The following is a 55,175-nucleotide window of genomic DNA, read 5'->3' as shown; positions in this document are numbered from 1 at the left end:
GGGGAGCTATATCCAGCAGCGGACCGGCGCCGACATGCTGTTGTGGGACGGGGCCTGCATCGTTCACGAGGAGTTCAAGGCCAAGGGCATCCAGGATCTCAAGAAGCTGTATCCCGATGCGGCGGTGCTGGTACATCCTGAAGCCCCGCGAACGGTGGTCGAGCTCGCCGACGTGGCCGGTTCCACCTCGCAGTTGATCAAGGCCGCTCGCGAGTTGCCCCAGCAGCAGCTGATCGTCGCCACCGATCGCGGTATCTTCTTCAAGATGCAGCAAGCGGTGCCTGACAAGCTGCTGTTCGAGGCACCCACCGCGGGTAACGGCGCCACGTGCAAGAGCTGCGCACACTGTCCATGGATGGCGATGAACGCCCTGGACAATCTGGCGGGTGCATTGCGCGAGGGGGGAGGCGAGATCTTCGTCGACGATGCCTTGCGCACCCGGGCGCTCAAGCCGCTGGAGCGGATGCTGAATTTCGGCAAGTAGAGGGCAAGCCCCGGTCTCGCACATGAAGCTCGCGTATGGGATCAAAACTGCCGCAGCGCCTCGCGGTAGCCCAGGTAGTCTTCGCGGCGTTTCTGAACCCGACTGGCCATGGCGAAATCCCCCTCCTGTTTGGCGACCTTCTCGGCGACTTCCAACTGGCGAATGGCGCGCTCGATACGTCCGGTGAGCTGGAGTTGCTCGCCACGGGCAAGATGCCCCCAGGCTTCGTGATCGCTGCGCCCGGCAGCTTCGGCGAGCAGGGCAAAGACCTGGGGGTCTTCAGGGTACTGCTCGCTCATCCCCCGCAGCACATCGAAGGCCTGGGCGGGCGCACTTTGCAGTAGCGCCTCGGCGCGTATGCGCTGGGCAGGATAATAGTGGGGCGAGAGACGCAGGATACGCTCGGCACGCTGCAGAGCCTCTTCGCGACGCCCGGCCGCATAGGCAATCTCGGCGGCGCTGGCGAGGATCATCGACAGATCGGGAAGTTCGTCGGCCAGGGTATCGAGCCGGGACAGGGCGGAATCCGTCCGCCCCCGTTGGGCAGCGATCAATGCCTGAAGATAACGGACCGCCTGTTCGGGTGGGTCATCCTGACGGAGCCGAACCATAGCCTGCTCGGGAGTGTCCCTGTTATGCTCGAGCAGTGCGCGGGCGCGGACCATGGCATATACCGTGGGTGCGTCGGCGTCGTGCTGCCCGGCGCTGAGTTGATCGGCTCGCGCCTGAGTGTCGCTGATCCGCGATTCGGTGACCGGGTGGGTCAGCAGGAATTCCGGTGGGTTGCCGCCCTGCAGACTGGACAGACGCTGCAGGGCGCGGAACATACGGGGCATGGCTTCAGGATCGAATCCCGCGTTGGCCATGGCCTGCAAGCCGACGCGATCGGCTTCCTGCTCGAAACGACGCGAATAGGCCAACTGGTCCTGGATGAAAGCGGCCTGGGTCCCCATCATGGCCGCCAGGCCAGCGTTGCCTCCCCCACCTGCGGCAATGACCATACCCGCAAGCATGGCGGCCATGGTCGGCAGCTGCGTTTCCTCGACCCGTTCCATGCGACGTGCATAATGGCGCTGCTCGAGGTGACCCAGCTCATGGGCGAGCACCGAGGCGAAGGCGTCACGGTCCGAGGCGAAGGCGAACAGGCCGGAATTGACGCCTACCACGCCACCGGGAACGGCAAAGGCATTCAGCAGCCGACTGTCGACCAGCGTGATGACCAGGGGGTCGTGGATATCGTAGTAGGGCAGCAGTTGGCGAAGGATAGACCGAACATAATCCTGAGCGATGGGATCCTGCCATTCTTGAGTCTGGGCGCGGAACTGGCGTAGCCAGGTGCGGCCCAGGCGATATTCGTCATTGCTGGTGACGCTCACGCCGGTACTGCCCAGGTCGGGCAGGCCATAGTCGTCAGCGGCGTGCAGCGCGGGAGTGGCGGCGGCCATCAGCAGGCCGGCAATCGCAAACGTCTTCCAGGAGCGTGGCATGATTTCCTCGTCAGGCATAGCAAACCCGGGCTGTTACGAGCCGTTATGCCGGCATTGGCTGGGGCTCGAATACCAGGTCTTGTCTCTGACATTGAACTGACTGGCAAAGTGCCTTTAAATCGTGGCGTTTTCAACTATCGGAGCTCGCATGGCACGCCAACCTGACCACATTCTGGATACCTGCGGCCTGCCGTGCCCACTCCCGCTGCTCAAGGCCAAGCAGGCGTTGGCGGGCCTGGCCGAGGATGCCCTGCTGGAGGTCCGGTCGACGGATGCCGGCTCCTGGCGTGACTTCGAGAGCTTCGCCGCCCAAAGTCCGCATGTTCTGGAGTTCCGCGAGGAGCGAGAAGGTATTTATCACTATTGGCTCCGTAAAGGAGTGCGAGGATCGTGCGCATGACCATGAAAGCCTTGCTGGAAGGCTGGGTAAACCGTTATTTCTCCGACGAGGAAGCGGTTGTCCTGCTGGTGGTGCTGGTCCTGGGGTTTGCAGCGGTCATCTGGCTGGGCAGCATGCTGGCGCCGTTCTTTACCGCGCTGGTGCTGGCCTTTCTGTTGCAGGGCGTGGTGAGTTGGCTGGAGCGTCTGGGGCTGCCGCGACTACCGTCGGTGCTGCTGGTATTTCTGGTCTTTCTCGGCACCTTGCTGGCGTTGGCGCTGGTGGTGATGCCGCTGGTGTGGAACCAGACGGTGGAGCTGGTGCAGGAAGCGCCGCAGATGTTCGCCAGCGTTCAACACTGGCTCGATGAACTTCAGGCGCGCTATCCCACGCTGATTACGCCGGATCAGGTGCAGAGCTGGATCGAGACCGCCGGGCGCCAGGCGACCCAGATGACCCAGCGTGCCCTGACCTTGTCGCTGGCGTCGCTGGGGACGCTGATGGACCTCATCGTTTATCTGGTGTTGGTGCCGATCCTGGTGTTCTTTCTGCTCAAGGACCGCGAGCCACTGACCGGTTTCCTGCTCTCCATACTGCCCAGGAAGCGCAGCCTGATGACGCGGATCTGGAACGAAATGGATGATCAGATCGCCAATTACGTCCGCGGCAAGGTGATCGAGATCTCCATCGTCGGCAGCGCCGCATTCGTCACGTTCTGGTTTTTCGGGTTGCCATACTCGGCGCTGCTAGGCCTGGTGGTGGGGTTGTCGGTACTGGTGCCGTACATTGGCGCGGCGGTGGCCACGCTGCCAGTCGCCGCGGTCGCCGGCTTCTATTTCGGCATCAGCGATCAGTTCCTCTACGTGCTGATCGCCTATGGCGTGTTACAGGCACTGGACGGCAATGTGCTGGTGCCGATCCTGTTTTCGGAAGCCGTCAATCTGCATCCGGTGTCGATCATTCTGGCAGTGCTGTTCTTCGGTGGGATATGGGGGTTCTGGGGCGTGTTCTTCGCCATTCCGCTGGCCACGCTGCTCAAGGCCCTGACCCAGGCCTGGCCGCGCAGCGTACGCAGCCAGGCACGTCTGCCCCAGGCCGTCGAAGAGTGACTATTGCGCCTGGCGATGGGAGTGAAGTTCGCGGGCGGCTGCGAGTACCTCTTCGACGTGGCCCGCGACCTTGACCTTGCGCCATTCAGCGGCCAACGTGCCGTCACTGTCGATGAGGAAGGTGCTACGTTCGATGCCCAGATGCTCCTTGCCGTATAATTTCTTGAGCTTGATCACATCGAAAAGCCGGCACAGCGCCTCGTCCTTGTCGGAAATCAGCTCGAAGTTGAAACCCTGCTTGGCCTTGAAGTTCTCATGTGCACGTAGCCCGTCGCGGGAGACACCGAAAACCACCGTGTCGATCGCGTCGAATGCTTCTTTATGATCGCGAAAGTCGCCGCCTTCGGTGGTGCAGCCCGGAGTGCTGTCCTTAGGATAGAAGTAGAGCACGACCCGTCGACCCCGGTAGTCGGATAGCGTGACGGTAGTGTCGCTGGTCGCTTGGGCGGTGAAATCGGGAACGCGCTGGCCGATGCTGACGCTCATGGCATACTCCTGGGCAATGGATGAAAAGTCCCGCGATTACACGCAAGCCGCACGCCGCTGTAAAGTCACACTCGCTAACGGTGGCCCGTGCTGGGTATTTAGGATCTTTTGATGAGCCGTTATCGTGCATGTGGATGGCGTAAAGGTTTCGATCTGTGTTTACGATGCGGCGACTGCTGTACACGCTGTGACAGCCTGAGTACCATCTACCTGTGGCATCGCAGGTGGCCCGTGACTCCGCTGCATCGGGCAGGCTTGCGTCAGCTGGGAGTCCAGCATAACGTTGCGTTCTCTTGATCCCACTCGTTTCAACGGCCCGCTTTACCGGTCCGGCTTACAGGAGAGTACCGTAGGATGATCACAGGCAGTATCGTCGCGCTGGCGACCCCGATGAAGGTCAGTGGCGAGATCGACTGGGAGGCGCTGCGTCGCCTGGTGAACTTCCACCTCGAGAACGGCACCGACGCTATCGTGGCGGCGGGCACCACTGGCGAACCCACCACCATGTCCTTTGCCGAGCACTTCGACGTGATTCGTACCATCGTCGAGGAGGTCAACGGGCGTATTCCGGTGATTGCCGGCACCGGCTCCAACAACACCACCGAAGCGGTCGAGCTGACGCGTTACGCCAAGGAAGTCGGCGCCGACTATTGTCTGACGGTGGCACCTTATTACAACCGGCCCACCCAGGAAGGCCTGTTCCAGCATTTCAAGGCGATTGCCGAAACCAGCGATCTTCCGGTGATCCTGTATAACGTGCCGGGACGCACCTGCTCGGATATCTATAACGAGACCGTGCTGCGTCTCGCCGAGGTCGACAACATCGTCGGACTCAAGGATGCCACCGGCAATCTGGAGCGCGCCGAAGAGTTGATCGAGCGTCTCAAGGGCAGCGATTTCGCGCTCTATTCCGGCGACGATGGCACCGCCTGCGACTTCATGCTGATGGGCGGGCATGGCGACATCTCCGTCACCGCCAATGTCGCGCCGCGCGCCATGCACGAGCTATGCGTGGCGGCCATCGCTGGCAATTACGAAAAGGCTCATCAGATCAATGCCCGATTGCTGCCGCTGCATGCCTCGCTGGGTGTCGAAGCCAATCCGATTCCCGTCAAATGGGCGCTGCACCGGATGGGCTATGCCGATGAAGGCATCCGTCTGCCGATGACCTGGCTGTCCGAAAAGTACCACGCCACGGTCGGCGAGGCGCTGCAGTTGGCCGGCGTGATCGACGGCTGATTCGGGGATGCCCCGTTGCGTGTGAGTTGTCCCTGGATGTTTAAAAAGGTGGATGCATGAATCCCGTCTTCAAATGGATGCCGCTGATCGTCGGGATCTCCCTGGCGCTTGGCGGTTGCGGCCGTTCCGGCTATTACTATGACCGCAACGCCGAATATACCCAAGCCGAGATGGTCGAGCCGCTGCAGCTACCCGATGCGCAGGACTCGACCCGTTACCAGGATGCCATGCCGGTCCCCGAGGCGAATAACGACTTCATGGCTTCCGAAGATTTCGACGTGCCACGTCCCCAGCCGCTCGCTACGCGTCGGGAAGTGGACCAGGCGTTCGCCGAGTTGCGTGAAGCCGGCGGTGAGCAGTGGTTATTGGTCAATGCCGCGCCGGGGCGGGTGTGGCCGCGGCTGCAGCGCTTCGTCAGCGACCATGGCATGCAGGTCACCAGCCTCGACCCCGCAAGCGGGCGCATCGAGACTGCACAGGGCGTGCTTAACGTCAAACAGGGTCTGCGCTCGGAAAGCAGTGAGGTTCGCTGCGAGACCGCCAATGAACCCGCCACCCAATGCCTGAACGCCCTCAAGGGGTATCTGACGGCCAACGGCGAAGCCGAAAGCGGTGTTTCGCTTGCCGCGCAGACCCTGTCCCGCAATGATCGCGTGCGGTTGGAAAACGATAATGGCCAGTGGCAGTTGAAGGTGGCGCTGGATTTCGAACGCGCCTGGTCCGAGCTGTACTATCAGTTGGAAAATACCTTCCAGGACGACTACCAGCGGTTGGTTGATCAGAACCGTAGTGCAGGAGAGTTCCTCGTCGAGTATGTGCCGCATGCGGCGCGCGACAGTGGCTTCTTCGGTTCGCTGTTTGGCGGCGATGCCGAGCCCAGGCAGTACCGACTGCAGGTCACCGCCAGTGATCAGAACATGACCGCAGTGCGGGTGACGGGGAGTGACGGCGAGCCGGTGTCTGCGAGCGAGTCGCGTGAGTTGCTGGATAGCGTGGCCTCGACGCTGCGTTGATCAGACCGATGAGCGCAAACGACCGATTCTCAGGGGCGCTGCAGTTCGCCTCGCTAGGCAGCGGCAGCAAGGGCAACGGGACCCTGGTCAGCGATGGTCAGGCTTACGTGCTGGTCGACTGCGGCTTCGGCCTGCGCGAAGCCGAGCGGCGCCTGGCCCGGCTCGGTGTGCATCCTCGCCAACTTGATGCCGTACTGATCAGTCATGAGCACGGCGATCATATCAGTGGGGTAGGGGCACTGGCGCGTCGGCACGACGTGCCGGTATATCTCAGCGCCGGAACTTGGCTATCGAAGCGTCTTGGCGAGGTACCGCGTCGCCATCTGATCACGCCGCAGTCGCGCTTCGCCATCAAAGGGCTGACCATCGATCCGATCACCGTGCCCCACGATGCCCGTGAGCCCGTCCAATTCTGCTTTGCCGCACATGGCCGCCGTCTCGGCGTGCTCACGGACCTGGGTTACGCCAGTGATCACGTGATCGAAGCCTATCGTGGTTGCGATGCACTGACGCTGGAGTGCAACCATGACGTGCGTATGCTGGCAGAGGGGCGCTATCCACCGCATCTCAAGCGAAGGGTGAGCGGCAAGTGGGGGCATCTGGCCAATGCGCAGGCCGCGCAACTGCTGACTCGGCTGGGGCTGGACCGTTTGCAGCGGATCGTCTGTTCGCATCTCTCGGAGCAGAACAATCGCCCCGAGTTGGTACTGGAAGCTCTCGTGCCCCTGCTCGATGGCGACGAAACGCGGCTGAGGGTGGCGGCGCAGGATGACGGTGTCGACTGGCAACTGATCGCATAGCCTGGGTAAGCCGACAAGTTAATGGCTGTATTGAAGTATCAACGCAGAGACATTCCGCGCGCAGCTTCGGCTGGGCGATCATCGATTCAGTGAGGGCCGTTGTGGAGAGTCCCATGGAAAAACGTGACGAGCTGTACGCGGGCAAGGCCAAATCGGTCTACCGCACCGACGACCCGCAGCGATTGATTCTGCATTTTCGCGATGACACCAGCGCCTTCGATGGCAAGAAGAAGGAAGCACTGGCACGTAAGGGCATGGTCAACAACAAATTCAATGCCTTTGTCATGGGCAAGTTGCAGGCCGCCGGGATCCCCACTCATTTCGAGTCGTTGATCTCCGATAACGAATGCGTGGTCAAGAAGCTCGACATGATTCCCGTGGAGTGCGTGGTGCGTAATCTTGCCGCCGGCGGGCTGGTGCGTCGTCTGGGGGTGGAAGAGGGCCTTGAGCTGACGCCGCCGACCTTCGAACTGTTCCTCAAGAACGACGAAAAGGGCGATCCGATGATCAACGAGTCGCTGGCCGAAACCTTCGGCTGGGCGACACCCGAACAGCTGGCACGTATGAAGACGCTGACTTTCCAGGTCAACGACGTGCTCAAGCAGCTGTTTCTCGACGGTGGCATGCTGCTGGTCGACTACAAGCTCGAATTCGGCATCTTCGACGACGAGATCGTATTGGGCGATGAGTTCTCGCCGGACGGCTGCCGGCTATGGGATGCCAAGACCCGCGAGAAGATGGACAAGGACCGCTTCCGCCAGGGGCTGGGCGGGGTGATCGAGGCCTACGAGGAAGTCGGACGCCGTATCGGCATCGATTTCGGCTGAGCCGTTTACACATCGGATAAATCACGGAGTGTTTTGCCTTGGCGGCAGCGCATTTTAAGTGTTGTCATGCAGGCCGCTGCTCGGTTACCCATCTACCCTATGGCGATTTGAAGAGAGGGCATGGCGATTGCCCTCTTTTCGCCCTTCCTCGCATTGATGGCCCGCTTCAGAGCGGCACGATCTCGATGACTTCCATGACGATCCCGCCATGACTGTCGTCGCAAGCCCGAAAACCCACATCGACATCGCGCAGGGGGACGCCATAACGGCGTGGCTCGGCCCCTGAGCGATAAGCCGGGCGCGGGTCCTGGGCCAGGACCTGCGTGATCAACTCGCGCAGCGAAGCGCCGTCACGGCGGCGGTCGAGTGTCGCCTCGGCCTGGGGCGTGAAGCGTACCGCACGTCGAGGTGGCGCCTCGGGAGCGAAGCCGGCGCGCGCCTCGGGCCGCGATTCCGCCCAGGGCAGGTAAGGCTTGATGTCCAGCACCGGTGTCCCGTCGAGCAGGTCGTGGCCGCGCAAATGAAGCTTGACGCCATATTGCGTATCGATGTCCACCAGTTCCACCAGCGACAATCCCAGACGGTTGGGGCGGTGCGTGCTGCGTGTGGCGAATACCCCGACCTTGGCATTGCCGCCCAGGCGTGGCGGACGTACCAGCGGTGTCCAGCGCTCGGGGCTGGCGTGAAATACAAAAGTCAGCCACAGATGACTGAAGGCTTCCAGGCCGCGCACGCTGAGGGGATCGTCATATGGCGCCAGCAGATGCAGCACGCCTCGGGCGGCCGGCGCCAGGCCGGGCTGGCGGGGAATACCGAACTTGTCGGGATAGTCGCTTTCGATGCGCCCGATGGGCGTGAGACTCAGGGTGTCCGGAAAGCCAGGGGGATACGTTACGTTCATGAGCGGCATTATGCCGTGGACGGCGTACCACGCCTACCGGATCTACGACCGTGGCTTCTATACAGGAGCCTGTGGTATGAATGCCTGACCGCGCCATGTGAAGGCGTTGGCTTTTCCGTTCGAGTGTGAACTGGATCTAAGGAGAGATCTGTCATGAGTTTCCTGCATGTCTATCACGAGGCCGACGGCGAACAGCCGCTGCTCTCGACGTACGATGGCGAGCGCATCGCCGCCGAACTGGCCGCTCATGGCGTGCATTTCGAGCGCTGGGACACGGATGTAGCATTGGCGCCGGACGCCGATCAGGAAACCGTACTTGCCGCCTACGCCGATGGCGTGGCGCGTCTGCAGGCGGAATCCGGCTTCGCCGTGGCCGCTGTCATCCGTCTGACCCCCGATCATCCCGACAAGGACGCGCTGCGCCAGGAGTTTCTCGAAGAACATCGCCACGGCGAAGATGAGGCGCGTTTCTTCGTGCGGGGCGAGGGCATCTTCTATCTGCACATGGACAGCCGGGTCTACGTCATCGGCTGTACTCAGGGAGATCTCATGACGGTGCCGGCCAACACGCCGCGCTGGTTCGATATGGGCCCGAATCCCGATTTCACCTATATCCGCATGTTTACCGATACCCAAGGCTGGGTCGTGAACATGACCGACAGCCCCATCGCCTCGCGCTTTCCGCGCTTCGAGGCATTGATGGCGGAAGCGGCGGCATGAGGTGCGACGGTTGCCGCGGGGCGTTGCTTTTACGAGGACAACATGAGCGATGCTTGAACGTGTGATTTTTCGTGCCGCGCTGCCGCGTGACGGGGCGGATCAGGCCGAGGTGTTTCACCACGCGGTGATGCAGGGTGCGAGTCGTCATTACAGTCTGGCCCAGCGTCAGGCCTGGGCCGAGGCTTTGCCCCGCGAGGCCGAAGCCTGGGCTGCGCGCCAGGTGCTCTATTCGACGCTGATCGCCGCTTGCGATGGACGCTGCGTGGGGTTTTGTGAGCTTGATCTCCCCCATTCCCGCATCGAAACGCTTTACGTCTGGCCATCACTCACGCGACGCGGTATCGGCTCGCGTCTGCTGGGTTATGCCGAGCAAGGGATGCGTGAACGCGGAGTGACGCATCTGACCATCGAGGCGAGCCTGGTGCTGGCGCCGGGGCTGGAAGCGCGCGGCTGGGAGCGCCACGGCGAAGAGTGGGTCGAGCGTTTTGGCGAGCGCCTGCAACGCGTCAGGCTGAGCAAGGCGCTTTAGCGGGATTCGTGCGGCCTCGCGCTTATTGCATCTTCAGGGCTTGCAGGCCAGTAGCGCCCGAAATACCGATCCCATGAGCACCGGCGTATCGCATTCGATGCGAAATCCCGCTTGCGAGAGCAGCGGGCCGGCCTGGCGGGTGATGTCAGTGGCGATAAGACTGGTCAGCAGATTGAGCAGGCGCCGTCCGGTGCCGGCGGCGCATCCGTCCGGCTGGAACTTGTCCATTACGCATAGCTGTCCTCCCGGTGCCAGCACCCGGTAGGCTTCGCGCAGGCCCGCCTCGGGGTCGGGCATGACTGCCAGAATCAGATGCATGATCACCACGTCGAAATGGCCATCGGGATAGTCGAGCCGTTCGGCATCCATGACCCGCGCGGTGACGTCCTGCCCGAGCCGCTCGGCACGCGCCGCCGTGCGTTGCACCATCGCCGACGACAGGTCGGTTGCCTGGATTTCCACGTCGCGCGGCAGATAGGGCAGGTCAAGGCCGGTTCCGGCGCCGACGATCAGCACGCATTGCCCCGAGGCCCACCCCACCTGATCAAGTGCCAGACGCCGCGGCCGGCGGAATATGCGATCTGCAACCAGGTCGTAGACCGGTGCATAAAGGGTGTAGCGCAGGCGATTCCAGGCGGTGGTATTGAACATGGCGGCGGCTCCCGGCGAGCTTCTTCGAGCAGTGTAACGGCTATTCGCGATTTAACGATGAAGTTCGTGACAACTGAGCGCAATTATCCGGTGCGTACCGTGTCGATGCGCCGAAATTCCAGGCGCGACCCAACCGTTTTCATAATTCACCGTCCCATCGCTGAAAGACTTGGCGCAGCGGCATCCCTATACTCGAAGGGTCATCTATTCATTCGGAGGGAAAAACAACATGGCCCCGTCCCCGACTCGCGAGGATTTCGATCGTTACATGGTGCCCAACTACGCACCGCAGAAAACCATTCCCGTGCGCGGCGAGGGCAGCCGCTTGTGGGATCAGGACGGCCGCGAGTACATCGATTTTGCCGGGGGAATCGCCGTCAACTCCCTGGGGCATTGCCATCCGGTGCTGGTCGAGGCGCTCAAGCATCAGGCCGACAAGCTCTGGCACCTCTCCAACGTGTATACCAACGAGCCGGCCCTGGCCCTGGCGAAGGCATTGGTCGAGCGCACCTTCGCCGACAAGGTGTATCTATGCTCCTCGGGGGGCGAGGCCAACGAGGCAGCACTAAAACTGGCGCGGCGCTGGGCGCATGACACCCATGGCGAACGCAAGCACAAGATCATTTCTTTTCGTCAGGCGTTTCATGGACGTACGCTGTTCACGGTCAGCGTTGGCGGTCAGCCCAAGTATTCCCAGGGATTCGGCCCGGTACCGGGCGGCATCGTGCACGGCGAATTCAACAACCTCGACAGCGTGCGCGAACTGATCGATGCCGACACCTGCGCGGTGATCGTCGAGCCGATGCAGGGCGAAAGCGGCATCGTGCCCGCCCATCCGGCATTCCTCGAGGGATTGCGTGAATTATGCGACACGCATGATGCGCTACTGATCTTCGATGAGGTGCAGTCCGGTGTCGGCCGCAGCGGCTATCTCTATGCCTACATGCATTACGGCGTGACCCCGGACATTCTGACCAGTGCCAAGGGGCTGGGCGGCGGTTTCCCGGTGGGCGCAATGCTCACCACCGACCGTATCGCACCGGCGCTGGCGGTCGGCACCCATGGTTCCACCTACGGTGGCAATGCCTTGGCTTCGGCGGTGGCGCTAGCGGCGTTGGAAACCATCGATACACCCGAGGTGCTCGAGGGGGTACGCCAGCGTCATGCCCTGTTCAGGGAACATCTCGAGGCGATCAACCGGCAGCATGGCGTATTCAAGGAAATACGCGGCATGGGGCTTTTGATCGGCGCTGAAATGCACGAGCAATATACCGACCGTGCGCGCGACATCCTGCCGCTGGCCGTGGAAGAGGGGCTGATGGCGTTGGTCGCCGGGCCTAACGTACTGCGCATGGCGCCGTCGCTGGTAATTCCGGAAGCAGACATTGCCGAGGGGATGGCGCGGCTCGAACGGGCCATCGCCCGGCTCGTCGCGGACGTATGAACGAACAGCTCCGAGGTCCCGCCATGCTTGTCATTCGTCCCGTTCAGCCGCGGGATCTGCCGGCCCTGGAGCGGCTGGCGAGTTCTGCCACGCCGCGGCTGACTAACCTGCCGGCGCATCGCGACCGGCTGGAGGAGCGCGTGGCTCGCTCGGTGCGTGCCATGTCGCGCGAGGCGGACTTTCCCGGTGAGCAGGCCTATACCTTCGTTCTCGAGGATCTCGAGCGTGACGAAGTGGTAGGCACCGCCAGCATCCGTGCCCAGGCCGGGGCGCACGATGCCTATTACACCTATCGCCAGGAAACGCTGATCCACGCCTCGCAGCAACTCAACGTGCGCCGTGAGGTACAGACGCTGTCGCTGTCGCATGAAATGTCGGAAGTGACGTTACTCTGCGCGCTCTCGCTGGATGCGCGCTACAAGGGGACCAGCGCTGAGAGCCTGCTGCGTCGTGCGCGGTTGATGTTCATTGCTCAGTATCCCGAGCGCTTTGCCGAGACGCTGGCCGTGGCCTTCCCCGGCTTTCTCGATGCCGAGGGCGAGTCGCCGTTCTGGAACAGCGTAGGCCGACACTTCTTCGTCCGTGGCTATCAGGAAATCAATCATCTCGCCGGGGTGCGCTCGAAGAGCTTTATCGCCGAGGTGATGCCGCAATTTCCCCTCTATCTGCCGCTGCTCACGCCTGCGGCGCGGGCGGCCATCGGTCGCGAGCATCCTGCACACGAGAGTGCCATGGCGGAAATGCTCGCCGAAGGCTTCGTGCGCTCGCGACATGTCGATATCTTCGATGCCGGGCCGGTGATTCGCAGTGAGCGCGACCGGCTCAGGACGCTGCGCGATTGTGGCTGGCATCCGGTGCGAATTCGTCCCGCGCATGCTCTGCCGGATGCCGAACCGGCGCTGGTCGCTAATCAGAAGCTCGCCGAGTTCCGCTGCGTGGTGGCGCGTTACGCGCTGTCGCCCACCGGCCAGTTGATGCTGTCGCCGGAACATGCCGAGCTGCTGGGCGTCGAGGAGGGGCGCGCGGTGCTGGCCGCGCCACTGGGATTGACGGCCGCCGAAGAGGATTTTGACGAGGGAGCGCCATAATGCTGATTCGCCCCATCGCTCAGCGCGATATCGAAGGTTTGATGATACTGGCGCGACAGACCGGGGTGGGATTCACTTCGCTGCCCGAGAATCACGATTTTCTGGTGGCCAAGATCACCCGCGCCGTCAGCGCCTTCGAAGAACACTCACCGCTCGACGATCGGCTGTACTTCTTCGTGCTCGAGGACGAGGACACCGGCGAGCTGGCGGGTTGCTGCGCCATCGAGGGGCAGGTCGGCCGCGACATGCCGTTCTACAATTACCGAGTGGGGACGTTGGCGCACTCCTCGGTGCAGCTCGACCTGCATCGCACCATCGACACGCTGTTTCTGAGCTCCGATCACACCGGCGATGCCGAGGTCTGCTCGCTCTTCCTGCGTCCCGAGTTTCGCGGCAGCGACCGGCGCCACGAGCGCAACGGCGCGCTGCTGTCCAAGGCGCGCTGGCTGTTCATGGCCGAGTTTCGCGATCGCTTTCCGCAGAAGGTATTGGCGGAGATGCGCGGGGTGTTCGACGCTCAGGGCGTAAGCCCGTTCTGGACTTGCCTGGGCAGCCATTTCTTCCCGGTGGATTTCCACGAGGCCGATCGGCTTACCGGCCTGGGACAGAAAAGCTTCATCGGCGAGTTGATGCCCAAGTTTCCCATTTACACGCCGTTTCTCTCCGAAGAGGCTCGCACCTGTATCGGCCAGGTGCACGAGCACACACGCCCGGCCCTGGAAATGCTCAAGAAGGAAGGGCTGCGCTGGGAGGGCTATATCGACATCTTCGATGGCGGCCCCACGGTAGAGGCCTATCTCGACGACGTGCGCGCAGTGCGTGAATCTCGCCACTGCCTGGTGGAGGTCGTCGCGAATGACGAGCCGGATTCGCACTCACGCCGCACCTGGATGGCCGGCACGACCGGCATGCGCGATTTCCGCGCCACTTGGGTCGGTCATGGGCCGAATGCCGAGGGGGTAGTGAGGTTGTCGATACGGGAGGCGCGCCGCCTCAGGGTCGAGACAGGCGATACCCTACGGGTGCTGGAAGCCTGAGCCGCCGTTGAACAACATGCTTTAGCCGTGCATCGGTATCATGCGCTGAATGGGAGAAATGCCATGCAAGCCAAGCAGCAACTGCTGATCGGAGGGGCCTGGGTCGATGGCGAGGCGAGTGTCTTCGCCAAGATCGATCCGGTATCGCAACAGCCGCTGTGGGCCGCCGCCGCGGCCAGCCCGGCACAGGTCGAGTCGGCCGTTCAGGCCGCTCGCCAAGCGTTTCCCGGCTGGGCGCGCCACTCCTTTGGCGAACGTCAGCAGCTCGTCGAGCGCTTCAGGGAGCGCCTGGAGAGCAACCGTGAAGCGCTGGCTACGGCCATTGCCCAGGAGACCGGCAAGCCGCTGTGGGAGGCGCGCACGGAAGTCGGGGCGATGATCGCCAAGGTGGCGATCTCCATGACCGCCCATCAGGAGCGCACCGGCGAACGCAGCCGCGATCTGGGCGACGCCAGTGCCGGCGCGGGTGGCGTGCGAGCCGTGGTGCGCCATCGCCCGCATGGCGTGCTGGCGGTGTTCGGCCCCTACAATTTTCCCGGGCATCTGCCCAACGGGCACATCATCCCGGCGCTGCTGGCCGGCAACTGCGTGGTTTTCAAGCCCAGCGAACAGACCCCGATGACCGCGGACCTGACCCTGCAGTGCTGGCAGGAGGCGGGCTTGCCGGCGGGAGTGATCAATCTGGTGCAAGGTGCTGCGCCGGTGGGGCAGGCGTTGGCCGGCGCGGGGGATATCGACGGTTTGCTGTTCACCGGCAGCGCCAAGATCGGCGGCCTGCTCCATAAGCAGTTTGCCGGTCAGGTCAGCAAGATCCTGGCGTTGGAGCTGGGCGGCAACAATCCGCTGGTGGTCAGGAACGTGCCCGATCAGGAAGCCGCGGTACTGACCATTCTGCAGTCCGCGTTCCTTTCCGGGGGGCAGCGCTGCACCTGTGCACGTCGCCTGATGGTACCCCAGGGGCCGGTGGGCGATCGACTGCTCGAAGCCTTGGCCGAGGCTATCGGTAAGCTGCGTGTCGCGGGGCCTTTCGCGGAACCGGCGCCTTTCTATGGCGGCTTGGTCAGTCGTGCGGCGGCCGACGGCCTGCTGCATGCCCAGGAGGATCTCGAGGAGCTGGGCGGTACCGTGCTGGCGCGCATGCGGCGCCTCGAGGAGGGCACCAGCCTGCTCAGTCCGGCGCTGATCGACGTCACCGGGCTGCGGATTCCCGACGAGGAGCACTTCGGCCCGCTGCTCAAGGTGCATCGCTACCGCGACTGGGACGAGGCGATAGAACTCGCCAACGACACCCGCTACGGGCTATCCGCCGGGCTGATCGGCGGCGAGCGCGCCGACTGGGAGGATTTCCTGCTGCGCATCCGCGCGGGTATCGTCAACTGGAACCGCCAGACCACCGGCGCGTCGAGCGATGCGCCTTTCGGCGGCATCGGCGATAGTGGCAACCATCGTCCCAGCGCCTATTACGCCGCCGATTATTGTGCCTATCCGGTCGCCTCGATGGAGGCCGAGGCGCTGCTGCTGCCCGACTCCCTGCCACCGGGAGTGACGTTATGACGTTACCCGACGCAGGAACATGCGAAGTCAACTTCGACGGTCTGGTGGGGCCGACTCACAACTACGCCGGACTGGCGCATGGCAACGTGGCTTCGATGCGCCATGAGGGGCAGGTGGCCAACCCCCGCGAGGCGGCGCTGCAGGGACTGGCCAAGATGAAGGACTTGAAGGATGCCGGCTATGCCCAGGGGGTATTGCCGCCTCAGCAGCGCCCGGATCTCGGTGCGCTGCGCGATCTGGGCTTTTCCGGCAGCAATGCGCAGGTGCTCGAGCGTGCCGCCCGGGAGGCACCGCAATTGCTGCGCGCGGTGTGCTCGGCGTCGAGCATGTGGACGGCAAACGCCGCCACCGTCACGCCGAGTCGCGATAGCCAGGACGGCCGCGTGCATTTCACGCCGGCCAACTTGCAGTCGAGCTTTCATCGCTTTCTCGAGCCGCAGACCACCGCCCGCGTGCTGGCGGCGATCTTCGCCGATGAACAGTGCTTCGCGCATCACCCGGTGCTGCCGGCGACGCCGGCCTTCGCCGACGAGGGCGCGGCCAACCATACGCGTCTGGCCGCTTCGCATGGCGATGTTGGCGTGCATCTCTACGTCTACGGTCGCCAGGCGTTCGGTAGCGAGACTCGTCAGCGCGTGGCACCCAAGCGCTACCCGGCGCGTCAGACGCTGGAGGCCAGCCAGGCCGTGGCGCGCCAACATGGCCTGACGGAGGCACAGACGGTCTTTGCCCAGCAACACCCTGGCGCCATCGATGCCGGGGTGTTTCACAACGATGTGATTGCCGTGGGCAACGGCCCGCTGTTGCTCTATCACGAGATGGCGTTTCTCGACGAACAGGCCACGCTGGACGCTCTGCGTGACAAGATGAACACGCCATTGATTCCGCTGCGCGTGCCGTCGGAAGCGGTGAGCCTCGACGATGCGGTCAGTACCTATCTGTTCAACTCGCAGTTGCTCAGCAATCCCGATGGCAGCATGACGCTGGTGGTACCCGGTGAATGCCAGGAGAACGAGGCCGTATGGCGGACCGTGCAGGATCTGCTGCTGGCCGGCCACAATCCAATCGGCGAAGTATTGGTCAAGGACGTCAAGCAGAGCATGCGCAACGGCGGCGGCCCTGCCTGTCTGCGGCTGCGGGTGGCGCTCTCCGAGGCCGAGCGGCAGCGGCTGACGGGGTGCGTGCTGCTGGATGACGCCCTGTACGCCGCCCTGACCGGCTGGGTGGAACGTCACTATCGCGACCGGCTGGCGGCTGGCGATCTCGCCGACCCGCAGCTCGCCGAGGAGACCCTGACTGCACTGGATGAGCTGACTTCCATTTTGGGGATCGGTAGTGTCTACCCGTTTCAGCGCGTTTGACAAGCCAGCCCTGGTTAGCGCTGTGCGATCCATTCCCCTGAAGACTGGCTCCGTTTCGCTGTTGCCTTTATGCTTCTTCAAGGTGCTTCGCTCGCTAAGGAGCCCCTCCCGAGCGAGCCAGGCGAAAATTCACGTGGGGTGCTAGGCGCTGTACACCCCGTCCTGGACGTTCCGCCTAATGAGTCGGCATGGACCAGGCGAACTGCACAACAATAAAGAGGACTGACATGCGACTCTCACGTCACGCACCGCTGATATTTTCATCTATCGCCGCTGCCGCGGTATGGGGGGTATCGGCGTCCGCCGCCGCCGATACGAGCGACATCGACTTTCACGGCTATGCGCGCTCAGGCATCGGCGCCACCTCCGGCGGCGGCGATCAGGCCTGTTTCCAGGCCCGAGGCGCCAGTGCCAAGTATCGTCTGGGCAACGAATGCGACACCTATGCCGAACTGGGATTCGGCTCGACGCTCTACGAGCAGGACGGCAAGAGCTTCTACTTCGACAGCTTGGTAGCCTATTCGACGGGCCAGTCCGACGATTGGGAATCCGTCGACAGCGATGATGCCGACTTGGCGCTGCGTCAGCTCAACGTTCAGGCTACCGGTGTCGTCGAGGCGCTGCCCAACGCCACCCTATGGGCGGGCAAGCGTTTCTATCAGCGCCACGATATTCACATGAACGACTACTACTATTGGGACCTCTCCGGGCCCGGTGCCGGGATCGAGAACATCGATCTGGGCTTCGGCCAGTTGAGCCTGGCCTGGCTGCGCAATACCAGCGAGGACAATGAGTTTCCCGATGCACAGCAGAACCTGGCCAACGACACCGTGGACATTCGCCTGGCGGGCTTGCAAACCAATCCGGGGGGCACGCTGGAGTTAGGCTATGACTATGGCGCGGCGACATTGACCGACGCTCAGGAAGATGCCGATGCCGATCCCGAAAAAGGGCATATGCTGACGCTTGAGCATGTCCAGGGCGACTGGTTCGGCGGCTTCAACAAGTTTGTCGTGCAATACGCCACCGACGGTATCATTGGCAGCTCGGGCCGCGTCTCTACCGCCTCCACCACGCCGGAAGGCAGCATGGTCCGGGTTATCGACCATGGCCTGGTCAATCTTTCGCCCAACGTCGATATGCTCTACGCCGCGATCTACGAGGACCGTGATCTCGACAATGGAGAGGGCCAGACCTGGATGTCGGCGGGGGTTCGACCGACTTACTACTGGACCGACATCATGAGTACCGCCGTGGAGCTGGGCTATGACCGGGTGGATCCCCAGGAGAGCGGTCTGGAAACGGCCGATCTGACCAAGTTGACCCTGGCTCAGCAGTGGTCCGCGGGCCGCGGGGCCATGGCGCGCCCGGTCATTCGTACCTTCGTGACCTATGCCAACTGGGATGGCGCCGTTTACAACGCCGCTAGCGAGTCGATTGAGGATGGGGAGGACGATGGCCTGACGTACGGCGTTCAGTTCGAGGCCTGGTGGTGATCCATGAGGGGCTGGCTCAACGGGGAATCCTCCGTTGGGCCGCATTGCGCGATACCTTCGCTTTGATCGTTGCTTATCGGTGCCTTGTACGAGGCATCGGTTGTTGAGGAGAGACGTTGTGCAAACTCCGCAAAGGCTGATAATCGCCATGAGCCTGGTCCTGATGGGCGGCTGTGCGGCGACCGCTCCAGTGCCTGATACGCCACGCCATGAGGATGCCTGGTTACGCCAGGCCGTTGATTGCTGTCAAACGCTAGCCGGGCTTCCCGCCACACCGTTGGCGTCGCCGGGCGAAGTGACCCTGGCCTTTGGTCCGCACGCACCGGTGCATCGCTTCGAGACCGGCAAAAGCCCTTTTCATGCACTCACGCTGCCGCGTCAGCAAGGCCCCTTGGAGCTTGTCTGGACCAGTGACGTGGCGCGTGATGCCCAGGGGCACTTGAGCGTGTTCGCGCCATCCATACTCGTGCTCGATGAGAGGGGACAGGTGCAACGCCGCTTCGGTTGGCAGGATTTCGTATATCAGCCGGCGAAGGGCCTGCGTCCGGACAGGTTGAGGCTGGCATTTGCCGTGACGCCGGGAGAGGATGCCGACCGGGTCGTGATAATGACCAGCGAGCACGCCCTGGCGAATGACACGCAACTGTTGCACCCGGAGCGTGCCAGGGCACGTGCGCGACACCTGGCCGAGCCTGCGATACGCAATCCGCGGGCCCAGCACCGTGCCCAGGGTGAGGTCGAGTTGACCGTCAAGCCGTTAGGGGAGGGGGAGGGATTGTTGGCTCCCTTGCTGGGCACGTCGAAGACGCGCATGTCCCAGGGAAAGGCAACGGTGACCGAGGCTGATGCAGCTGCGGCGGACGTATCCCCGCCGGCGCTGGAGGGGCTGGATTTCCGGCGCCTGATGCGTGCCGCCCTGGCCGCTGACGATATCGCGTTGGCCATGGAACTCGCCGAACGCGCAGAGCGTGCCGGCGATAGTGGGGCGCGAGCATGGTTGGCCGAGCAACTTCAGGCAAAATGAGCGAGCCCCGTATGCAGGGATGGATAGTGTCGATTCGCTCTCGTGGGAATAAGCCGTGGCTGTGACGCGTTTTTCAAGGTATTTCCAGATAGACTGATGCACTCCTGAACTGTCTGGAAATGCCTGCCTCATGGCCTTGTCTGCTACTCCCTATAAAATTGAACTCAGTCTTACCGATCTCGATCGAGGCGTTTATGACAATCAGCGCTTCACGGTCGCGCGCCATCCCTCGGAAACCGAGGAGCGTCTGGTCGTTCGACTGTTGGCTCACGCGCTGTGGTACGGCGAGCAGCTCGCCTTCGGCCGCGGCTTGTCGGAGGTCGATGAGCCGGCCCTGTGGGAGAAGAGCCTGGACGGTCGCATCCTGCATTGGATCGAGGTCGGCCAGCCCGATGCCGAACGCCTGACTTGGTGTTCGCGACGTGCCGAACGGGTTTCGCTATTGACCTACGGCAGCCTGCGTGTCTGGGAGTCGAAGGTGCTGTCGGCCGTCGCTTCGCTGAATAACCTTCACATTGCCGCACTGCCCCAGGAGCCGCTGGCTGAACTGGCTCGCGAATTACCGAGAGGGCTCAAGTGGAACCTGATGATCAGCGAAGGTACCTTATTCGTCACTGATGAGCGTGGCCAGCACGAGCTACAGCCGCAGTGGCTGAAGGGGGAGCGCTGAATCCTGTTCAGGATCGTCATGGCATCTGCCTGCCTCCGTCGCGGGTCGAATGGGTAGCGGATCGGTGAATTGTCTGATGATGCTACTTACTGAGTAGTAGTTTCATAATGAGGGAACCTGATTCGTGCGCTAGTATCTAAATGAGCAGACCAAGGATGTCCGCCGTCATCATCTTCATACCCCGCGGGCCATTGCCCCGCATATCGTCAAGGAGCGCCCCATGTCCCGACGCCACTCCCGCCCTCAGGAGCCCGAAGTCAAGGCAATTCCGCTCACCGAAGACAAGTCCCGCGATGATCGCTTGTTGGTCGCAGCGCTGGTTGCAGCGGGTGCCGCTGTCGTTTTGACATTGGTTGCGCAGTTCGCCTTGGGCTAGGCGATTCTGGGATAGCCAGCCAGCAAACCTCGCAGGGAAGATTCCCGGACCCGTGCCAAAAGCACGGGTTTTGTTTTGTGTTCGGGATGTCCGGCGCGGTTCTCATCCGGGCCGGTCGTGGATGTCCACATCCAGCCAGGATGACCCGTGTGCAGCAGACGTCTTGCATCGAGCTGCATCTGGCGGCCAAGATCGCATTAACCTGACCTGACCCAAAATCGTATGAGACCGATGACATGAGCGATGAACAGACCCCGCAATACGATAAACGCCGCCGCCACTCCGGCCCGGTCGTCGACGGCCCGGGTAAGGCCGCCAGTCGCGCCATGCTGCGTGCGGTAGGCTTTACCGATGAGGATTTTCACAAGCCGCAGGTCGGTATCGCTTCGACCTGGAGTCGTGTCACTCCCTGCAATAGCCACATCAATATTCTCGCTGATGAGGCTAGCGCCGGCGCCGACGAGGCCGGTGGCAAGGGCGTGGTGTTCAACACCATTACCATCAGCGATGGTATCGCCAACGGTACCGAGGGCATGAAGTATTCGATGGTGTCGCGCGAGGTAATTGCCGACTCGATCGAAACGGTGGCCGGCTGCGAGGGCTTCGACGGCCTGGTCGCGGTGGGTGGCTGCGACAAGAACATGCCGGGCTGCATGATGGGGCTGGCGCGGCTCAACCGCCCCAGCATCTTCGTGTATGGCGGTACTATCCTGCCGGGCGCGGGACATACCGATATCGTCTCGGTGTTCGAGGCGATGGGGGCCCACTCCCAGGGCAACATGTCGCTGATCGACGTCAAGCAGATCGAAGAGACGGCGATTCCCGGTCCCGGCTCCTGCGGCGGCATGTACACCGCCAATACCATGGCGTCGGCGATCGAGGCGCTGGGCATGAGCCTGCCCGGCAGCTCGGCGCAAAATGCCGTTTCCGACACCAAACGCGACGACAGCCGCGCCGCCGGTGCCGCCGTGCTCAAGCTACTCGAGCGCGACATCAAACCGTCGGATATCATGACGCGTCAAGCATTCGAAAACGCCGTTACCGTGGTGATCGCCCTGGGAGGCTCGACCAACGCGGTACTGCACCTGATCGCCATGGCCAACACCATCGGTGTCGAGCTGAGGCTGAATGATTTTACCGAGATCGGCAAGCGCGTGCCGGTGGTCGCCGACCTGCGCCCCAGCGGCCATTACATGATGAGCGAGCTGGTGGCGATCGGGGGCATCCAGCCGTTGATGAAGAATCTGCTCGACGCCGGACTGCTGCACGGAGACTGCCTGACAGTGACCGGCAAGACGCTGGCCGAGAACCTCGCCGAGGTGGCACCCTACCCGGATGATCAGAATATCATCGCTCCACTCGACAAGCCGCTCAAGGCGCAGAGCCACCTGCGCATTCTTTACGGCAATCTCGCTCCCGAAGGGGCGGTGGCCAAGATTACCGGCAAGGAGGGCACCCGCTTTACCGGACGCGCCCGGGTATTCGGCTCGGAGGAGGAAGCACAGGCACGTATCAATGACGGCACGGTGGTGGCCGGCGATGTGCTGGTGATCCGCTACGAAGGGCCACGCGGCGGTCCCGGGATGCGCGAGATGCTGACACCGACTTCGGCGATCATGGGGCGTGGGCTGGGCAACGACGTAGCGCTGATTACCGATGGGCGCTTCTCCGGCGGCAGCCACGGCTTCGTGGTCGGCCACATTACGCCGGAGGCGTTCAATGGCGGGCCGATCGCGCTGATCGAAGATGGCGATGAGATCACCATCGACGCCGAGGCCGATTCGCTGACGGTCAATCTCAGCAATGACGAACTGTTGCGCCGACGCACTGCCTGGCAGCAACCCGCGCCGCGCTATACCCGCGGCGCGTTGGCCAAATATGCGCGAACGGTCAGCTCGGCGTCGCTTGGAGCAGTGACGGACCTGCCCGAGTAACGCCAACGCCCATTAATATCCCGATACCATGCCCGTATGCCTCGCTAGTGGCTGCGGACATGGTTCGGTAGCTAACGCCTTCCTTGCCCGCTTTCCGGCAGACAGCCTTCGCCAAGTGATTCTGCGTTGCCACAAGCGACGCAGTGCCATACTCGCCCCCGGCAAATAGCCAAGAGACACCTGTTGAAAACGGGCAGACAGTTCCCACTATTACCAGCCGCATGGGAAAGATGAAATGGCATTCGCGAAGCCAGGACAAATTTTTCGCCTGGCCCTTGAAATTTTTCTTGAAGCTACTATTTAACATAATGCCTGGGGCAGGTGCCGAAAGGCAGGGCCCGAGGCGGTAAACGCCACCCGAGTGGGTTTGCCAATTGTAGAGCTTCGCTGATAAATCAGGAGGTTTGTCATGAATACCATGTCACTATCACCGCTTTTCCGTCGCAGTATTGGTTTCGACCGTCTCAATGACCTGTTCGAATATGCGATGCAAAGCGATGCGCCCAGCTATCCGCCATATAACGTCGAGAAGCGCGGCGAGAACGACTATCAGATCGTGATCGCCGCGGCGGGCTTCGCCAAAGACGAACTCAACGTCGACGTCGAGAATCGCGTGCTGACCATCAGTAGCGTCAAGCCCGACACGGCCGATAATGCCCAGGTGACCTATCTGCATCGGGGCATCGCTCAGCGTGCCTTCAAACTCTCGTTCCGCCTGGACGAGAATATCGAGGTGCAGGGCGCACGGCTCGAAAATGGTCTGCTGGTTGTCGATCTGCTACGCGTGGTGCCGGAAGAGCAACGCCCACGTCAGATCCCGATCAACGCTCAGACGGCTCAGTCACAACAGCGTCTTAGCGATCAGTCGGCCAATAGCGCCGAGCAGCAGTTCACTGAAGCTCGGGCCGAAGCCACCGCCTAAGTCGCCCTGAGCGCCTCCGGCCCAGTGCCGTAGGCTAGGGTAGAACAGGACCTCGCCATCATGGCGGGGTCTTTTTTTGCCTGCCGGGATGCGTGCAAATAGATGCGGATTCATCGTCTTTCATGGCGATACGAGGCTGTAAAGGGTGCGTTATAGTGGTCACTCAGTCATTCCAACGTAACTTGGCCGAGGAGACGAGCGCTTCCATGTCTGTCAACACCATCGATATCAACCGGTTGATGACTCACTTCGATGGTCATGACCAAGTCTGGCTGTTCGGTTACGGCTCCTTGATCTACAAGGCGGATTTTCCCTACGTGACGCGCCGGGCTGCCAGCATCACCGGCTGGGCGCGGCGCTTCTGGCAGGGGTCGCACGATCATCGCGGCACGCCGGAAGCTCCGGGGCGCGTGGTCACGTTGATTCCCGAGAAAGATAGCCTCTGCATCGGTATGGCGTATCTCGTCACGCCCGAAGTCTTCGAGCATCTCGATCATCGCGAAAAGAACGGCTATCTACGTCTGGTCATGCCCCTGCGCTTCGATGACGGTGACGAGGTCGAAGGGCTGGTATATATCGCTGCCGAGGATAACGCGGCGTGGCTGGGGCCGGCGCCGGAGTATGAGCTGGCCCGGCAGATTGCATGTTCGACGGGGCCGAGCGGTCCCAATCGGGATTATCTGCTCTATCTGGCCGACGCGCTACGCGAACTCGGCCATCAGGATGACCATGTGTTCGCCCTCGAAAGGCATCTTCGCGAAGTTGAAATGTCGCCCGTCGAGTAGCCATGCCGTTGAGCTGACATTAACGCGTTATCGAATTGCGCCTTGCGGTGTACGCTGGTGACAGCACACCGCCGCATGCAAGGAAATGCCATGTCCGAGCCGACCCCAAGCTTCGATCTCGATTCTCCAGTCGGAGTGATCGCCGACACTCACGGTCTGCTGCGCGAGGAGGCCGTCTCGGCGCTGCAGGGGTGCGAGCTGATCGTGCATCTGGGCGACGTGGGAGATGAAGTGATTCTTGCACGTCTCGCTGACATGGCGCCGCTGTTTACCGTGCGCGGCAATATCGACACTCAGCCATGGGCCGAGCGCCTCCCCGCCACACAGGCTCTCATCGTCAACGGTTGGCGGCTGCACTTGGTGCACAATATCGCTGATTATGCCGATGAACCTTGCGATGCCGTGCTTCACGGCCATTCCCACAAACCACGCAACGAGTGGGTGGGGAATCGGTTGCTGTTCAACCCCGGAGGTGCCGGCAAGCGGCGCTTCAAGCTGCCGATCACCCTGGGCAAGTTATGGGTCAATGAGCAGTGCCTGCGTGGCGAGATCATTCCGCTGCTGTCATGAGCTGAGTCTGACTTCCAGAAAACCGTTGTTCATGGTGCAGCAGCCACTGCTTGCGTTCCAGCCCGCCGGCATAGCCGGTCAGCTTGCCGCTACTGCCGATCACGCGATGGCAAGGCACGATGATCGACAGCGGGTTGCGGCCATTGGCAGCGCCCACGGCACGATGGCTCCTGGGGCAGCCGATATCGATCGAAATCGCCGCATAGCTGCATGTCTGTCCGTAGGGCACTTGGCGCAGTCGACTCCATACCCGTTGCTGAAAGGCAGTGCCCTGAGGCGTCAGCGGCACGTCGAAGACGTGGCGCCTGCCCTGGAAATACTCCGTAAGCTGCGTCTTGCAGCGCTCGATCAGGGCATGCCCCCGCACCGCGGTGGCCGGCTCGTCGACGAAGAGAATATGGGTGATCCCCGCGTCACTGGCGCGTATCTCCAGCAGCCCGAGGGAAGGCTCCGAGGGTAGGGCGAGATAGTCTATGTACATGTCAGCGATTCCAGAGTTGGAAGGTGAGATAACTGCGCCAGGGTGAGGCGTTGTCTGGCGAGGCGTCGCCCAGTTCACCGAGCGCTTTCCTGACGCCGAGGTCGCCGCCCAGCCAGATATCCGGGTGGCTGGCGCCACGCATCCTGGCGTAGTCCACCGTCCATTGGCCGATGCCCTTCAGTGCCAGCCAGCGAGTGGCGTCCTGCGGCGTTTCATTCGTTAGATACCCTTCGGCGAAGCGGTGAAGCGTTTCGCGGCGTGAGCCCGGCATCTTCAGGAACGCGAGATCACTGCCTGCGATGCGGGCGGGGTCGGGAAAGTACCGCCGCCGCTCATCGAGCGGCTCGCCCAACCGGTTGACCAGTGTCTGTACCAGGCGTTGTGCCGCCATGATCGATACTTGCTGACCGAGGATTGCCCGGACACCGGCCTCGAAAAGACTCCAGATGCCCGGCAGGCGCAACCCCTCGATCAACGACAGGCCAGGAACCGCCCGGGCCAGATGCCTTTCGATCGTTCGGGTATCCGCGTCCAGATCGAGCATCCGGCGGATATTGGCCACCACGCCTTGCATGGCCGAGAGATCGTCGATCTCCAGCGCGACCAGAAAGCGATGATGTAACGGGTCGTGAGTGGCGGTGAAATGTCCTCTGGACTGCTGCCAGACGAAGCTGCGACCGTAATGATCGTCCCCGGTCCACTCCATGCCCTCGATCAGGCGCTTGGCCAGGAAACCTTGCAGCGCTTCCCAGTGATAAGGCGGACGATAGGCGAGCTGAAGTACCAGTTCCTTGGCGTGGGGTGTGGATTCTCGGCGAACTTGGCCAGGGCTGAGTTCCATACGCTTGCTGAAGCAATCATTGAAACGTCGCAGGCTGCGAAAGCCGCTGGCATAGGCCACCTCAGTCACCGACAGGCGAGTCTGATGCAGCAATTGCTTGGCGAACAGGCATTGGTGATAGAGGGCATATGTCTTGGGCGAGACGCCGAAACGCCGTTGGAATAGCTGACGCAGGTAACGGTCACTGATTCCCAGGCGTTCACTGAGCTGATAGAGGGAGCCATCCTGCAGGGCGCCTGCATCGATCAAGCGCAGCGCACGCTCGAGCGTCGTGTCCACACCCTTCCAGGCCGGCGAGCCGGGAGTGCTCTCCGGCCGGCAGCGCAGGCAAGGGCGGTAGCCGGCCCGGGCCGCTTCCATGGCCGTAAAGTAATACTCCACGTTGTATTCATGGGGAGGCGTTGCCGGACACACCGGGCGGCAGTAAATCCCGGTGGTCGTCACGGCGGTGAAGAAGTGGCCGTCGAAGCGCGCATCACGCGACAGACGGGCCTGACGGCAAATATCCCGATCCAGCACGGCAGTATTCCGGTGGTGAGGGTATGCTCCAGTGTAAGGCGGTGCGGGAAAATGACTAGCCGGAATCGGAACTCGCGATCAGAGCCGACCCTCGCTGGAGAAGCCGTGACGTGACCGCTCCCGCACTGACAGACGGGATGGTGTGGTCTATATTTTTATCCAGTTTAACACGGTGCGATCACGCTGATGTCGTGCTCGATATGCCCACGAGTAATCCGGGAGGTAACGATGACGGATCATCCCAAGAATGAGCCCGAGACGGACAACAGCAACCTGCAGAAGGATCCGGAAAGCTGGACGACCGGTGACGAGGCCATGACCGGTGCCCAGAAATCCTATCTACAGACGCTGTGCGAGGAGGCCGGGGTCGAGTTCGACGAAAACCTGACCAAGGCCGAAGCCTCCAAACGCATCGACGAGCTTCAGGACAAGACCGGGCGCGGAACGCACGGTTAGCGCATTCAATGCCTGAGCCGTGTGGCCCCTTTCGGGGCCATCGGCGCTACCTACCAGTTGGGCTCGCCGATCACTGGGCCTTCCAGCTCGCTGCGGACTTCCGCCACCTGATCGGCACTGACTTCGTCAGCGTCATTGTCCCAGGCACTCCGCAGGAAGGTCGCCAGACGGGCCACTTCGTCATCATCGAGCCGCCAGGCGAAGCCGGGCATGGGGATGGTCATGGGCGCGCGCTGTGTCGAGGGCATCTTCGCGCCGGCCAGAATCACATGAATCAGCGCCGTGGGATTGTCGGCATTGAGCATGGGATTGCCATTGAGCTGCGGGAAAACCCGTGAGGCACCGCGGCCATCGGTGAAGTGGCAGGCGTTGCAGTTGTCCAGATACAGCCGTTCCCCGGAATCCACTGCGACCTTGGCGGTTTCGAGTGTCCTTTCCGTCGATGTCCTGGGCGCGTCGTCCACGGCGGCGGTCATGGGTGGCGGTTGGGTCGAGTCGTCGGGCGCGTTGGAGGCAGTAACAGGCTGTACGCTGTCAGCAGCCAACGACTTGAGGTAGCGTGCCATGGCATTCAAGTCGTCATCGCTGAGGTAAGCGAGACTGTGCTCAATGACGGGTGCCATTTCGCCGGTGGCGGCGCTATAGGCGTTACGCCCCGTGCCGAGATAGTCGACCAGTTCCGTCACTGACCAGTCTTCGACGCCATGGATCTTTTCGCGGCCTTCCGTATCGCTCACCCCGCCGCGCAGGCTCGGTGCCAGCCAGCCTTCCAGCTCGGCACCCCTCAGGTAATCCTCGTCCGTACCGTTGAAGCCTTTGAGTTGATAGAGTATCCCTCGTGGTGTGTGACAGCTCCCGCAGTGGCCCAGCCCCTGTACCAGATACGCGCCTCGGTTAAGCTCCTCGTCCCAATCCTCCCTCGGCGTGAAGGGCTCGGCATCCGGTGCGAAGGCCCAGTTCCAGAGCGATAGCCCCCAACGCATGCTGAACGGCCAACTGAGATCCGTCTGCGGCGGCTGTTCGCTGACCGGTTCGACGCCTTCCATGAAATAGGCATACAACGCGTCGACATCCTCGTCGCTGAGCTTTGCATAGGAAGGATAGGGCATGGCCGGGTAGAGATTGGCGCCATCCTTGCGCTTGCCTTGGCGCAGGGCCTTGGCGAAATCCTCCCGCGAATAGTCGCCGATTCCCGCCTGCTTGTCGGGCGTGATGTTGGTGGAATAGATATTGCCGAAGGGGCTGAGCAGCGACAGGCCTCCGGCATAGGGCTCGCCGTCCGGTGCCGTGTGGCAGGCGATGCAATCCCCTGCGCGTGCCAGGTATTCCCCCCGATCGATCAGTGCTTGATCCGCTGCCCAGGTTGGCGCCTGGAGCAGCCCCGCCCCGATCCCCAGCAATCCCACGGACACGATGGTGTGTTTCATTATCGTCTCCCTATGCCTGAACCAATGGTCGCGGGTCTTTGAGATATTGCTCGCGAATCGCCTTGGCCGACCAGTAGGTTAGTGCGGCAACGGTACCGGTGGGGTTGTGTTGCATGTTCTGGGGAAAGGCGCTGGCGCCCATCACGAACAGGTTGGGGACATCCCAGTGCTGAAGATAACGATTGAGTACCGAAGTCGAGGGGTCGGTGCCCATCACTGCGCCGCCCACCAGATGGGTGGACTGGTAGCGGGTGGCGTCATAGTGATCGCCACCGCCATAGATACTCTCGGTGTGATAGGTGGGGTTCAGTTCCTTGACGATCTCGCGCATGCGCTCGCCCATGAAAGCCGTCATGCGCAGGTCATTGTCGTGGAAGTCGTAAGTCATGCGCAGCAGCGGATCGCCATGCGGGTCCGTGTAGTTGGGGTCCAGGTCGAGATAGCAGTCCCGGTACGACATGTTGGTGCCGGTGGTGCCGAGCATCATGTGATGACCATAGTGAGCCTTGGCCTGCTTCTTCCATTCGCTGCCCCACGCCGGTGTGTCGGGGGGGACCCGAACACCCGAAATCGCTCCGGCCGGGCCCTGGGTCGTGTAGATGTAGGAGCCGCCGAAGAAGCCGTGCTTGGCGGTATCGAAAGTGTCCGGGCTGAAGTCGTCGATGACTTGTCCGCTGCCGCCGGCATGGACGAAAGGATTGAAGTGCTTGTCCTCGAAATACATGTCCATGGAACCGGTCACCTGGTAGGAGAAGTTGCGTCCCACCACACCGGTATTGCTGGTGGGATCGTAGGGCTTGCCGAGTTTCGACATCAGTAGCAACCAGACATTGGTCAACGGGAAGGCGGCAAGCACAACCATCTCCGCGGGCTGAAGGATTTCGTTGCCGTCCTTGTCCACATAGAGCACGCCGGTGGCTTTTCTGCCCGTCGAGTCGGTAACGATGCGGCGGACTTCACAGTTGGCGCGGTAATTGAAGTTCTCGCGCTGCTTGAGACGGTCCAGGATGCAGCATTGTGGCGATGCCTTCGAATAGTTGAGGCAACCGTAGTTGCTGCAGTAGCCGCAGAAATTGCACGGGCCGAGCTGCATGCCGTAGGGGTTGGTCCACGCCTGGGAGACGTTGGCGGAAGGGTAGGGATACGGGTGCCAGCCAAGGTTGCGGGTCGCCTCGGTGAACAGCGCATCGGCATGTGTGCGCGGTAGAGGAGGCAAGGGAAACGGATTCTGACGCGGCCCCTCGAAGGGATTGCCGCCCGGCTGAATTTCACCGCGCAGGTTGCCGGCCTGTCCCGAAAGGCCGCAGACTTTCTCGAAAAAGTCGTAGTGCGGTTCCAGTTCGTCGTAGCTGACCCCGTAGTCCTGGATGGTCATGTCTTCAGGCAGGAATCCCGGCTCGAAACGCTCATTCGCGAAACTCTTTAGCTCCAGCTCGACCGGTGTTGCGCGATACAGCACGCCGGTCCAGTGCACGCCTGCTCCACCCACCCCATCGCCTGGGTGGAACGACTGCCAGCGGCGTTGAGGAAGCGCCATGTCGTTCATGCCGTTGCGAATGGTCAGCGCCGATTGGGAGGGACGTTGCAGAAGCTTCAGACGTACTCCGTAGGTCAGCTCATCGGCGGGCTTGGGATAGGCAAAATCTTCATTGGTACGATCCGGGCCCCGCTCCAGGGCGAGAACGTTAAGTCCGGCATCGGTCAGTTCCATGCCCATGATGGCACCTGTCCACCCGAGCCCGATAATGACGACATCGACAGGCTCCTTGCGCGTGGCGCGTTTCAGGTCTGCCATGGTTCTCTCCTTGTAAGGCAGGAAGCCGGAACCGTCTGACGCGGTCTCTCGGCAAGACATCTGGATGGTTGGCACCGATTGAGGTGCCTGGGGCATCGAGCCGTCGGGCTAGCCGCGCTCGCCGGAAAGGCTGACCGGTCCCAACGGATATTCGACTCCATGTTGAGGCACCCACTCCAGGAAGTTGGCGCGGGCGCCGGGAAATCCGAGCATCTTCCATGCCGCCATATGCTTGTTGCCGCCATGGATCGGGTCCGCGAAGTAGCCTTCCTTGGTATTGGTCAGCAGAAATTCGAAGAAGATGCCGGCGGGCAGGGTGGGCTCGTCGTACTGGGCGAAATCAATGCTGTCGCTTTCCAGATCGGCCAGAATGGCGTCACGCTGAACGGTATCCAGGGCGGCGAAGGACTGGCCATGCTCGGCCTGGCAGTAGCGCTCGGTGGCCCGGATGCCGTGCTGGTAGAGTTCGGCGGGAGTAAAGGGCAGCTGATAGCCTTGTGCCGCTGATGCATCGGTCACGAAAGGGCCTTGCATGTACCAGTCCGCTGCCTTGCCATAGTCACCCTGAAGTTCACGATCGATGAATACCGGCACGTTGGTTTCCAGGGCGCCGGGGCCGGTATCGTCGGAGGGGATCAACCGGTCGCAGGCGGCGAGAACGAACCGCCACTCCTGTGGCGAGAAGAATTCCGGTTGGTAGTCGGCAAGGGAGATATCGGGCGTCTTGGACTGAGCAAACACCGCTCTTGCCGTCAGGGTGACGGAAGGGATAACCAGCAGCGAGCCCTTCACGAAATTTCGGCGTGAAGGATCTTTAAGCGTTTCATTCACGACGTTTCTCCTTGGCACGTGTCGCCTGGGCATGCCCGGTACTAGCGCTTGTATGGGCGTATGTTTATTGTTTTTTCGACTTCGAAAGGCAGATAAACAACCACTAATTAAAAAACCTAGCACATGCGCCATTAGCTGTCAGGAAGGTAGGCTGTCCGGCTTAGTGTGACCGTATGTAAAGAAAAGCTTGCGTCGGTGCGTAGGGAATGTGTATCGCCTTTGCCGATCAGTTTTGCCAGACTGCCCAATCCACCGCCTCTCCGAGAGCCATCATGCCTACTCGTGCCCTTTTCGCCCCGACTCTGCTGCTTGATGCCGCCTATCTAACAGGCTTCCTGTTCGTTTTTACCTGGCCATGGCTCAGTTACGCCCTGTTGTTGGGGATTGCCGTGGGGATCGCGGCGGCATTGCGCTGGCTTGGCTTGCCGCTGCAGAACTTCTGGCAGGTGATGATGCTGGTGGGCAGCGCGATCATGCCAAGCACATCATGGTTGGCGGCATGGCGAACGAAGCGGACCATGGCCGATGCCGGGACGCAGGATGCCGGGACGCAGGATGCCGGGCAAACGGCGGAGCTGGCGTCTTCCCGCGGGCCAGTAGAGTGGGGCGCTCGCAAGCGCCTTGCGCTGGGCGTCGTGCTGGGCATGGCGCTGGTGGCCTGCGCCAGCGGGTTTCTCGAGCAGCGCGTGGTGGGGCCGGCGGTAGCGCCCGCCGAGCAGGTGGCAGAGGGCACGCTCAAACGCTCGCTGCTGCTCGCTTCGGCCTCTTACGCGTCGGCACGGCTGATCGACCGCGGCGTCGCCCTGGTATCGGAGGCCGAGATCAGCCTGCCCTTCGTGGGTGGGGTGTCGGTCAAGCCGGGTCAGGTGTTCAAACCGCTGCAGGACATGGCAGAGCGCTATTCCGATGTCATGGTGATATCCATGGCGTCGATCGGCATTCAATCGGTGCTGATGGAGCTCGGCCAGGTCATCGGCGTGACGCTACTCGGCAGTGTGCTGATCGCGGCTCTGATGCTGGCGCTAGCGCTGCCTGGAGGATGGTCGCTGCGCCTGATGATCCTGGCACGTGCCTCCTTGATGCTGCTGATCATGGTGCGTATCGCGGTTCCGCTGGCGATTCTCGGTGTCAGCGTGATCTCGGATGCGGTACTCGAAGAGCGTCGGCAGTCGGCTCAGCAGGAGCTGAACCTGGCGACGGCGGAACTGCAGGCGGCGGATGTCGCCACCGAAGGAGACGACGAGGCTGGGCTGATCACTTGGTTGCGTGATATGCAGGACCAGACCGCTGATATGGCACTCAGCGTGCGTCAGTTCTCCGACGGAATGGTGGAGCGTTTCATCCAACTGCTGGTGGTTTATGTGCTGGAGACGCTGCTGCTGCCACTGTTGATGCTGTTGGTACTGTGGCGTGCGACGCGGGCGTTTCTGATGCCGGCGGCTCAGGTAGTGCGACTCGAGACATCACGAACGTCACGAGAGCTGCGCCAGCTGTAAGAGCGGATATGCCGGACTTATGGCCGGCACTTGACCCGGCTGACCAGGGCAATGCGTTTGCGGACCTCGACCAGGTAAACGTTCTCGCCGGGGCGCAGGGGGGGATCCTGAGGATCGATCAGCCAGATGGGGCGCCAGGTGGCGTGATGGATGACGCCCAGCGTCCCGTCGCTCTGGCGGCGCGACACGATCACGCTCTCGCCGGCTCCGCTTGTCGGGGGGGGAAGTCGGGCTGATCTGCGCCGTTGCAAAAGGCGGCGCCGAATCATGGGCAGTGCCAACAGGATCAGGCTGCTGCCGGCAAAACTGGCCACCTGGAGAGAGAAAGGCACATTCTGAAGGGCCAGTAAGGCCACCAGCAGGGCACAGACGCCCAGGACGAGGAGGTTGTATCGCCGGATCAGGAATTCGAGAATGAGGCAACCGGCCCCGAGCACTGTCCAGCCATAAATCGTATTGATGCTTTCCATAAATCCCCTGACACCTAAGGGCGAAGAAACTGCACCGGCGCAGGCCGTATCTGTCTATTCGCGTCGTACTATTTGTTTATCGGCTACCCCTTATCCTAAGTTTAATAAAGAGAGCCTGAAAGGGCAGTTGCTGGGTTCGGCCTTTGCGGCGTTGAGTCTCGATACCCTTACCTTAAGGGTTAACCTATTATAAGAATCGTTTTGGCGGTTCTATACCCTCGATATGTATCGTTATGTCGTGATGTCGTAGAAACGTGTTGTAAATACCGTTGGACATGAGGCTTTGTCGGTGTTCATGTCCGGTCCATGCGCAAGGTGTCTTCCCGCTCAGGATTCAAGGAGAAACAAAGCATGCAGATCGGCCTGCTGCAGTGCGACGATGTGGCTGAAGAGCTGCAGTCTCGCCATGGCAACTACCCTGAAATGTTCGAACGAATGTTCACTGCGCTCGACCCGACGCTGGAGTTTTGCGTCTGGCGCTGTCATGCAGGAGATATTCCGACGCAGGTCGACACCGTGGATGCCTGGGTCATCAGCGGCTCCAAGTTCGGAGTCAATGACGGCGATGCCTGGATCGAGGCGCTGTGCGGCTTCGTGCGGCAGCTCTGGGCCGCCCGCAAACCGCTGGTAGGGGTCTGCTTCGGCCATCAGCTCATCGCTCGGGCGCTGGGCGGGGAAGTGGTCAAATGTGCACGAGGCTGGGGAGTCGGCATGTCGTTCAATCGTCTCGTCAGCCGAGCCGAGTGGATGGAGCCCTGGCAGGAGGGGCTGGATTTGGTGGTCAGTCATCAGGACCAAGTGCTGCGCCTGCCCCAAGGCGCTAATGTACTTGCCGAGAGCGATTTCTGTCCGTTCTATCTGATTCAAGTTGGCGAGACCTTTTTGGGTATCCAGGGACATCCGGAGTTCACCCGGGCCTACTCGGCAGATCTGATCAACCTGCGCCGCGATAGCCTTCCCGATAATCGCGTGCGCGAAGGCCTGACTTCACTCAACGCGGGCGTCGACGATCAGTTGATGGCACGTTGGATACTCAATTTCATGCACTGGGCGTTACGTCAACGCGGCGCCTAGTGGCATGCATCCCTACAGCCAATTCTTGTGCTTGAAATACAGATAGGGCGAGACTCCGGCGGCTACCATCAGACCTAGAGCGAAGGGGTAGCCCAACGGCCAGGAGAGTTCAGGCATGTGTTCGAAGTTCATGCCATAGATACTGGCCACCAGCGTCGGCGGTAGAAAGACCACTGCGGCGATCGAGAAAATCTTGATGATCTGGTTCTGCTGGATGTTGATGAACCCCTGGGTGGAATCCATCAGGAAGTTGATCTTGTCGAACAGAAAGGTGGTGTGGGTCATCAGGGTTTCGACGTCACGCATCACTTCGCGGGCGATATCCTGTAACTCGCTGCTGCCGCGCAGATTGCGCATCAGGAAGGAGACCGAGCGCTGGGTGTCCATCAGACATAGCCGGATCTTGCCATTGCTATCCTCCAGCTTGGCGAGCTGATCTACGGCGTCTTCCAGATCGGCGTCCTCATCCTCGAGCACCAGATGGCTGACGTCTTCGAGCTTGCGGTGAATGTCTTCCAGGGTATCGGCGAGATTTTCCACTTTCTGATCGAAGATGGTCAGCAGCAGTTCCTGTGCCGAGCCGGCCTCGACTTGGCCGTTGCGGGCGCGCATGCGCAGCAGGCGGAAATCGGCCAGGTCGCAATCGCGAAAGCTGATCAACCGTTCGGGCTGGAGAATGAACGCTACGGTGCTGGTGCCGTGGCGTCCCTCGCTTTGGGAGAGGAACAGCGAGTGCACGTGAATGCCATCGGCGTCGACGAAATAACGTGCCGACGATTCGATCTCCTCGACATCCTGGGACGCCGGAAGCTCATCGGCCAGAAAGGCATTGAGCAGTTCGCGCTCCTCTTCACTGGGCTCGTTGGCATCGATCCATGTCGCGCTGGCCAGGCTATCCGAGAGAGCCCGTTCCTTATCCGTGACGTCCTGAATGGTGTTTCCGTTAAGCTGAAACGTCCGAATCATAAGCAAAGGCTCCAAGAAAAATAACAAAGCGGGACTCGTGCATGCTGCCATCGACAGTGGGCGGCATATTCTGTTCCGCGATACCGCAAGGCTTGACGGCAGCGGCCTGAGCGCTACGTGCACAGGCAGAACCACGGCATTGGCGGGATTCCCCAGAGGCGCGGATGGCGCTTGGATAACCCCCTGGCAGGCTGCGGGCTTGCGTCTCCAGTATGAATCATGGCCTCGAGGAGTGATGAAATACGCCAACTTATGCGAATGACATTTCACCCATGGCCAATTTCCTTTAAAAACATACGATAACGATAGACAAGCGCGGCTGACACGGCAATACGGGCAAGGTGCGGCGGGGAGGTAAACGCAACACGCCCCCGGATGGGGGCGTGCATGATGGCGGAGTGGTGCTTACTTGCGATTGTCGTTGCCGAAGTACTTCTGATAGATCTCGTCGTAGGTGCCGTTATCCTTCAGCGTCGCCAGGGCCTGGTTGAATTTTTCGGCCAGTTCCTGGTCACGCTTGCGAAAGGCGATCCCGAACCCCTCGCCGAAATACTTCTTGGGCTCGGTGATCATCGAGCCCACTGTCTTGTAATTGCCCTGCTGGCTGTCGAGCAGAGTGGATTTGCCGACCGGGAAATCGAGGAAGGCAATGTCCACACGGCCCGAGTCCATGTCGAGCACCAGATCGTCAGCGGTGGTATAGCGGCTGATGTCGGCCACGTCGCCGAACATGTCGGTCACGTAGTTGTCCTGCAGGGTGCCGCGCTGCACGCCGATGGTCTTGCCCTCGAGCGTTTCCTTGTAAGGCGCCTCGATAGCGCTGTCGGTGGGCACGAACCAGGCGGAGGGCGGGCTGAAGTAGGGGTCGGAGAATAGCACCGTCTGCCGACGTTCCTCATTGATGGTCATCGACGACATGATGGCATTGTACTTGCGTGCCATCAGGCCGGGAATGATGCCGTCCCACGCCTGCACCACCCATTCGCACTCGGCGCCGATCTCGGCGCAGAGGGCATTGCCCAGTTCGATATCGAAGCCGGTCAGCTCGCCCTCGGGAGTGCGGTATTCCATGGGCTCGTAGGGGACATCGACGCCGATGCGTAGCGAGTCCTGAGCCTGAGCGCCGCCGGCAAGGATCGCCGCACCGAGCAGCGTGATGGAAAGTAGCTTTTTCATTGTGATGGTTTCCCTGATGGAGTCGGCGAAGTAGGCATTGACATCCGCCGCGATGCTGAAGTTGACCTGGACACGTTAGCGCAGAGCGCGTCCTACCGGAAGGGGGGAGCCCTTCTCCGTGGGGCACGCGCTCTAATTTATGTGCCGTCAGGCGCTTCTGAGATGCGCCAGCAAGCGCTTCTCCAGAAAACGGAACAGATAGAGAATGGCAAACGTCAGGCACAGGTAGATGAGCGCGACGAACAGGAATGCATCGAAAGGCGCATAGTAGCGTGCATAAACGAAGCGCGCCGCCCCGGTGAGATCCATGATCGTGACCACGCTGGCAATGGCGCTGGCGTGCAACATGAAGATCACTTCGTTGCCATAGGCCGGCAGCGCTCGGCGAAACGCGCTGGGCAGAATGATCCGACGCATCATCAGGCGTCGCGACATACCATAGGCGCGGGCCGCCTCGATCTCGCCCTTGGCCGTCGCCTTGATCGCGCCATGGAAGATTTCCGTGGTGTAGGCCGCGGTATTCAGCGTGAAGGCAATCAGCGCCGGGTAGAATGGCTTTTCCAGCACCAGCCATAACCAGGTATCCTGAATGTCGTCGATGAACACCACGCCGTAGTAGATGAGATAGAGCTGAATCAGCAGCGGCGTGCCGCGAAACACATAGGTATAGAAAAAGATGGGCCACTTGATCCACTTGCGCCGCGATCCCCGGGCGATGGCCAGCGGCACCGCCATCACCAGGCCGATGACCAGCGACAGGAAGACCAGATGCACGGTGGTGACCAAGCCGTCCCAGTAGTAGCCCAGGGTCTGCGCGGTGAAGATCACGTTGCCCGCGAGCAGGTCGGTGAACCAGGCCTGCAGGGCGCTTAGTTGTTCCATTGCTGCTCCCCCCCGAAGCCAACGTTGTAGCGTTTCTGCAGGCGCGAGAAGCCCCACTCGGACACGCTGGCAATCAGCAGGTAGATCACCGCTACCGGAATCAGGAAAGTGAAGGGCTCGTGGGTGGCCTTGGAGGCTTCGGCAGCCACACGCACCATATCGGTCAGGCCGATCACCGAGACCAGGGCGGTAGTCTTGAGCAGCACCATCCAGTTGTTGGAAAGCCCGGGCAGGGCATGGCGCATCATCAACGGGAAGCGAATACGCCGGAACACCAGCCAGTCGGACATGCCATAGGCGCGCCCGGCCTCGATCTGGTTGCTGTCCACGGCCAGGAAGGCACCGCGAAAGGTCTCACCCATGTAGGCACCGAAGATCAGGCCGATGGTCACCACACCGGCAATGAACTCATTGATATTGATAAAAATATCCACGCCGAACTGATTGTAGAGCACATCGGTAACGGCATTGATGCCCATCTGGCCGCCGAAGAACAGTAACAGCATCAGCACCAGATCCGGCACACCGCGGATGATGGTGGTGTAAAGCGTGCCGATACAATGCAATAACCAGTTGCGCGACATCTTGGCGCTGGCCGTAAGCAGGCCGAGTATCAGCGACACCAGTAGGGAGAGCACTGCCAATTCGAGCGTCACCCAGGCGCCTTCGAGCAGGCGGGGGCCGTAGCCATGCAGGTCGATCATGTGGGATTTCTCCTGTCGGATGGCTCAGTACTTGGGTGCCAGGAACTGTTTGAGACGGTCCGACTTGGGCGCGAGGAGTACTTCTTTGGGGGGCCCCATTTCCTCGATCACGCCTTGATGGAGATAGATCACCTGGCTGGAGACGTCGCGGGCGAAGCTCATTTCGTGGGTCACTACCACCATGGTGCGTCCTTCCTCTGCCAAGTCATGCATGACGCGCAGCACGTCACCGACCAGCTCCGGGTCGAGGGCGGAGGTGGGCTCGTCGAATAGCATCACTTCCGGCTCCATGGCCAAGGCGCGGGCAATGGCGCCACGCTGCTGCTGGCCACCGGACATCTGCATCGGGTAGTAGTCGGCGCGCTCCAGCAGGCCGACCCTGTCGAGCAGGGCGCGACCGTGATCGATGGCCTCCCTGCGCGACTTGCCGAGAACATGAATGGGCGCCTCGGTGACATTCTCGAGCAGGGTCATGTGAGCCCAGAGATTGAAGTTCTGGAACACCATCGACAGCTTGGCGCGGATACGCTCCACCTGTTTCCAGTCGGCGGGCTCGCGGCCATGCCGGGTCTGCTTGAAGCGTATCGCTTCGCCATGTACCAGCAACTCGCCTTCGTCGGGCTGCTCGAGCAGATTCATGCAGCGCAGAAAGGTACTTTTACCGGACCCCGAGGCGCCGATCAGCGTGATGACGTCGCCTTGATGGGCCTTGAGAGACAGGCCCTTGAGGACTTCGTGGTTACCGAAGCGCTTCTTGAGATCGCGCACTTCGAGAGGAATAGGCGTATCGGCCATTGAATGGCTCCAGACGTGGATGGGGACAAGGCTTGGCATTGCGGAGCTTACTCGTTCCGTCTCGTTCAAGCCTGACGTCGCTGGCGCGAAAAAGGGGCGATTCTATCAGGCCAGGACGAGCCAACCAGAGTCCGTGCTATCTGTCATTATACGACTTTGGTCTAAAATGTGTGCCAGGAACTGCATAGAGACATCCTTCGGTTATTGTCGTTATGTCGGCTTCCCGCCGCTTTGAGGTGTTTCTCGGAGTGGACTGGGCGGTATCAGTTCTCCCCTGGGGGAGTGGGTGGAGGTGGCGTGCTGGGTCTGACCAGCAGGGCCGCACGCGCGCCGAGTTCCACCTGGGCATTGGGAAAGACGACCGCAAGCGGGGCTTCCCGGACGATGAAGTCGCCGGCCTGCGCGTCCTCGGCCAGCCGGGTGCCGACGGGAAATTCGGTGAAGTTCGGCGTGTCGTCGGCGAAGCACAGCCGGAAATCTTCGGCTTCACGCATCAACTCGACGGCGACCCGAAAGAAAGTCAGGGATTCGGGCGCAGCCTCGGGAGGCCGTCGACCTTCGATCAGGGCTGCCAGCAGTCGGCTCATCGGGCGCAGCGCGGTAAGATCGTTATCGCCGAAGGGTTGCACCTTGCCGAGCTCCAGCGTAAACGCTTGGGCTGCGTGATAATGCTTGGAATAGTGGGAGAATGTCCAGCTGGGCTGGTGTTGATGAAGCACTGCCTGCATGTCGGCAGCGGCCAGCCAGCACCATTGTTCGGACTCGGTGGCGGTTGCTGCGAACGGCTCCACGGCGAAGCGCGGATAGCGGCTGTCGCGAATGGCGGTATGCAGGTCGTAATGCAGACGCGGCAGCTGTTGCCCGGCGTAGAAGGCATCGACCGCCGCCATCAGCTCGCGGGCACGCGCCGGCTCATCGCCTGGGGGGGCGTCAGTGGCGTTCGGTTCACGCCGGAAGAGTCGGTTGAGGTTGGTTTCGCAAAAGCGCTTGCCGGCCCGCAACGCGGGGGGATTGCCCAGAATGACCAGCACGGGGGCACCCAGGCGGATCAGGCCCGCTTCGAGACGCGCGAGCAGTTCGCCGACCAGTTCGATGGGGGCCGTCTCGTTGCCATGAATACCGATGGAAATTACGCAGGCGCGGGCATGTTCGGTGGGCCGCTCGGGGATCAGCTCGAGAATGCCCGGTGCCCGCAGGGCGTAATGGCCTCCCGGCACGCGGCCCCGACGCGCGGGCGTTGCATCCTCCAGCGTTAGCGCCAGCCAGTCATCCAGCATGTCAGCGTGCCGCACCTGAATCGGCCGAGCCCTGGTCGTAGGTCGACTCGAATATCTTGTCGGCGCTGGCGGCGACGAATCCCTGATAGAGTTCGCCATTCTGATCGCGGTAGCGCTTGGCGAACTCGTAGTAGCAGGTGGCAATCTCCTTGACCTGGCCGTCGGCGAACGTGAACGGCTGGCGATCGGCCAGCGTCGAGCCCTGCTCCAGCATCACCTCGGGAGAGCCCTTGACGCGTCCGCCCGACTCATTGATGCCCAGTCCCAGCGATTCCACCTTGGCTAACACCTTCTCGATGCTGTCATAGGTCTGGAAGTGGTTGACGCTGATGGTGAAGTGGTTGGTACGCAGGCCGATGATCGACAACCAGGCGGCGTACTCGCTCTCCGCCATCAAGGCCTGGTAGTCCTCGTAGCTCGGCGCGTCCCACAGGCGTCCGGCCCATAGCACGTCGGCTTTCATCATGCGCTGCGGATCGACCTGAGCGACCAGATTATCGATGATGGCGCGAGCGCTTGCCGAGAGCTCGTCGCACTTGAGCTCGGAAAGGAACACCCGTGGCTGGTCCGCCTCGGGCGGAAGGTAGCCGTAGGCGCGCAGTTTCTTTTCCTTGAAATCGTAGGGGGCGAAGCGGGTGTAACCCAGCGCCAGCAGGTGCGGCTCGAGCGACTCGAGGGTGATGGGGCCTCGGTCGAAGGTTCGAAAGGCCACATGATCGTTGACGATGGTTTCGCCTTCGCTGACGAAGGCATCATGGATATGCTGCGCCTGCGGCGTCATGGCGACGTAGTCGTTCCACAACTGTTCGAAGAATGTCTGGCGGTCCATATCTCGCACCTGTGTGGTTAGCGGCTGGCAATTCGTGTCTGCCTTACCTTACGAATGCCGAGCCCGACGGCAAGAGGCGACGTCGGGCTGATGAAAATGTTCGGCTCCACGATGAAAACCGGGCAGGCGGACTACGGCGTAGGTCGTAGGGTTCAGACGCCGCGGGCGCCGGTATACAGCGTGTACACCGATTGACTGGCGGTCATGAACAGGCGGTTGCGGTCCTCGCCGATGAAGCACAAGTTGGAGCAGACCTCGGGCAGCAGTATACGGCCGAGCAGCTCGCCCTTGGGGGAGAAAATCGCTACACCATCGATGCCTTCGCCACCCGAAGCACTGCTCCAGATGTTGCCTTGAACATCGCAGGTCAGGCCGTCGAAAGAGGTGTCGTGACTCGAGACGAGCTCATGGCGGTCGTTCAGTGAGCGGCCGTCTTCGCCCAGTGTCCAGCGTATGATCCTGGCGGGCTGTTGAGGGAAGTGCGACGGTGCGGTATCGCTGATGTACAGTGTCTTGCCATCCGCCGCCAGCGTGATGCCATTGGGCTTGTAAATGTCCTGCGTCAGCAGCAGCGGCTCCTCCAGGGTATCGTCGACGTAGTAGACGGCAGGCTTGAGTTCGAGAGGGCGTTTCTTGCCTTCATAGTCGGCATGGGCGCCATACCCCGGGTCGGTGAATATGATGCCGCCCTCGGGCAGGGCCACCAAGTCGTTGGGAGCGTTGAGGGGGCGGCCCTGGTACTGCTCAGCGAGAACGCTGGTGGAGCCGTCCCACTCGTAGCGCACGACCCGAGCAGGCGAATGCTCACAGGCCACCAGTCGCCCCCATGGGTCGAAAGTGTTGCCGTTGGAATGTCCGACCTTTTCGCGCAGCACGCTGGTTTCGCCGGTAGCTTCGTCCCAGCGCATCTGTCGGGCGCGCGGAATATCGCTGAACACGACGTAGCGGCCCACGGCGTTCCAGGCGGGGCCTTCTACCCATAAGCCACCCGACCAGTGTCGCTCCAGCGGCGTGTTGAAGAGGTAGAACTCCCGGAAGCGCTCGTCCATGACCTCCCAGGCGCTGTCAGGGTAGCGTTCGGGCTGAGGGCGCAGCGGAAAATCGGCGGCGAGCAGACGTGGAGCTGCGGCCGTGGCGAGCAGGGCGGTGGAAGCGGTAAGGAACTGACGACGTTCAATTTTCATGAGAGTCTCACTGGCGTTGTTGTTAGCTGAGAAGATATCGCTGGATCGCAGACCGCAACGGAATGCCATCGACATGGCATTCCGGAGGGCAGCGCTATTCTTCCTTGGGCGTGGGGCGTACCAGAATCTCATTGACGTCGACCCGGCGCGGCTGGGAGACAGCGTACATCACTGCGTGGGCGATATCCTCGTCGACCAGGGCATTTTCCGGCGGTGCGTCGAAGAACGCGGTATCGACCATGCCTGGCTCGATCAGCGTGACGCGGATACCGGTGCCGCGCAGTTCCTCGCGCAGGTTGTAACCGATGCCCGAGACCGCCCACTTGGTGGCGCTGTACATGGAGCCCGGAATCGTCGTGCGCCCGGCAGCGGAGCCGGTCAGCAACATGTGCCCGCGGCTCTTCCTGAGGGCCGGCAGGGTGGCCTGAACGGTCAGGCCAACGCCATAGACGTTGGTCAGGATCATCTTGCGCCACACCTCGGGGTCCGCTTCGCTGAAACCGCCGGGGGCGCCTGGCATACCGGCGTTGGCGAATACCGCGTCGATCTGGCCGAAGTGATCGAGCACTTGGCGCACCATCGTCTGCTGGGCCTCCATGTCGGTGACGTCGCAAGGCACGCCAAGCGCGCGGTCTGTACCCCCGAGTTCTTCGACCAGCGCTTTCAGCTTGTCGGTGGAGCGTGCCGCCAGGGCGACACGATAGCCGGCCTGAGAGGCTTGCCGGGCAGTGGCGGCGCCAATGCCGCTGGATGCGCCGGTAATCAGAAATACGGGGTCGCTCATGAATACCTCCGGGTAGGCAATACAAATGTTCTTGAAGCCGCAGGGCGGAATGCGACGGTCTAGAGCTCGGCCTGCATTTCGCGTAAATAGCGCTTGGCCATGGAAGTCTGCTGTTGTTCGCTCAGCGTGCTGCCGACCAGGGCGAACACCTCCTGTTCCTCATCATCCAGGTCACGGGTCACCCAGTGCTTGAGCTGCTCGGCCGAGGCCAGCCACTCATCGCTATGCAGGTTGGCGCTGTCCAGTGCCTCGACGAGTTCATCGATCTCATGGTGCTGCGCCACGCACTGGCGCGCCTTGCGCTGGGTGAGGTCGAACTCCAGCATGGCGGCGTACAGGGCGCGTTCCTTGGCGTTGAGATGTTTCATCAGCAGACTCTTGGCCTGGCAAAAGCAATCGGTACGCTCCTTGCCGGTGGGAGTGTTCACCAACTGCTCGAGCAGCGTGCGCAGCTTGTCATGATCGGCTTGCAGTGCTTCAAAGATAGTCATTCTTTGCCCTCCTTGTTGGCGTGAATCGTCCTGAATAGACGTGGCATGTCTCATGGCGCCGGTATGGCCTCGGGGAGACGACAGCAACGGCAGCGCGCAAGGCGACCGCCTCCTGGTCTCGTCTACACGGCCTCGGCAATCGCCTGGCCCAATAACCGGGTGGTGCCCTTGCCCTTGAGGTCCGGTGTCAGCGGCGCCGTTTGCGGCCCCTGTGCCAATACCGACTCGATCGCCTCGAGAATCGCCTGGCCAGCTTCTTGATAGCCTAGATGCTCGAGCATCATTGCGCCGCACCAGATCTGGCCGATGGGGTTGGCAATGCCCAGGCCGGCGATGTCCGGTGCGCTGCCGTGCACCGGCTCGAACAGGCTGGGAAAATGCCCCTCGGGATTGATGTTGGCCGACGGCGCGACGCCGATGGTGCCGGTACAGGCGGGGCCCAGGTCGGAGAGAATGTCGCCGAACAGGTTGCTGGCGACGACGACGTCGAACCAGTCGGGATGCAGCACGAAGTTGGCGGCCAGAATGTCGATATGGAACTGGTCGGTGGTGACGTCCGGGTAGGTTTTGGCCATGGCCTTAAACCGCTCGTCCCAGTAGGGCATGGTGATGGAAATGCCGTTGGACTTGGTGGCTGAGGTCAGCGAATGGCGTGGACGGCGCGAGGCCAGTTCGAAGGCGTACTTGAGAACCCGGTCGACACCGACACGGGTCATCACGGTTTCCTGCATCACCACTTCGCGTTCGGTGCCCTCGAATATCTTGCCGCCGATGCTCGAATATTCGCCTTCGGTGTTCTCGCGGACCACGTAGAAGTCGATATCGCCGGGTTGGCGATTGGCCAGAGGGCTGTCGATGCCCGGCATCAGCCGACACGGGCGCAAGTTGATGTACTGATCGAAACTGCGGCGAAACTGTAGCAGCGAGCCCCATAGCGAAATGTGATCGGGCACTTTCTCCGGCCAGCCCACGGCACCGAAGTAGATGGCGTCGAATCCCGAGAGGATCTCGAACCAGTCGTTGGGCAGCATCTGGCCATGCTCGAGATAATAGTCGCAACTGGCAAAATCGAAGTGGGTGAAGTCCAGTGCAATGTCGAAACGCCGGGCGGCGGCTTCGAGCACGCGCAGCCCCTCGGGAATCACTTCGGTACCGATGCCGTCACCGGCAATCACTGCGATCTTGTGGGAAGCCATGAAATTCTCCTGAGCGGTTTCTTGAGCACGCCTGCGCAGTCTAGCCGTTCCAGGGCCAAGAAAAATCCTTCGTCTCTTATGTGCTTGTGCCACGCTGCAAACAAAGCACAGGCAGGGCAAAGTCAGTGCAGACTGTTATGATATGCCGCCCCCTCGTAGTGGGCTGCCGGTATCCGCTACCGTGAAAAAGCGGGATATATTGGCCACAGGGAGTTGATGGATTGAATATCCTGATGTTCACCAATACCTACCACCCTATCGTGGGTGGGGTGAGCGAATCCGTACAGCGCCTGAAACGCTGCCTGCAGCGTCAGGGCCATCAGGTGTTGGTGGTGGCCCCCAAGCTGGAGGGGCAGCCGCGTCACGAAGCCGACGTGGTGCGGGTGGCTGCAATGCCGCGCTTCAACGGCAGTGATTTCTCCTTCCCGGTACCGGTGCCCGGCCAGCTTTACGAGGCCATCGATCGTTTCGAACCCGATATCGTCCATTCGCACCATCCCTTTCTGCTGGGTGATACGGCAGCCCGGGCCGCGCAGACCTATGGACTGCCGCTGATCTTTACCCATCACACACTCTACGAGCACTACACGCATTACGTGCCGGGAGACTCGCCGCGGATGCAGCGTTTCGCCGTAGCCCTGGCGACCGAATACACCCATCTCTGCAATGCCGTTATCGCCCCCAGCGAGAGCATTCGTGACCTGCTGCGAATACGCGGCGGCAACCCCGCGGTACATGTCGTGCCCAGCGGGGTGGATACGGCACGCTTCATGCGGGGCAACGGCGCCGCCCTGCGCCAACGCCTGGGGATTCCCGGCGACGCCCATGTGGTGGGGCATGTGGGGCGGCTGGCCCTGGAAAAGAACCTGCCTTTCCTGGCCGATGCGATGGCGCGCTTTCTGGCCATTCACCCCCGGGCGCGGGCCTTGATCGTCGGCGATGGCGAGGCGCGTACCGCCATGCATGTTTGCGCCGCCCGGGAAGGGGTCGCGGATCGTTTCCATTTTACCGGCAAGCTGCACGATCAGGCGCTGATCGATGCCTACCATGCCATGGATGTGTTTGCCTTTGCCTCGCACAGCGAGACCCAGGGGATGGTGGTTACCGAAGCGATGGCCGCAGGGCTGCCGGTGGTGGCCATCAATGCCTCCGGCGTGCGGGAGGTACTGGTACATGGTGAAAACGGCTTGATGCTGCCTGGCGACGATCTGACCGGTTTCGCCGCGGCCCTGACCGATCTGACCCACAGCGCGCCTCGCGACACCCTGCGTCGTGGCGCCCTGGCCACTGCTCGGCGTTTCGATGATGCGCTATGCGCCGAGCGCTGTCTGGCCGTCTATCGTCAGGTCATGCAGAACGCTGCCGCGGCGCACGACGACGAGACGGATGTCAGTGCCTGGGAGCGTGTGCGCGGTCGTCTGGGCGCGGAATGGCAGCTGCTTCGTCACCGTGGGCGCGTGTTGCGCTCCACCTTCCAGAGTCCCGCGCAGCCCGAACAGAGCAAGCCGCTGTTCCGTAGTGATGTGCACAAGGAAGTTTCCGGCAAATAGCCGTTAAGACGCCTTGAATCCCCGCCGTGACGCTGGCGCGTACCATCAGGAACGGCGGCGTCGGTCGGCATAACGCTTCAATCCCCACAGCAACAGACCACCCAGGCCGATCCCCAGCACTGACCAGAGCACGCCGCGGGTATCATTGGCGGTAAGCAGCGAGCCGAGTTGGCTGCCAAGTAGCGATACGCCGAGCAATCCCGGCACGATACCGATCACCGAGCCGATCAGATAGTCGCGAAAGCGTAGGTGGAAGGCACCGGCCAGCATATTGGTCAGCGTGAAGGGGGCCAGCGGCAACAGGTTGACGATGACCATGGTGCGAATGCCACGGCCGGCCAGTAGCTTGGCCAGGCCATTCAGGCGTGTGCCGCCATAACGGAGCAGCGCCTCGCGACCGAGATGACGACCTGCCCAGTAGGAGGCGATCGAGGCGCATACGGTGCCGGCCAGGGCGTAGCCAAAGCCCCACCAGGGACCGAAGAGCAACCCGGTGACCGCGACTAGAATGCTCAGCGGAAACATCACCAGCGACGCCAGGACATAAACGAGGAGTATTACCGGAACCGACCACCACGAGTCCCGCCAGGCCAGGGCCTGCTGGGACCAGTTCAGCAGGTGCTGGGGGGTAAGGACATCGTTCAGCGCGAGCCATTGCCAGAGCAGGCCGCAGCCGAGCATGGCGGCCGCGACGAGAATCAGGATACCCAGCGAACGTGGCATGGAAGGTCTCACGAAAGGAACTCGCGGCATAGGATACGCGAGCCGGGCACGCCGACCAATGGCGGTGAGAAGGCGTGCCCGGAAAGCGGCGAGCCGTCGACGCTTACAGCGACAGCGCCTCGCGGACGACCGGCCAGGCTGGCTGGCCATCCTGCGTGGTTACACCCTCGAGCATGGCTTCGACACGCGCGGAGTGGTCATGAATCCATTGCTGAGCGACTTCCTCGGCCGGACGCTCCTCGAGCCCGAAACCCTGAATCATCCAGCTCTGCTCCTCAGCGCTGAAGGTGAATTGCTTGAAGAAACTCACCAGATTGGGATGAGCTTCGGCGTAGGCGCCGCGCATCAGCGTCAGCACTTCGCTTTCGCCGTTGTTTTCGCCGAACAGATTTTGAGGATCGTCAAGATAGTGCATCGGCAGTTCGAGGTTCATCCAATGCGGCGTCCAGCCGACCCAGACGATGGGTTCCTCACGGGAGATGGCATCACGGGCGGCACTCAGCATGCCGACGGTGCTGGTATCGACAAGGCGCCAGTCGCCCAGCCCCCAGCTATCTTCGTCGATGGCCTGATTGAGGATTTCGCTGGCGGCGGAGCCGGCGCCGAAGCTGTGGATCTGCCCATTGAACCGGTCACGGTTGGCCTCGAGGTCGGCGAAGCTCTGCACGCCATCCTCGTAGACGTACTCGGGAACCGCCAGGGTCATCTGCGCGCCATCGACATTATTGGTGATGCGCACGATGTCGCCATTTTCCTCGCGCGGGCCGAGCATGTTCTGCTGGGCGGGTAGCCAGCCGCCGAGGAACACGTCGACATCGCCCGTTTCCATGGCCTGGTAGATCACCTGCAGGCCGAGCTCCTGGTGGCTTGTCGCGTAGCCCAACGGTTCGAGCAACTGTGTGGCGATTTGCGTCTTGACGGTGATGCCGGGCCAGGCCGGGACCCCGAAGTCGAGGGTGGCATCGTCGGCCTGAGCCGGCAGCGAAACGGCTGCGGCTGAAACGGCTGCGGCTAAGGGTAGCGCAGATAATGTCTTGAACAACGAAGGGGACATGAAGGTCTCTTGGTCAGGTTGGAGAACGCCGAACCGGTCTTTCTTGTGTCGTTGCGGTTCGACAATGGGACACATGGCAAAGCGTTGTCGCGAGGTATTACTCCTGGCGGGCCAGTACGCGCAGGCGCGATTCGATCAGGTCCAAATCCAGATAGGTGCCTTGCAGGTGGCGTTTGCCGGTATTGGGATCGAAAGCGCGCCGGCCATGCAGCACCCGGCGGTTATCGAAGGCAATCATCTGCCCCGGCGCCAGAGAAAACTCGATCTGGTGGTGCGGATCGTGCAATAGCTGCCAGAAGTGCCGATAGGCGGCGTACCAGGCATCCACCGATTGCAGCGGCAGGCGCAGAGTATCGCGGATCCAGTTATTGAAGCGAATCTCCAATGGGTTGCCGTCTGCATCGAGCTGAATGATCGGGGCGCGCACCGATATATCGTGTTCTTCATCCTGAAAGCGGAAGTCGATGGGCGTCTCGCTAAGCATGCGGAAGGCCTCGGGGGCTTGCTGGCGCAATGCTGCGGCGACGGCGAAACCGTCGGCGAAAGTCGACTCGCCACCTTCGGCTTCGTTCTGCAGGCAGTAGAGCAATTGGATGTCGGGCGGTTGACGCCAGTTGGGCAGATCGGTATGCAACGCTAACGCGATGGGAGTATAGGCGGCGTTGTTGGGGTTGGGCTTGGAGCGAACATCGAAGCGAGCACCGAAATTGGTGGCGCGCATCGGCCCGATACGCCCCGCCAGACGGCTGACTTCCTCTTCTTCCAAGGGGCCTTCATCGAGCAGTACCAGCCCGTCGCGCAGCAGGGACTCAAGCCAGATCCGCTCGCCTTCGCCGTCGATGAAATCGGCATGCCTGACACGCTGCGGGGTGAAGTTCGTACACCAGGGCTGGCGCGCCGGAACGGCTTGGGCAGGTACGAACGCGGTATCGTCGAGACGGCGCTGGTGCAGCCAGCCGGCATCGAAACGACTGACATGGCCGTCCGCCCAGTGCAGTTCGAGGTTGCCTGAGGCTAGCGCCACGCTAGGTGTGGTGTTGATAGCCTCGAGCGGCAGGTAAAGACGTTCACGGGTCAGTGGGTGGCGACAAGCGATACAGGCGCAGTGATCGCGCAGCCACATCAGCGGGAAATGGCTGTGGCTGTCATCATTCCAGTGCAGCGTGACGCGGGCACCGGTCGCCACCGCGTCGATCAGCTCGACACCGCTGTCATGGGGCGAGAGTTCTCCCATGTCGAGACGTGAAGCGGCGGTATGCTGTTGTTCGACGCGATGCGAGGTGGCGGTGCTCATCGAGACCTCCTGATGACGGTGGACGTTGCGGGGAATAACGAGGAACGAGGATGGCGCCTATGCATGGCTGCGACAAATGATTAATCTGGGGGCTATGACCCAGTTCAGCTTATGGCTTTCTTATCCATGTCCCAGCTTCCCCCGATCTTATGGCTGCAGGCCTTCGAGGCGGCAGCCCGCCGGCTGAGCTTCACCCAGGCTGGCCATGAACTCGGCGTGACGCAGTCGGCAGTCAGTCAACGCATCCGTCTGCTCGAGGATCGCCTGGGCCAGAAACTGTTCGTACGCCATCCACGCAGCCTGACGCTAACCCCGGCCGGTCAGGCCTGGCTGCCCAGCGTGCAGGAGGCCTTCACGCGCTTGATGGAGGGCACCGCCGAGGTTTTCGGGCCACGCCCGGAGGTGCCGGTAACGCTGCGCGCCACACCGGTCATGCAGCAGACCTGGCTGGCGCCGCGCCTGCTGGCGTTTCATCAGCAATATCCCCAGATCGCGATCCATTTGGTCAGCGCAATCTGGAACGAGGATTTCGGCCCCCAGGGCGCCGATCTGGAAATTCGCTATGGTCAGGGTGACTGGGAGGGGGTAGAAGGCGTCTCGCTGGGCAGCGAGACGATGCTGCCGGCCTGTTCGCCGGACGTGGCCGAACGCCTGCAGACACCTGCGGATCTGGCCGGTGAGACGCTGCTGCATGCGCTGGGCTTTGCGGTGGGCTGGCCGGCCTGGCTGGAGCAGGCCGGGGTGGCGGGGCTCGACAGGCGGTGTTCGGCGTTCTCCTGCGACAACCAGGTCACCACGTTGATGCTGGCGGCGCGCGGTGCGGGCGTCGCCTTGACCCACCGTAGTCTGCTGTTCCAGCGTGACGATCTGGTGGCACCGTTCGACCTCGCCGTGCCCAGCGACGAATGTTTCTGGCTGGTGCGCCCAATGCGGCGCAAGCCGCACGATGCAGCGCTACTGTTATGGGAATGGTTGAACCGTTCGTCCGTTCCGGGGGTCTGAGCAGGACGGGCTATGCTGAAAGCCGTGCCATTTGCCCTGACGGGGCGGGACAACCACCGGAGGCCATATGCAAAAGGCGAGCAAAGAGTCGGGACGCTGGATAACAGCGCGCGGAGCATTGCGCCTGCGTGGCGCGGTGCTGGGCATGCTAATGCTTGCGACGACGGGGATGGCCGGCCAGGCGCAGGCCGAGCGTCCGCAGGTCGAACTGCGCGACAGCAAGCGGCTACATCCCGAGGTGCGCCGCCACAGTCCGGGCCCCGACAATCGTCGGCATGGACCGGATACCCGGCCGCGTGTAGGGGTACCGCGTGTCGAGATCGAGGTCAACGATTTATCGACTTTCGGCTCGTCACGCAGATCGCCGGATGAACCCGCCCGGCGCACCGGTGAGGATTCTCCGCCTCCCGGGGCTTCAATTTGCCGCGATGGCGGCGGCACGACGTGGTCGACCCGCGGTCAGGAATGCGAGGGGAGTAGCGCCGCGCCTTCGGATACACGAACCTATTCCACTTCGCCGCGCTAGGTCTATTGCCAGGCGCAGCGTATGACACCGCTTTCTGCCAAGTCTTCCACACCGGCTTCTTCTCCAATGGCATCAAGGAGATCGACGGTACACGTGTCTACGGCCATATGGATTATGGCAGGCCCGGCGACCCTCGCATCGGCAGCCGGTTATCGTCGCTGACTGGTGAATCGTGCGTGAGTGTTCCAGACTTCTGGCTGGGCCGGCCGCTGAAACGGCCAACAGAGAAAGACGAATCGCTGTTGGCTCAGGGGCCGTTATGTGACAAGCAACGCTTGTCGGTCACATCACCACGATATTCCAAGGAGAGGACATCATGCCGAATCGTCGACAATTCCTGGCCGGGGCAAGTATGGTTGCCGCGGCAGCCGCAGCCCCTCGTCTCTTGGCCGCCGATAAGGGGGCAAGCGGTGGTAGCAAGGGCGGCGTCATCTCGGAACTGCCCGACAACCCACCGCTGGCTTCCAAGCTGTTTCCGCCCGAGCACAAGTTCGGTGTGGGTGGCACCCAACTGGGCAACATCTTCAAGGTCACGTCCGACGACGAGGCCCAGAACATGCTCGAAGCCTGCTGGGAGAATGGCGTACGTTATTTCGACACCTCGCCCTTCTACGGCATGGGGTTGTCCGAGCGTCGCCTGGGGCACTTCCTCAATGGCAAGTCGCCGCAGGAGTATGTGTTGTCGAGCAAGATGGGACGCCTGCTGAAACCCGATGCTTCGGTGAACAGCCAGGGCAACTGGAAGGGCGATCTGAACTTCAGCTATCACTTCGATTATACCGCCGCTGGCACTCGTCGCTCCATCGAGGACAGCCTGCAGCGTCTGGGCGTGCCCAAGATCGACATTGTCTATATCCACGACCTGACACCAGGCATGCTGGGCGACGACTGGCGGGAGTATCTCGACACGGCACGCAAGGGGGCCATGCCCGAGCTGTCGCGCATGCGTGAGGAGGGCATCATCGGCCACTGGGGTATGGGGGTGAACAATATCGAAACCTGCCTCGCCGCCATGGAATCCTCCGACCCTGACGTGATGCTTCAGGCCACCAAGTACAACCTGATGGATCACGAAGATGTCCTGGACCGTCTGTTTCCGAAGTGTCGCGAGAATGACGTGTCGGTGATTGTCGGTGCGCCGTTGGGTGCCGGTTTCCTCGCCGGGGTGAATCGCTGGTTGTACAGTGACGGCATTCCGGATGGCTATTGGGAAAAACGTGATCGCATCGCCCAGATCGCCCACCAGCACGGCACCGATCTGCGCACGGCGGCATTGCAGTTCACCGCCGCGCCGGATGTGGTCGCGGCCACCATCCCCGGCGCACGCAACGCCCAGCAGGCGCGTGAAAACCGCGAATCGATGAATGCCAAGATCCCCGCCGAGTTCTGGCAGACCCTGAAGGATGAAGGGTTGATCGCCGAGAACGCGCCCACGCCGAGCTGAAAGGAAGCCTCAGCGGACGCATGAGCAAGCCGCATGACGCCTCGCGGCGTGACGCGAGGAGAGAGCGAAGAGAGGGCGAGCGCAAAGCCCTCTCTTCAGAGAGGGGCGAGAACGTCGCGTCTCGGCAATGACCTGCATGAGACATCCGAACGGGGCGGGGTCAGGTGCGCTGAGTACCCTTCAGTCGTACGAGCGGGTCCTGACGGAAATAGCGCCTGAGCAGGGCATAGAGCTCGGGATAGGCGGCGTTCAGCGCATCCGGGGCGGCAAAGAAGGCTTCGCAACTGACCGTGAAGCATTCGCCGGGATCGGAGGCGGCGTAATCATCGATCGGTGTCGGCTCGCCGCGCTCGAGCCGAGTCTGCAGGTCATCCCAGACGGCGGTAAAGACGCGGTGCCATTCACCGGCACTCATGTCGCGCGGCAACGGCGGGAAGCCATCGGCGTCCATCGAGTTGCCCATGTCGAGCTTGTGGGCGAATTCGTGGATCACCACGTTGAAGCCGTCCCAGCCGCCACTGGCCTGGAAGTCGGGCAGGGCGATGACCACCGGTCCCTGGTACCAGGTTTCGCCGGCGCGTTCGTCCTCGTAGACATGCATGACGCCGGCGTCATCGAGCTCCTCCCCCTTGCGGCGGAAGGCATCGGGTAGCAGCAGTACCTCATGGACATTGGAAAAGGCGGCCTCGGCGTCGCGCTGCTCCCAGCCCAGCGTCAACAGGCAGGCCTGGGCCGCCAGTGCCAGGTAGTCCTCCATCCCGAAGGCCAGGCGAGCGGGATTGCTCAGGCGTTTGTGATGCATCAGGCGCCAGGCGCGCTGGCCGAGGCGTGTGGCGTCCTCGGAATCGAGCGCACGCAGCAGCGGCAGGCGCTTGCGCACCTGTCGCCACTGGGCGTCGGGAAAGGGGTGGCGCGCCGCGAAGCGCGCCTCCTGCCACTGTCGCCACCACTTCATCGGCGCGAAACGCTCAATCTTCCTGGCGGCCGCCGGACTTCCACGACCAGTCGCGCAGGCGCAAGTCGAAGAGGTCCTTGCGACGGTCCTTGAGGTTGGTCACGGTGCCCTCGCTGCGTACCACCTTGAGGCGGGTCAGATCGAGATCCGAAAAGATCACCATCTCGGTGTTGGGCGTGGTCTCGGAGAGCACTGCATCATGCGGGAAGGCGAAGTCCGAGGGCGAGAATACCGCCGACTGGGCGTACTGAATGTCGAGATTCTCGATCGACGGCACGTTGCCCACGCTGCCGCAGACCACCACGTAGCATTCGTTTTCGATGGCCCGTGCCTGGGAGCAGTGGCGCACCCGCAGGTAGCTGTTCTTGGTGTCGGTCCAGAACGGCACGAACAGAATGTCCATGTCCTGATCGGCAAGCAGGCGCGGCAGCTCGGGAAATTCCACGTCATAGCAGATCAGGGTGCCTACACGCCCGGCGTCGGTGTCGAACACACACAGGCTATCGCCCCCCTCGACCACCCAGTCGCGACGCTCCTGAGGCGTGATGTGCAGCTTGGCCTGACGGTCGATTTCGCCGTCGCGGTGACAGAGATAGGAGACGTTATAAAGCTTGTCGTCGTCGCCGATCTCGACCATCGAGCCGGCGACGATATTGATGTTGTAGGCCACCGCCATGCGTGAAATCTCGGCCTTGAAATGCTCGGTGAAGCCGGCCAGGAAGCGGATCGCCTCGATCTGATTGGATTGATCGGTCAGGCTCATCAGCGGCGTATTGAACAGCTCCGGAAACACCACGAAATCACTCTGATAATCGGCGACGGCGTCGACGAAATACTCGACTTGCTGCAGCACCTGCTCGACCGAGGCGAACTCGCGCATCTGCCACTGCACGGCACCCACCCGCACTTGAGTCTTGCGACTCTCCAGCACCCGCTTGGCGGGCTCATAAAGGATATTGTTCCATTCCAGCAGCGTCGCATAGCCTTGGGATTTCTCGTCCTCGGGCAAGTACTTGTGGAGCAGGCGTTTGACCAGGAAGTCGTTGGCCAGCTGGAACGACAGAATCGGGTCGTGGAGCTCCTTGCGCGACACCTTGTCGATGTACTCGGTGGCGGAGAGCTCGTCGGCATGGGCGTGGTAGTGGGGAATGCGTCCACCGGCGAGAATGGCGCGCAGGTTCATCGAGCGGCACAGATCCTTGCGCGCCTCATAGAGGCGCCGACCCAGGCGATAGCCGCGATAAGCCGGATCGATGAGCACATCAAGACCGTAAAGCGCATCGCCCTTGGGGGCATTGAGAATGGTTTCGCGATTGCCGATCAGATCGTCGTACTTGTGTGGATTGGAGAATTCGTCGTAGTCGACCAATGCGGTCAGCGCCACGCCGATGATCCTGTCGCCATCCTCGATGACGATCTGGCCGTCGGGAAATTCGCTGATCAGCTTGTCGATGGTGTGCTTCGGCCAGCAACCGCCGATATCGTCATAGACCGCATCCATCAGCGTCTTGAGCTGCGGATAGTCGTCCGGGGTCAGGTTACGCAGGTTGAGATGCAGATCGTCAAGGGACATTAATTCGCGAGTCCTCGCATGGAAAGTGAGAGCATTCTACCACGGCCGAAGAGGGCAGCTGGCCTAGCCAGTGAGGCAGGGCGGTATAGGTGGAGGTTGATGGACCGCCAATCGCCACGAGCGTTCAATAGGAAGTTGCTATCCGCCCGATAAGCGTGTCGCTCGGAACAAGGAAGATGTGGGGCGAAGACGACCGGCCGGATATCCCGGCCGGGCGCGAATCACTGGAAGTGCGTTTCCAGAAAGGTCAGCGTATGGCCATGGGCGAGTGCCGAGGCATGGCGGTGGTAGGCGCTGCGTGCCCAGCAGTTGAAGCCGTGGTCGGCGTCGGCGTAAACATGAATGTCGACATCGTTACGGTCGGCGAAGGCGTGACGAACCTGCTCGATATGCTCGCCGGTGATGTGCTTATCCTGCTCGGCGAAATGGAACTGCAGGGGTACCTCGAGATGGATGGCCTTGTCGAGATGGTTGGCGATGCCGCCCGGATAGTA

The 55,175-nt window shown here is 61.8% G+C and carries 56 protein-coding genes (2 of these 56 running past the window's edge); 29 read left to right on the top strand and 27 right to left on the bottom strand.

Annotated elements, in window-relative coordinates:
* Nucleotides 1-484 carry the final stretch of a quinolinate synthase NadA gene (nadA, locus tag ACW4DH_RS09815; protein WP_459636214.1) on the top strand. Its footprint begins 548 nt before the window's first position, so the window shows 484 of its 1,032 coding nt (coding positions 549-1,032); the start codon falls outside the window, past its left edge; the stop codon is at nucleotides 482-484.
* Between the two features lie 41 nt (nucleotides 485-525).
* On the opposite strand, the gene ACW4DH_RS09810 is transcribed toward nadA, so the two are convergent.
* The gene (locus ACW4DH_RS09810; protein WP_459636213.1) at nucleotides 526-1,971 is read right to left on the bottom strand and encodes a M48 family metalloprotease; all 1,446 of its coding nucleotides are present in this window, start codon (nucleotides 1,969-1,971) and stop codon (nucleotides 526-528) included.
* Nucleotides 1,972-2,119: 148 nt separating this feature from the next.
* Here ACW4DH_RS09810 and ACW4DH_RS09805 point away from each other — a divergent pair, with 148 nt between their 5' ends.
* Nucleotides 2,120-2,371, top strand: a complete 252-nt coding sequence (locus ACW4DH_RS09805) for a sulfurtransferase TusA family protein (RefSeq protein WP_459636212.1) — start codon at nucleotides 2,120-2,122, stop codon at nucleotides 2,369-2,371.
* A complete protein-coding gene (locus tag ACW4DH_RS09800) occupies nucleotides 2,368-3,459 on the top strand; it encodes an AI-2E family transporter (RefSeq protein ID WP_459636211.1) in 1,092 nt (363 codons plus the stop codon). The genes ACW4DH_RS09805 and ACW4DH_RS09800 overlap by 4 nt, the downstream gene beginning before the upstream one ends.
* On the opposite strand, the gene ACW4DH_RS09795 is transcribed toward ACW4DH_RS09800, so the two are convergent.
* Entirely contained in the window at nucleotides 3,460-3,945 is a 486-nt protein-coding gene (locus ACW4DH_RS09795; protein ID WP_459636210.1) for a peroxiredoxin, read from the bottom strand.
* Between the two features lie 354 nt (nucleotides 3,946-4,299).
* Between ACW4DH_RS09795 and dapA the strand changes: the two genes are divergently transcribed.
* The 4 genes from dapA (at nucleotide 4,300) to purC (ending at nucleotide 7,824) form a co-directional block, all read left to right on the top strand.
* On the top strand, nucleotides 4,300-5,184 hold the full coding sequence (dapA, locus tag ACW4DH_RS09790) for a 4-hydroxy-tetrahydrodipicolinate synthase (protein WP_459636209.1): 885 nt from the start codon (nucleotides 4,300-4,302) through the stop codon (nucleotides 5,182-5,184).
* Nucleotides 5,185-5,240: 56 nt separating this feature from the next.
* Entirely contained in the window at nucleotides 5,241-6,197 is a 957-nt protein-coding gene (gene bamC / locus ACW4DH_RS09785; RefSeq protein WP_459636208.1) for an outer membrane protein assembly factor BamC, read from the top strand.
* Between the two features lie 8 nt (nucleotides 6,198-6,205).
* On the top strand, nucleotides 6,206-6,997 hold the full coding sequence (locus ACW4DH_RS09780) for an MBL fold metallo-hydrolase (protein ID WP_459636207.1): 792 nt from the start codon (nucleotides 6,206-6,208) through the stop codon (nucleotides 6,995-6,997).
* Between the two features lie 113 nt (nucleotides 6,998-7,110).
* Nucleotides 7,111-7,824: a phosphoribosylaminoimidazolesuccinocarboxamide synthase gene (gene purC / locus ACW4DH_RS09775; protein ID WP_459636206.1), complete on the top strand. Its 714-nt coding sequence runs from the start codon at nucleotides 7,111-7,113 to the stop codon at nucleotides 7,822-7,824.
* 166 nt (nucleotides 7,825-7,990) lie between these two features.
* Here purC and tsaA read toward each other — a convergent pair whose 3' ends face one another.
* Nucleotides 7,991-8,725, bottom strand: a complete 735-nt coding sequence (gene tsaA, locus ACW4DH_RS09770) for a tRNA (N6-threonylcarbamoyladenosine(37)-N6)-methyltransferase TrmO (RefSeq protein WP_459636205.1) — start codon at nucleotides 8,723-8,725, stop codon at nucleotides 7,991-7,993.
* 153 nt (nucleotides 8,726-8,878) lie between these two features.
* Between tsaA and ACW4DH_RS09765 the strand changes: the two genes are divergently transcribed.
* The gene (locus ACW4DH_RS09765) at nucleotides 8,879-9,445 is read left to right on the top strand and encodes a 1,2-dihydroxy-3-keto-5-methylthiopentene dioxygenase (RefSeq protein WP_459636204.1); all 567 of its coding nucleotides are present in this window, start codon (nucleotides 8,879-8,881) and stop codon (nucleotides 9,443-9,445) included.
* A 49-nt stretch (nucleotides 9,446-9,494) separates the two neighbouring features.
* Entirely contained in the window at nucleotides 9,495-9,974 is a 480-nt protein-coding gene (locus tag ACW4DH_RS09760; RefSeq protein WP_459636203.1) for a GNAT family N-acetyltransferase, read from the top strand.
* 33 nt (nucleotides 9,975-10,007) lie between these two features.
* Here ACW4DH_RS09760 and ACW4DH_RS09755 read toward each other — a convergent pair whose 3' ends face one another.
* Entirely contained in the window at nucleotides 10,008-10,625 is a 618-nt protein-coding gene (locus tag ACW4DH_RS09755; RefSeq protein WP_459636202.1) for a class I SAM-dependent methyltransferase, read from the bottom strand.
* Between the two features lie 229 nt (nucleotides 10,626-10,854).
* On the opposite strand from ACW4DH_RS09755, the gene ACW4DH_RS09750 reads away from it, so the two are divergent.
* From ACW4DH_RS09750 to ACW4DH_RS09690, 13 genes are all read left to right on the top strand, one after another.
* Nucleotides 10,855-12,069 carry an aspartate aminotransferase family protein gene (locus tag ACW4DH_RS09750; protein WP_459636201.1) on the top strand — a complete coding sequence of 405 codons (1,215 nt, stop codon included), beginning with the start codon at nucleotides 10,855-10,857 and terminating at the stop codon, nucleotides 12,067-12,069.
* Nucleotides 12,070-12,092: 23 nt separating this feature from the next.
* Nucleotides 12,093-13,157, top strand: a complete 1,065-nt coding sequence (locus ACW4DH_RS09745) for an arginine N-succinyltransferase (protein ID WP_459636200.1) — start codon at nucleotides 12,093-12,095, stop codon at nucleotides 13,155-13,157.
* The gene (gene astA / locus ACW4DH_RS09740) at nucleotides 13,157-14,194 is read left to right on the top strand and encodes an arginine N-succinyltransferase (RefSeq protein ID WP_459636199.1); all 1,038 of its coding nucleotides are present in this window, start codon (nucleotides 13,157-13,159) and stop codon (nucleotides 14,192-14,194) included. Before ACW4DH_RS09745 ends, astA begins: the two co-directional genes overlap by 1 nt.
* 63 nt (nucleotides 14,195-14,257) lie before the next feature.
* Nucleotides 14,258-15,748, top strand: coding sequence for a succinylglutamate-semialdehyde dehydrogenase (astD, locus tag ACW4DH_RS09735; RefSeq protein ID WP_459636198.1), 1,491 nt, complete (start codon nucleotides 14,258-14,260; stop codon nucleotides 15,746-15,748).
* The gene (astB, locus tag ACW4DH_RS09730) at nucleotides 15,745-17,109 is read left to right on the top strand and encodes an N-succinylarginine dihydrolase (RefSeq protein WP_459636197.1); all 1,365 of its coding nucleotides are present in this window, start codon (nucleotides 15,745-15,747) and stop codon (nucleotides 17,107-17,109) included. Before astD ends, astB begins: the two co-directional genes overlap by 4 nt.
* A 227-nt stretch (nucleotides 17,110-17,336) precedes the next feature.
* Nucleotides 17,337-18,605, top strand: a complete 1,269-nt coding sequence (locus ACW4DH_RS09725; protein ID WP_459636196.1) for a maltoporin — start codon at nucleotides 17,337-17,339, stop codon at nucleotides 18,603-18,605.
* Between the two features lie 118 nt (nucleotides 18,606-18,723).
* Nucleotides 18,724-19,629, top strand: coding sequence for a MalM family protein (locus ACW4DH_RS09720; RefSeq protein WP_459636195.1), 906 nt, complete (start codon nucleotides 18,724-18,726; stop codon nucleotides 19,627-19,629).
* Nucleotides 19,630-19,759: 130 nt separating this feature from the next.
* Nucleotides 19,760-20,299 (top strand): YaeQ family protein, encoded by a 540-nt coding sequence (locus ACW4DH_RS09715; RefSeq protein WP_459636194.1) that lies wholly within the window; start codon nucleotides 19,760-19,762, stop codon nucleotides 20,297-20,299.
* Nucleotides 20,300-20,519: 220 nt separating this feature from the next.
* The gene (locus ACW4DH_RS09710) at nucleotides 20,520-20,675 is read left to right on the top strand and encodes a hypothetical protein (protein ID WP_459636193.1); all 156 of its coding nucleotides are present in this window, start codon (nucleotides 20,520-20,522) and stop codon (nucleotides 20,673-20,675) included.
* Nucleotides 20,676-20,911: 236 nt separating this feature from the next.
* Complete coding sequence (gene ilvD, locus ACW4DH_RS09705; protein ID WP_459636192.1) at nucleotides 20,912-22,609, top strand: dihydroxy-acid dehydratase; 1,698 nt, start codon at nucleotides 20,912-20,914, stop codon at nucleotides 22,607-22,609.
* A 409-nt stretch (nucleotides 22,610-23,018) separates the two neighbouring features.
* On the top strand, nucleotides 23,019-23,531 hold the full coding sequence (locus ACW4DH_RS09700; protein ID WP_459636191.1) for an Hsp20 family protein: 513 nt from the start codon (nucleotides 23,019-23,021) through the stop codon (nucleotides 23,529-23,531).
* Nucleotides 23,532-23,737: 206 nt separating this feature from the next.
* A complete protein-coding gene (locus ACW4DH_RS09695) occupies nucleotides 23,738-24,316 on the top strand; it encodes a gamma-glutamylcyclotransferase (protein WP_459636190.1) in 579 nt (192 codons plus the stop codon).
* A 90-nt stretch (nucleotides 24,317-24,406) separates the two neighbouring features.
* Entirely contained in the window at nucleotides 24,407-24,886 is a 480-nt protein-coding gene (locus ACW4DH_RS09690; RefSeq protein ID WP_459636189.1) for a metallophosphoesterase family protein, read from the top strand.
* Here ACW4DH_RS09690 and ACW4DH_RS09685 read toward each other — a convergent pair.
* Both ACW4DH_RS09685 and ACW4DH_RS09680 read right to left on the bottom strand, forming a co-directional pair.
* Nucleotides 24,867-25,367, bottom strand: coding sequence for a methylated-DNA--[protein]-cysteine S-methyltransferase (locus ACW4DH_RS09685; protein ID WP_459636188.1), 501 nt, complete (start codon nucleotides 25,365-25,367; stop codon nucleotides 24,867-24,869). The two genes, ACW4DH_RS09690 and ACW4DH_RS09685, sit on opposite strands and share 20 nt — an antisense overlap.
* A gap of 1 nt (nucleotide 25,368) precedes the next feature.
* A complete protein-coding gene (locus ACW4DH_RS09680) occupies nucleotides 25,369-26,727 on the bottom strand; it encodes a DNA-3-methyladenine glycosylase 2 family protein (RefSeq protein WP_459636187.1) in 1,359 nt (452 codons plus the stop codon).
* A 228-nt stretch (nucleotides 26,728-26,955) separates the two neighbouring features.
* Between ACW4DH_RS09680 and ACW4DH_RS09675 the strand changes: the two genes are divergently transcribed.
* A complete protein-coding gene (locus tag ACW4DH_RS09675) occupies nucleotides 26,956-27,183 on the top strand; it encodes a DUF3072 domain-containing protein (RefSeq protein WP_459636186.1) in 228 nt (75 codons plus the stop codon).
* A gap of 50 nt (nucleotides 27,184-27,233) precedes the next feature.
* Here the strand turns inward: ACW4DH_RS09675 and ACW4DH_RS09670 are convergent, their stop codons facing one another.
* The 3 genes from ACW4DH_RS09670 to ACW4DH_RS09660 form a co-directional block, all read right to left on the bottom strand.
* Nucleotides 27,234-28,610: a cytochrome c gene (locus ACW4DH_RS09670; RefSeq protein ID WP_459636185.1), complete on the bottom strand. Its 1,377-nt coding sequence runs from the start codon at nucleotides 28,608-28,610 to the stop codon at nucleotides 27,234-27,236.
* Nucleotides 28,611-28,620: 10 nt separating this feature from the next.
* A complete protein-coding gene (locus ACW4DH_RS09665; protein ID WP_459636184.1) occupies nucleotides 28,621-30,405 on the bottom strand; it encodes a GMC family oxidoreductase in 1,785 nt (594 codons plus the stop codon).
* Between the two features lie 108 nt (nucleotides 30,406-30,513).
* Nucleotides 30,514-31,236: a gluconate 2-dehydrogenase subunit 3 family protein gene (locus ACW4DH_RS09660; RefSeq protein WP_459636183.1), complete on the bottom strand. Its 723-nt coding sequence runs from the start codon at nucleotides 31,234-31,236 to the stop codon at nucleotides 30,514-30,516.
* A gap of 272 nt (nucleotides 31,237-31,508) precedes the next feature.
* Here ACW4DH_RS09660 and ACW4DH_RS09655 point away from each other — a divergent pair, with 272 nt between their 5' ends.
* Nucleotides 31,509-32,732: a hypothetical protein gene (locus ACW4DH_RS09655; RefSeq protein ID WP_459636182.1), complete on the top strand. Its 1,224-nt coding sequence runs from the start codon at nucleotides 31,509-31,511 to the stop codon at nucleotides 32,730-32,732.
* A gap of 17 nt (nucleotides 32,733-32,749) precedes the next feature.
* On the opposite strand, the gene ACW4DH_RS09650 is transcribed toward ACW4DH_RS09655, so the two are convergent.
* The gene (locus ACW4DH_RS09650) at nucleotides 32,750-33,202 is read right to left on the bottom strand and encodes a hypothetical protein (protein ID WP_459636181.1); all 453 of its coding nucleotides are present in this window, start codon (nucleotides 33,200-33,202) and stop codon (nucleotides 32,750-32,752) included.
* Between the two features lie 351 nt (nucleotides 33,203-33,553).
* Here ACW4DH_RS09650 and ACW4DH_RS09645 point away from each other — a divergent pair, with 351 nt between their 5' ends.
* Nucleotides 33,554-34,276 carry a glutamine amidotransferase-related protein gene (locus ACW4DH_RS09645; protein ID WP_459636180.1) on the top strand — a complete coding sequence of 241 codons (723 nt, stop codon included), beginning with the start codon at nucleotides 33,554-33,556 and terminating at the stop codon, nucleotides 34,274-34,276.
* Between the two features lie 12 nt (nucleotides 34,277-34,288).
* On the opposite strand, the gene corA is transcribed toward ACW4DH_RS09645, so the two are convergent.
* The 11 genes from corA to ACW4DH_RS09590 all read right to left on the bottom strand — a co-directional run bounded on the left by corA (nucleotide 34,289) and on the right by ACW4DH_RS09590 (nucleotide 44,560).
* Nucleotides 34,289-35,242, bottom strand: coding sequence for a magnesium/cobalt transporter CorA (corA, locus tag ACW4DH_RS09640; protein WP_459636179.1), 954 nt, complete (start codon nucleotides 35,240-35,242; stop codon nucleotides 34,289-34,291).
* A 405-nt stretch (nucleotides 35,243-35,647) separates the two neighbouring features.
* Complete coding sequence (locus ACW4DH_RS09635) at nucleotides 35,648-36,418, bottom strand: ABC transporter substrate-binding protein (RefSeq protein WP_459636178.1); 771 nt, start codon at nucleotides 36,416-36,418, stop codon at nucleotides 35,648-35,650.
* Nucleotides 36,419-36,565: 147 nt separating this feature from the next.
* A complete protein-coding gene (locus ACW4DH_RS09630; RefSeq protein WP_459636177.1) occupies nucleotides 36,566-37,300 on the bottom strand; it encodes an ABC transporter permease in 735 nt (244 codons plus the stop codon).
* Entirely contained in the window at nucleotides 37,288-38,004 is a 717-nt protein-coding gene (locus ACW4DH_RS09625; RefSeq protein ID WP_459636176.1) for an ABC transporter permease, read from the bottom strand. The genes ACW4DH_RS09630 and ACW4DH_RS09625 overlap by 13 nt, the downstream gene beginning before the upstream one ends.
* A 24-nt stretch (nucleotides 38,005-38,028) precedes the next feature.
* Nucleotides 38,029-38,799 (bottom strand): ABC transporter ATP-binding protein, encoded by a 771-nt coding sequence (locus ACW4DH_RS09620; RefSeq protein WP_459636175.1) that lies wholly within the window; start codon nucleotides 38,797-38,799, stop codon nucleotides 38,029-38,031.
* 263 nt (nucleotides 38,800-39,062) lie between these two features.
* A complete protein-coding gene (astE, locus tag ACW4DH_RS09615) occupies nucleotides 39,063-40,076 on the bottom strand; it encodes a succinylglutamate desuccinylase (protein WP_459636174.1) in 1,014 nt (337 codons plus the stop codon).
* Nucleotide 40,077: 1 nt separating this feature from the next.
* Nucleotides 40,078-40,905, bottom strand: a complete 828-nt coding sequence (locus ACW4DH_RS09610) for a 2-oxoadipate dioxygenase/decarboxylase family protein (RefSeq protein ID WP_459636173.1) — start codon at nucleotides 40,903-40,905, stop codon at nucleotides 40,078-40,080.
* A gap of 152 nt (nucleotides 40,906-41,057) precedes the next feature.
* Entirely contained in the window at nucleotides 41,058-42,089 is a 1,032-nt protein-coding gene (locus ACW4DH_RS09605) for an SMP-30/gluconolactonase/LRE family protein (RefSeq protein WP_459636172.1), read from the bottom strand.
* A gap of 94 nt (nucleotides 42,090-42,183) precedes the next feature.
* Nucleotides 42,184-42,873, bottom strand: a complete 690-nt coding sequence (locus ACW4DH_RS09600; protein WP_459636171.1) for an SDR family oxidoreductase — start codon at nucleotides 42,871-42,873, stop codon at nucleotides 42,184-42,186.
* 59 nt (nucleotides 42,874-42,932) lie between these two features.
* Nucleotides 42,933-43,364 carry a hemerythrin domain-containing protein gene (locus ACW4DH_RS09595; protein ID WP_459636170.1) on the bottom strand — a complete coding sequence of 144 codons (432 nt, stop codon included), beginning with the start codon at nucleotides 43,362-43,364 and terminating at the stop codon, nucleotides 42,933-42,935.
* Between the two features lie 122 nt (nucleotides 43,365-43,486).
* Entirely contained in the window at nucleotides 43,487-44,560 is a 1,074-nt protein-coding gene (locus tag ACW4DH_RS09590) for a tartrate dehydrogenase (RefSeq protein ID WP_459636169.1), read from the bottom strand.
* Between the two features lie 221 nt (nucleotides 44,561-44,781).
* Here ACW4DH_RS09590 and ACW4DH_RS09585 point away from each other — a divergent pair, with 221 nt between their 5' ends.
* Nucleotides 44,782-46,110, top strand: a complete 1,329-nt coding sequence (locus ACW4DH_RS09585) for a glycosyltransferase (protein ID WP_459636168.1) — start codon at nucleotides 44,782-44,784, stop codon at nucleotides 46,108-46,110.
* A 45-nt stretch (nucleotides 46,111-46,155) separates the two neighbouring features.
* Here the strand turns inward: ACW4DH_RS09585 and ACW4DH_RS09580 are convergent, their stop codons facing one another.
* The 3 genes from ACW4DH_RS09580 to ACW4DH_RS09570 form a co-directional block, all read right to left on the bottom strand.
* On the bottom strand, nucleotides 46,156-46,833 hold the full coding sequence (locus ACW4DH_RS09580; protein ID WP_459636167.1) for a TVP38/TMEM64 family protein: 678 nt from the start codon (nucleotides 46,831-46,833) through the stop codon (nucleotides 46,156-46,158).
* Nucleotides 46,834-46,936: 103 nt separating this feature from the next.
* A complete protein-coding gene (locus tag ACW4DH_RS09575) occupies nucleotides 46,937-47,887 on the bottom strand; it encodes an ABC transporter substrate-binding protein (RefSeq protein WP_459636166.1) in 951 nt (316 codons plus the stop codon).
* A 97-nt stretch (nucleotides 47,888-47,984) separates the two neighbouring features.
* A complete protein-coding gene (locus ACW4DH_RS09570; protein ID WP_459636165.1) occupies nucleotides 47,985-49,181 on the bottom strand; it encodes a TauD/TfdA family dioxygenase in 1,197 nt (398 codons plus the stop codon).
* A 126-nt stretch (nucleotides 49,182-49,307) separates the two neighbouring features.
* On the opposite strand from ACW4DH_RS09570, the gene ACW4DH_RS09565 reads away from it, so the two are divergent.
* The 3 genes from ACW4DH_RS09565 to ACW4DH_RS09555 all read left to right on the top strand — a co-directional run bounded on the left by ACW4DH_RS09565 (nucleotide 49,308) and on the right by ACW4DH_RS09555 (nucleotide 52,153).
* Complete coding sequence (locus ACW4DH_RS09565; RefSeq protein ID WP_459636164.1) at nucleotides 49,308-50,183, top strand: LysR substrate-binding domain-containing protein; 876 nt, start codon at nucleotides 49,308-49,310, stop codon at nucleotides 50,181-50,183.
* Between the two features lie 67 nt (nucleotides 50,184-50,250).
* Complete coding sequence (locus ACW4DH_RS09560; protein WP_459636163.1) at nucleotides 50,251-50,709, top strand: hypothetical protein; 459 nt, start codon at nucleotides 50,251-50,253, stop codon at nucleotides 50,707-50,709.
* Between the two features lie 316 nt (nucleotides 50,710-51,025).
* Entirely contained in the window at nucleotides 51,026-52,153 is a 1,128-nt protein-coding gene (locus tag ACW4DH_RS09555) for an aldo/keto reductase (RefSeq protein WP_459636162.1), read from the top strand.
* 160 nt (nucleotides 52,154-52,313) lie between these two features.
* Here the strand turns inward: ACW4DH_RS09555 and ACW4DH_RS09550 are convergent, their stop codons facing one another.
* The 3 genes from ACW4DH_RS09550 to ACW4DH_RS09540 form a co-directional block, all read right to left on the bottom strand.
* On the bottom strand, nucleotides 52,314-53,108 hold the full coding sequence (locus tag ACW4DH_RS09550) for a M90 family metallopeptidase (RefSeq protein WP_459636161.1): 795 nt from the start codon (nucleotides 53,106-53,108) through the stop codon (nucleotides 52,314-52,316).
* A 13-nt stretch (nucleotides 53,109-53,121) separates the two neighbouring features.
* Nucleotides 53,122-54,681 carry a GNAT family N-acetyltransferase gene (locus tag ACW4DH_RS09545; protein WP_459636160.1) on the bottom strand — a complete coding sequence of 520 codons (1,560 nt, stop codon included), beginning with the start codon at nucleotides 54,679-54,681 and terminating at the stop codon, nucleotides 53,122-53,124.
* A gap of 221 nt (nucleotides 54,682-54,902) precedes the next feature.
* Nucleotides 54,903-55,175, bottom strand: the 3' end of a protein-coding gene (locus ACW4DH_RS09540; RefSeq protein WP_459636159.1) for a dienelactone hydrolase family protein. The gene runs 426 nt beyond the window's last position; the window shows 273 of its 699 coding nt (coding positions 427-699); its start codon lies off the right edge, out of view; the stop codon is at nucleotides 54,903-54,905.

Source organism: Halomonas sp. WWR20, assembly GCF_054602495.1.
Note: the sequence above shows the minus strand (reverse complement) of the source record. Positions and strands in the feature narration are given on the sequence as shown.

What these genes read in the sequence shown, in the direction of transcription:
- ACW4DH_RS09810 (WP_459636213.1), bottom strand. Translation starts at nt 1,971, where the DNA reads ATGCCACGCTCCTGGAAGACGTTTGCGATTGCCGGCCTGCTGATGGCC.
- ACW4DH_RS09805 (WP_459636212.1), top strand. Translation starts at nt 2,120, where the DNA reads ATGGCACGCCAACCTGACCACATTCTGGATACCTGCGGCCTGCCGTGC.
- ACW4DH_RS09800 (WP_459636211.1), top strand. Translation starts at nt 2,368, where the DNA reads ATGACCATGAAAGCCTTGCTGGAAGGCTGGGTAAACCGTTATTTCTCC.
- ACW4DH_RS09795 (WP_459636210.1), bottom strand. Translation starts at nt 3,945, where the DNA reads ATGAGCGTCAGCATCGGCCAGCGCGTTCCCGATTTCACCGCCCAAGCG.
- dapA (WP_459636209.1), top strand. Translation starts at nt 4,300, where the DNA reads ATGATCACAGGCAGTATCGTCGCGCTGGCGACCCCGATGAAGGTCAGT.
- bamC (WP_459636208.1), top strand. Translation starts at nt 5,241, where the DNA reads ATGAATCCCGTCTTCAAATGGATGCCGCTGATCGTCGGGATCTCCCTG.
- ACW4DH_RS09780 (WP_459636207.1), top strand. Translation starts at nt 6,206, where the DNA reads ATGAGCGCAAACGACCGATTCTCAGGGGCGCTGCAGTTCGCCTCGCTA.
- purC (WP_459636206.1), top strand. Translation starts at nt 7,111, where the DNA reads ATGGAAAAACGTGACGAGCTGTACGCGGGCAAGGCCAAATCGGTCTAC.
- tsaA (WP_459636205.1), bottom strand. Translation starts at nt 8,725, where the DNA reads ATGAACGTAACGTATCCCCCTGGCTTTCCGGACACCCTGAGTCTCACG.
- ACW4DH_RS09765 (WP_459636204.1), top strand. Translation starts at nt 8,879, where the DNA reads ATGAGTTTCCTGCATGTCTATCACGAGGCCGACGGCGAACAGCCGCTG.
- ACW4DH_RS09760 (WP_459636203.1), top strand. Translation starts at nt 9,495, where the DNA reads ATGCTTGAACGTGTGATTTTTCGTGCCGCGCTGCCGCGTGACGGGGCG.
- ACW4DH_RS09755 (WP_459636202.1), bottom strand. Translation starts at nt 10,625, where the DNA reads ATGTTCAATACCACCGCCTGGAATCGCCTGCGCTACACCCTTTATGCA.
- ACW4DH_RS09750 (WP_459636201.1), top strand. Translation starts at nt 10,855, where the DNA reads ATGGCCCCGTCCCCGACTCGCGAGGATTTCGATCGTTACATGGTGCCC.
- ACW4DH_RS09745 (WP_459636200.1), top strand. Translation starts at nt 12,093, where the DNA reads ATGCTTGTCATTCGTCCCGTTCAGCCGCGGGATCTGCCGGCCCTGGAG.
- astA (WP_459636199.1), top strand. Translation starts at nt 13,157, where the DNA reads ATGCTGATTCGCCCCATCGCTCAGCGCGATATCGAAGGTTTGATGATA.
- astD (WP_459636198.1), top strand. Translation starts at nt 14,258, where the DNA reads ATGCAAGCCAAGCAGCAACTGCTGATCGGAGGGGCCTGGGTCGATGGC.
- astB (WP_459636197.1), top strand. Translation starts at nt 15,745, where the DNA reads ATGACGTTACCCGACGCAGGAACATGCGAAGTCAACTTCGACGGTCTG.
- ACW4DH_RS09725 (WP_459636196.1), top strand. Translation starts at nt 17,337, where the DNA reads ATGCGACTCTCACGTCACGCACCGCTGATATTTTCATCTATCGCCGCT.
- ACW4DH_RS09715 (WP_459636194.1), top strand. Translation starts at nt 19,760, where the DNA reads ATGGCCTTGTCTGCTACTCCCTATAAAATTGAACTCAGTCTTACCGAT.
- ACW4DH_RS09710 (WP_459636193.1), top strand. Translation starts at nt 20,520, where the DNA reads ATGTCCCGACGCCACTCCCGCCCTCAGGAGCCCGAAGTCAAGGCAATT.
- ilvD (WP_459636192.1), top strand. Translation starts at nt 20,912, where the DNA reads ATGAGCGATGAACAGACCCCGCAATACGATAAACGCCGCCGCCACTCC.
- ACW4DH_RS09700 (WP_459636191.1), top strand. Translation starts at nt 23,019, where the DNA reads ATGAATACCATGTCACTATCACCGCTTTTCCGTCGCAGTATTGGTTTC.
- ACW4DH_RS09695 (WP_459636190.1), top strand. Translation starts at nt 23,738, where the DNA reads ATGTCTGTCAACACCATCGATATCAACCGGTTGATGACTCACTTCGAT.
- ACW4DH_RS09690 (WP_459636189.1), top strand. Translation starts at nt 24,407, where the DNA reads ATGTCCGAGCCGACCCCAAGCTTCGATCTCGATTCTCCAGTCGGAGTG.
- ACW4DH_RS09685 (WP_459636188.1), bottom strand. Translation starts at nt 25,367, where the DNA reads ATGTACATAGACTATCTCGCCCTACCCTCGGAGCCTTCCCTCGGGCTG.
- ACW4DH_RS09675 (WP_459636186.1), top strand. Translation starts at nt 26,956, where the DNA reads ATGACGGATCATCCCAAGAATGAGCCCGAGACGGACAACAGCAACCTG.
- ACW4DH_RS09670 (WP_459636185.1), bottom strand. Translation starts at nt 28,610, where the DNA reads ATGAAACACACCATCGTGTCCGTGGGATTGCTGGGGATCGGGGCGGGG.
- ACW4DH_RS09665 (WP_459636184.1), bottom strand. Translation starts at nt 30,405, where the DNA reads ATGGCAGACCTGAAACGCGCCACGCGCAAGGAGCCTGTCGATGTCGTC.
- ACW4DH_RS09655 (WP_459636182.1), top strand. Translation starts at nt 31,509, where the DNA reads ATGCCTACTCGTGCCCTTTTCGCCCCGACTCTGCTGCTTGATGCCGCC.
- ACW4DH_RS09650 (WP_459636181.1), bottom strand. Translation starts at nt 33,202, where the DNA reads ATGGAAAGCATCAATACGATTTATGGCTGGACAGTGCTCGGGGCCGGT.
- ACW4DH_RS09645 (WP_459636180.1), top strand. Translation starts at nt 33,554, where the DNA reads ATGCAGATCGGCCTGCTGCAGTGCGACGATGTGGCTGAAGAGCTGCAG.
- corA (WP_459636179.1), bottom strand. Translation starts at nt 35,242, where the DNA reads ATGATTCGGACGTTTCAGCTTAACGGAAACACCATTCAGGACGTCACG.
- ACW4DH_RS09635 (WP_459636178.1), bottom strand. Translation starts at nt 36,418, where the DNA reads ATGAAAAAGCTACTTTCCATCACGCTGCTCGGTGCGGCGATCCTTGCC.
- ACW4DH_RS09630 (WP_459636177.1), bottom strand. Translation starts at nt 37,300, where the DNA reads ATGGAACAACTAAGCGCCCTGCAGGCCTGGTTCACCGACCTGCTCGCG.
- ACW4DH_RS09625 (WP_459636176.1), bottom strand. Translation starts at nt 38,004, where the DNA reads ATGATCGACCTGCATGGCTACGGCCCCCGCCTGCTCGAAGGCGCCTGG.
- ACW4DH_RS09620 (WP_459636175.1), bottom strand. Translation starts at nt 38,799, where the DNA reads ATGGCCGATACGCCTATTCCTCTCGAAGTGCGCGATCTCAAGAAGCGC.
- astE (WP_459636174.1), bottom strand. Translation starts at nt 40,076, where the DNA reads ATGCTGGATGACTGGCTGGCGCTAACGCTGGAGGATGCAACGCCCGCG.
- ACW4DH_RS09610 (WP_459636173.1), bottom strand. Translation starts at nt 40,905, where the DNA reads ATGGACCGCCAGACATTCTTCGAACAGTTGTGGAACGACTACGTCGCC.
- ACW4DH_RS09605 (WP_459636172.1), bottom strand. Translation starts at nt 42,089, where the DNA reads ATGAAAATTGAACGTCGTCAGTTCCTTACCGCTTCCACCGCCCTGCTC.
- ACW4DH_RS09600 (WP_459636171.1), bottom strand. Translation starts at nt 42,873, where the DNA reads ATGAGCGACCCCGTATTTCTGATTACCGGCGCATCCAGCGGCATTGGC.
- ACW4DH_RS09595 (WP_459636170.1), bottom strand. Translation starts at nt 43,364, where the DNA reads ATGACTATCTTTGAAGCACTGCAAGCCGATCATGACAAGCTGCGCACG.
- ACW4DH_RS09590 (WP_459636169.1), bottom strand. Translation starts at nt 44,560, where the DNA reads ATGGCTTCCCACAAGATCGCAGTGATTGCCGGTGACGGCATCGGTACC.
- ACW4DH_RS09580 (WP_459636167.1), bottom strand. Translation starts at nt 46,833, where the DNA reads ATGCCACGTTCGCTGGGTATCCTGATTCTCGTCGCGGCCGCCATGCTC.
- ACW4DH_RS09575 (WP_459636166.1), bottom strand. Translation starts at nt 47,887, where the DNA reads ATGTCCCCTTCGTTGTTCAAGACATTATCTGCGCTACCCTTAGCCGCA.
- ACW4DH_RS09570 (WP_459636165.1), bottom strand. Translation starts at nt 49,181, where the DNA reads ATGAGCACCGCCACCTCGCATCGCGTCGAACAACAGCATACCGCCGCT.
- ACW4DH_RS09565 (WP_459636164.1), top strand. Translation starts at nt 49,308, where the DNA reads ATGTCCCAGCTTCCCCCGATCTTATGGCTGCAGGCCTTCGAGGCGGCA.
- ACW4DH_RS09560 (WP_459636163.1), top strand. Translation starts at nt 50,251, where the DNA reads ATGCAAAAGGCGAGCAAAGAGTCGGGACGCTGGATAACAGCGCGCGGA.
- ACW4DH_RS09555 (WP_459636162.1), top strand. Translation starts at nt 51,026, where the DNA reads ATGCCGAATCGTCGACAATTCCTGGCCGGGGCAAGTATGGTTGCCGCG.
- ACW4DH_RS09550 (WP_459636161.1), bottom strand. Translation starts at nt 53,108, where the DNA reads ATGAAGTGGTGGCGACAGTGGCAGGAGGCGCGCTTCGCGGCGCGCCAC.
- ACW4DH_RS09545 (WP_459636160.1), bottom strand. Translation starts at nt 54,681, where the DNA reads ATGTCCCTTGACGATCTGCATCTCAACCTGCGTAACCTGACCCCGGAC.